Below are 56,394 nucleotides of genomic sequence, written 5' to 3' on the forward strand. Positions count from 1 at the left end.
GCGTAACCCCCATCCCGCTCCTGCGGCGTGGGTGGGGGATGTTTGGGGGGGTGGGGGGGGGCCCGGGGGGGGCCCGGGGGGCCCCCCCCCCCCGGCCGGGGGCCCCGCTCCGCTCCTCGGCTCCGCAGCCGTCCGGCTGCTCAACCGCTCGGCCGTTCGGCCGCTCAGCTCTGGGTGAAGCCGGTGAAGTCGGCCTCGCCGCTGGTGCCGGCGCTGTGCGAGGTGGTGAACAGGCCGACGTCCTGGAGCGCGGCCGCGCCGGGGAGGACGGCCTGGCCGACCTTCGTCCAGGTGGTGCCGTCGGCGGAGGAGTAGCCGGTGTACGTCGCACCCTCGCGCACCAGCTTCAGCCAGCTCGGGTAGCTCGCCGAGCCCGAACCCTGGTTCGCCGGAGCGCTGTTGGAGTCCAGCTTGCCGTCGCCGTCGCTGTCCCACTGGAGCACGTAGCCCTTGCCGGGCGCCTCGGCCAGGATGACGTAACCGGCCGACGCGCCGGGCTTGGTGATGTCGTTGCGGACCATGATCCCGGCCTTGGCCCAGTCGCTGGTCGGCGCCTGGGCGGTGAGCTTCACGACCGTGGTGGAGCCGTCGTGTTCGGCGCCCGGCCGGTAGACGGTGCTGTACTCGTCGACGTCGTAGTAGAGGTCGGCGCCCGCGCCGTCGATGGCGAACGTCCCGTTCTGCGCGCCGAAGACGGCGGTGGTGTCGGTGAAGACCCGGTACGGCGCCTGCACGGGTGAGGCGAGCAGGACCGGCGCGGGCGCGGTGACGCTCTGCGGGCCGCCCGGTCCGTGCGCGGTGGCGGTGCCGGTGAGGGTGGCCCGGGTGAGCGGCGTCGGCAGGTCCGCCGGGGCGGTCACCCGGAAGGTGGCCTGCGCCCGGCCACCGGGCGGCACGTGCCCCACCCGGGTCTCCGACAGGGGTGCCACCGTCCAGCCGGCCGGGACGTCCAGTCCGAGCACCACGTCGTTCGCCGACTGGGCGCCGTTGTTGGCGAGTTCCGTGGTGGCCGTGGCCGAACCGCCGGGGGCGAGGTCGGGCACCTCGGTCCGCAGGACGAGGTCCGGGTGCTGTCCGCCCGGGTGGTCGGTCGGGGTGACCCGGTACATCACGGCGCCGTGGCCGGGCACGGTGGAGCTGATCGCCCCGGCGGTCTCACCGTCGGTGTGCGCCCAGAGGTCGCGCAGGAGGTACCCCTTGGCCTTGGGCAGGCCGACCGCCGCCGCGGTGGTGGAGACCACGGCGGGCTGCGCGTTCTCGTTGAACAGCGTGACCGCCACGCTGCCGTCGGCGAGCGGCTTGGCCAGCACGTCCAGGCCGCCGGCCATGCTCACCGGCCGCCCCTGCTTGCCGAGCCGGTCCTGGTCGACGGCGACGACCTCGGTGTTGCCGTAGACGGCGAGGGTGTCGGCGCTCGCCTTGCGCAGGTCGGTGCCGGCGATCAGCGGGGCCGCCATCTCCGCCCAGAGCGAGAAGTGGGCGCGGTCCTCGGTCGCCGTCATGCCGTTGCCGACCTCCAGCATGTCCGGGTCGTTCCAGCCGCCCGGCCCGGCGGCGTCGGCGAGTCCGGCGTTGGCGTGGAAGATGTCCAGCATCCGGCCGAAGGACGGGTCGATGTCCCCGGTGGTGCGCCAGAGTTGGCCGACGGTGCGGCCCCACGTCCACACGCTGTCCTGGCCCCAGTTGCAGAGGCTGTAGACCATCGGACGGCCGGTCTTCGCCAGTGCGTCGGCCATGGCGCGGTAGCGCTGCTGGGACGGGACGCCCTGGTTGTAGCAGTTGTCGTACTTCAGGTAGTCGACGCCCCACGAGGCGAAGGAGGCCGCGTCCTGCTGCTCGTGGCCGAGGCTGCCGGGATATCCCGCACAGGTCAGGGTGCCGGCGCTCTCGTAGATGCCGAGCTTGAGGCCCTTGGCGTGCACGTAGGCGGCCACGCCCGCGATTCCGTGCGGGAACTTGACCGGGTCGGCGACGAGTCGGCCGGCGGCGTCGCGGGCCCTGCCCATCCAGCAGTCGTCGATGTTGACGTACTGGTAGCCCGCGGCGCGCAGGCCGGCCGAGACCAGTTTGTCGGCGGTCTGCTCGACCAGTTGCTCGTCGACGTCGCAGCCGAACGCGTTCCAGTCGTTCCAGCCCATCGGCGGGGTGAGGGCCAGTGCGGCGCCGGTCGGCTCGGCGGCTGCCGCGGGGGTGCCGGTGAGGGGGACGGCGGCGAGGGGTGCCGCCGCCAGCGAGGCCGCGAGTAACGCGGCCCACGTCTTGCGCATCGTGTCTCCTGGGTCCGGAGGGTTGCGGACGGTGGTGCAGGAACCCTGCGCAGGGCGCTGGAAAGCGAACCAAATCAAACACAGGCAGTCAAGAGTCAACGCAATCAGACGGATATCAACGAAGGGTGTTAGCGGCGGGGAGCTGCACGGACGCCAGGGCGCGGACCCGACGGACGTGCGTGACCGGGAGCCCGGAACGTAGGTGCGCAGGAGGGGGGCGGACATGCTGACGGAGCCCGCGGCGTCGACGGTCAGGTCGACGCCGCGGGCTCCGGTGGGCGCGGCGGGCGCCCGGGGTCAGCCGGTCGCGGCGGAACGGAGGCGGGCCGCGGCCTGCTCCGGGCTCACGTCGGTGACGAAGGCGTCGAGCCCGGACTCCACGCCGGCCAGGTACTTGAGCTTGCCGGGCGCCCTTCGGATGGTGAACAGCTCGAGGTGGAGGGCGAGTTCGCCACCACCGGTGTCCGGCGCCTGGTGCCAGGCGGAGATGTACGGGGTCCGGTTGGGGGCCGCGCCGGGCGGGGCGGGGAACAGCGCGTCGAAGCGGCGCAGCAGGTCCAGGTAGAGGCCGGGGAACTCGGCGCGTTCGGCCTCCGAGAGTGCGGTCAGGTCGGCGACCCGCCGGTGGGGGTAGAGGTGGACCTCGTAGGGCCAGCGGGCGGCGAACGGCACGAACGCCGTCCAGTGCTCGCCCCGGAGCACCAGCCGCTCGGTGGAGTCCCGTTCGGCGGCGAGGAGGTCCTCGAACAGGTTCCGGCCGGTGCGGGCCCGGTGGGCCTCGGCGCGGGCGATCATCCGGGCGGTGCGGGAGGGGACGAACGGGAAGGCGTAGATCTGACCGTGCGGGTGGGCGAGCGTGACCCCGATCTCCGCGCCGCGGTTCTCGAAGCAGTACACCTGCCGGACGCCGGGCAGGGCGGAGAGTTCCGCCGTGCGGTCCGTCCAGGCGTCCAGCACCAGTCGGGCCCGGGCCTCGTCCAGGTCGGCGAAGGAGGCGTCGTGATCGGAGGTGAAGCAGACCACCTCGCAGCGGCCGTTGCCGGGCCGGAGGGTGTGCAGGGGCGCGTCCCGCTCCGCGACGTGGTCGGCGGCGCCGGTGGCGAGCGAGGGAAAGCGGTTCTCGAAGACCGCCACCTCGTAGTCGGCCGCCGGGATCTCGCTGAGCCGCCCGTCGCGGGAGGGGCACAGCGGGCACTCGCCGGCCGGCGGGTGGTAGGTGCGCTGCTGGCGGTGCGCCGCCACCGTCACCCACTCGCCGAGCACCGGGTCGAGCCGGATCTCGGAGAGGCTCGCCGCGGGCTCCAGGGGGCGTTCGTCGGTGACGTCGCGGAGCGCGCCCGGCTCCCGGTCGAAGTAGACCAGTTCGCGGCCGTCGGCCAGCTTGGTGGCGGTTCTGTGCACCGCTGTACTCCTTACGCGTGGGACGTCGCCCCGGCAGTTTTCGAGCTTCAACAGATTCAAACAGAGACGATCGCTTGTCAACAAGCATCCCGGCTGGTCGGGGCGCGCCCCGGTTCGCCGAGCCGACCCGACTGAACATGGTCATCGCGGATATTGACCCTGAGGGTGGTCGTGTTTGATTATGTCGGAATGAGCTCCCGCTCGCTGATCGACACCGCCGGCGGGGACCCCACCCGCGCACCAGGCATGGAGCTGAACGCGATGATCGACGAGGCCGCCACCGACTTCGAGGCCGTCCACGGGGCACGGCCGAGCGGCACGTGGGCCGCCCCCGGCCGGGTCAACCTGATCGGCGAGCACACCGACTACAACGACGGCTTCGTCCTGCCCATCGCCCTCCCGCACACCACCCGGGTCACCGCCCGCGGCCGGGCGGACCGGCGGCTGCGGCTCTACAGCGCCCAGGGCGACGGCAGGGTCACCGACCTCGCCCTCGACGGCCTGGCCCCGGGCGTGGTGGCCGGCTGGGCCGCCTACCCGGCGGGCGTGTTCTGGGCGCTCGCCGAGGCGGGGCACCCCGTCGGCGGGGCCGACCTGTTCATCGACAGCGACGTGCCGACCGGGGCCGGCCTCTCCTCCTCGGCCGCCCTGGAGTGCGCGACGGCCGCGGCCCTGAACGACCTCCACGGCCTCGGCCTGACCGGCCCGCAGCTCGCCCTGGTCGCCCAGCGGGCCGAGAACGCCTTCGTCGGCGTGCCCTGCGGCGTGATGGACCAGATGGCCTCCGCCTGCTGCACGGCCGGCACCGCGCTGTTCCTGGACACCCGGACGCTGGAGCAGCGGCACGTGCCGTTCGACCTCGAGGCGGCGGGACTGCGACTGCTGGTCATCGACACCAGGGTCAAGCACGACCTCGGCGACGGCGCCTACGCGGCCCTGCGGGCCGGCTGCGAGCGCGCCGCCGAGCTGCTCGGCCTCCCCGCGCTGCGCGACCTCGCGGTCGCCGACCTGGACCCGGCGCTGGGCCGGCTGCCCGGCGAACTCCGCTCGCTGGTCCGGCACGTGGTGACCGAGAACGAACGCGTCACCGAGACCGTGGAGCGGCTGGAGCACGGCGCGACGGCCGCGCTGGGCCCGATCCTGACGGCCGGACACGCGTCGCTGCGCGACGACTTCCGGGTCTCCTGCGCGGAGACCGACCTGGCGGTCGAGGCCGCCGTCGCCGCCGGGGCACTGGGCGCGCGGATGACCGGCGGCGGCTTCGGCGGGTCGGTCGTCGCCCTGGTCGCGGAGGCGGACGCGGAACCGGTCGCGGAGGCGGTGCGATCGGCCTTCGGCTCGGCGGGTCACCGCCCGCCGGTGGTCTTCACCGCCGTCCCCTCGACGGGAGCCCGGCGGGTGGCCTGACCGGGCGCCGCCCGGCCGCCCGTACAACCGTCCGTACGGACGCCCGGACGACCGTCCGCTCAGGTGCCCGCCCAGCCTGTCGCCCGGGCGATCGCTCGGCCGGTCGTCCGGGTGCCCGCTCAGCCGCCCGCCGGGACGACGACGAGTTCGCCGACGGACTCGGCGAGCACCTCGCGCGCGGTCGCCGGCAGGGCGTCGTCGGTGACGAAGCAGTCGACCTCCGTCAGGTTCGCGAAGCTGCTCAGCCCGACCACGCCCCACTTGGTGTGGTCCGCGACCACCACGGTGCGGCGTGCCGAGGCGATCAGAGCCCGGTTGGTCTGCGCCTCGGCGAGGTTGGGCGTGGTGAGGCCGGCCTGCTCGCTCACCCCGTGCACACCCAGGATCAGCAGGTCCACGTGCAGCGACCGGATCGTCTGGTCGGCGAGCGCCCCGACCAGGGCCGCCGAGCGGGTGGGCGATCCACCGGTCAGCAGCAGCGACGGGGCGGTCTCCCTCCCGTCGCTCCCGGCCGCCCACAGCAGGTCCGCGATGCGCAGCGAGTTGGTCACCACCGTCAGCTCCGGGACCTCCAGCAGCCTGGCGGCGACGGCGTAGGTCGTCGTCCCGCCCGAGAGCGCCACCACGCTGCCCGGCTCCACCAGCTTGACCGCGGCGTCCGCGAGCGCGGCCTTGGTGCCCTCCTCCAGCCCGGACTTGGCGTCGAAGCCGGGTTCGAAGGTGCTCGCCGACCCGGTCGCCACCGCGCCGCCGTGGACCTTCTCCACGGCGCCCTGGCGGACCAGGGCGTCGAGGTCCCGGCGGATGGTCATGTCGGACACGCCGAACTGCTCGACCAGTTCGGCGACCCGGATCGCGCCGGTCCGGCGGATCGCCTCCAGGATCAGCGCCTGGCGCTGGGCGGCGAGCAAGGTCTGGTCAGCCACGGATGACCTTTCGATCGAACGAGCACGTGCGGCTTGTGCGTTCTCGTCGGCGCCGGGAACACGGCCGGGTCCTGCGCCGCCCATTATCCCAGGGCGGGTGCGCCGCCCGTGACCGGTGCCGGGCACGGGGAACGGGGCCGCCGGCGCCGCGGGCGGTCGCCCCAGCGGGCGGGCCGCCCGCGGCACCGGCGGGCCGCGGCAGGGGGGTTCCCGCCGCGCGGGAACCCGTGGGATCAGGCGGGCAGGCCGACCGCGCGTTCCCGGTTGCGGCGCTGCTGGATGACCACGGCGGCGACCAGCAGGGTGCCCTGGGCGACGTTCTGCCAGAAGGCGTTGATGCCCTGGACGGTGAGGCCGTTCTGCAGCGCGCCGAGCAGCGCGACGGCGAGCAGGGTGCCGCCGATGCCGCCCTTGCCGCCCTTCAGGGCGCAGCCGCCGAGGGCGGCCGCGGTGATCGACTGCAGTTCCAGGCCCTCGCTGCCGGAGACGGGCTGGCCGCTGCCGGTGCGGGCGGTGAGCAGCACGCCCGCGAGGGCGGCGACGGCACCGGAGAGGGCGTAGGCGGCGATCAGGTACTTGTTGAGGTTGATGCCGGCCAGGCGGGCGGCGGTGTCGTTGCCGCCGATCGCGTACACGTTGCGGCCGATGTCGGTGTAGGTGAGCAGCACGTGCACGGCGGCGGCGGTGAGGATCAGCAGCCAGACCATGGTGGGCAGTCCGGCGATCTTGCCCCGGCTGAGGAAGACGAAGACCGGGTCGTTGAGCACGTAGCCCTGGGCCCGGCCGTCCGAGACGAGCTGGGCGACGCCCTTGTAGGCGGCGAGTCCGGCCAGGGTGGCGATGGTCGGGTTGACCCGCCCGTAGACGATCACGACGCCGTTGAACAGGCCGATGCCGGCACCGATGGCGAGGGCCGCGCCGATGCCGAGGTACGGGTTGGCGCCGGTGGAGGTGAAGACCATGGCGCTGGTGACGGAGGCCAGGCCGGCCTGGGAGCCGACCGAGATGTCGAGGCCGCCGCAGATGATCACCACGGTCTGGACCACGGCCAGCAGTCCGGAGATGGTGACGGCCTCGGCGATGACCTGGATGTTGTCCCAGCCGACGAAGTTCGGGTTGAGCCAGCCGAACAGCGCGGTGACGGCGACGAGGGCGCCGATCAGGCTGAGGTTCTGGCCGCCGATCGCGGCGAGCAGCGCACGCGGGCCACCGGAGCGGGCGGGCAGGGCCGCGGTGTCCGGCACCGGCGCGGTCGGGGGAGTGGCGGTGGTCATGCGTCCACCTCGCCGTGCCGGGCGGGGGCACAGGCCCACGCGCGCCTCTCGACGCTTCGCTCGCTTCGCTCGTTCATTGGGTCTCTCCGGTCTGGGCAGGTACGGGTTGGGCGAGGTCGTCGGCCATGGCGAGGGCGAGGACGGCCTCTTCCGTCGCCCGTTCGCGGGGGAGCTCGCCGGTGGTGCGGCCGTTCTGCATCACCACGACCCGGTCGGCCAGGCCGAGCACTTCGGGCAGTTCGGAGGAGATGACCAGCACGGCGGTGCCCTCGCGGGCGAGGTCGGCGATGATCTGGTAGATCTCGGCCTTGGCGCCGATGTCGACGCCGCGGGTGGGTTCGTCCAGGATGAGCAGGTCCGGCCGGCGGGCGAGCCAGCGGGCGAGGACGACCTTCTGCTGGTTGCCGCCGGACAGCGTGCGGACCTCCGCCTCGACAGAGGGCGCGCGGACCCGCAGCCGGTCGGCGTACTCCTGGGCGAGGTCCTTCTCCTGGCGGCGCCTGACGAACCGCCACCGGCTGAGCCGGCGCAGGCTGACCAGCGAGGTGTTGTCGCGGATCGTGCGCTGGAGGAACAGCGCCTGGGACTTGCGCTCCTCGGGGGCCAGGCCGATGCCGGCGGCGATGGCGTCGCGGGGGTTCCGCAGCCGCAGCACCTCGCCGTTGAGGGACACCGTGCCGGAGCGGATCGGGACGTCGCCGGCGAGGGCGAGGGCGAGTTCGGAGCGTCCGGCACCGATCAGGCCGGCCAGGGCGACCACCTCGCCGGCCCGCACCCGCAGGCTGACGTCGTGCACGTCGTCGGTGGTGACGCCCTTGACGTCCAGCACGACGCGGTCGGTGGCGACCTGCTGGCGGACGAACAGCGAGGACAGGTCGCGGCCGACCATCAGCCGGACGAGCTCGGCCTCGTCGGTGGCGGAGGCCTCGACCACACCGGCCACCCGGCCGTCGCGCAGGACGGCGATGCGGTCGGCGAGCCGGAAGATCTCCTTCATCCGGTGGGAGACGTAGACGATCGCGATGCCCTCGTCGCGCAGGCGGCCGATCAGCGCGAACAGGGCCTCGACCTCGTGTTCGGAGAGCGAGGAGGTGGGTTCGTCGAAGGCGATCGCGCGGGGCGGGACGGCGCCGGTCAGCGCCCGCATGATCTCGACCAACTGGCGCTGGGCAGCGGTGAGTTCGGATCCGAGGAGGTCGGGGTCGAGGACCTTGTCGAAGCCGAGGCGGTGGAGGTCGCCGACGATCCGGCGGCGCAGCCCGGCGCGGTCCAGGCGGCGCAGCCGGGTGCGGGGCAGCGCACCGGCGTACACGTTCTCGGCGACCGGTACGTGCGGGATGATCTCGGGTTCCTGCGGGATGATCCGGATCCCGGCGCGGCGGGCGTCCTGCGGCGAGTGGAGGTCGAGCTCCCGACCGTCCAGCAGGACGCGTCCCGCGGTGGGGCGGTGGTCGCCGGTGAGGATCCGCAGCAGGGTGGACTTGCCGGCGCCGTTCTCGCCCATCAGGGCGGTGACCTGCCCGGGCGGGAAGTCGAGGGTGACGTCCGTCAGCGCCTGGACGGCGCCGAAGCGCTTGGACACCGCCTGGGCGTGGAGGCCGGCGGAGCCGCCCGGTGGTGGGTGGGGCGAGGATTCAGGTGGGGTCATCGGGGCCTCGTTGGCGGTGCGGTGGCGGGCGGTGCGGGCGCGGGCGGTGCGGTGGCACGCGGTGCGGTGGCACGCGGTGCGGTGGCACGCGGTGCGGTGGCACGCGGTGCGGGCGCGGGTGTGCGGTGGCGGGAGGCGCGGCGGCACGGGTGCAGGCGCGGGCGGTGCGGGTGCGGGCGGCAGGAAACCGCCTTCCGGGTCGGCGGCGGTGCGGCGGGAGCCTCGGCGACCCACCCGCACCACCGGCTCGACGCGGCGCCGGGTGCGGCGTCAGCTGCAGGACACGCCCGCGGACTGCCACGTCGCGGCGTCGACCATCTTGGTCGGGGCGAAGGCCTCCTTGGGGAAGTCCTTGCCGTTCTTGAGCTTGTCGTACATCGTCTGGACCGACAGGGCGCCGACGTCCTTGCCGTTGATGAACAGGGCGGCCTTCATGCCGGAGGGCTTGCCGGAGGCCCAGTCCTTGCACGCCAGGTAGGCGCCCAGGCCGACGCCGTCGATGTCGTCGGGGCTGATCCCGGCGTTCTGGAGGGCGGTGACGGCGCCCTGGACGTTCTCGTCGTTGCAGCCCCACGCCACCCAGTGCTTGACGCCGGGGTTGGCGGTGATGGTGGCGGCCACCTTGTCCTGCGCGCCGGTCGGGGTGTTGTCGGTGGCCACGTCGATGGCCTGCACGCCCGGAACGGCCTGGTCGAAGGCGGCCTTGGCGGCCTTGACCCGGTCACCGCAGACGGTGACGTCCTGCTTCCAGGCGGAGAGGACCCGGGTGTCGGCGGCGTTCCAGCCGGCCTTCTTGAACTCCTCCGCGGCGCGCTGGCCGACCTGCTGGCCCATCTGCTGGCCGGAGAAGCCGATCCGGGGCACCAGGTCGCCCGGGGCGCACTGCGCCGGGGCGGGGCCGCTCGCGCAGACCTGGTCGTCGGAGGTGAGCAGGGCGGCCTTGGCGTCCCGGGCGGTCTGCACCACCTGGGGGCCGACGGCCGGGTCCGGCACCACGATGATCAGCCCGTTGCTCTTCTGCGCGATCGCGGCCTGCACCTCGCCGACGGTCTTGTTGGCGTCGTTGCCGAGGTTCACCACCTTGAGGTCGGCGCCCAGCTCAGCGGCCTTGGCCTTGGCGCCCGCGGCCTCGTCGACGAAGTACTGCTGGTCGCCCTGCTTCTGCAGGTAGGTGATGGAGACCTTGCCGGACACCGGGGCCACCGGCGCGTCGGCGCCGGAGGAGGAGGTCTGTCCGGTCGAACAGGCCGTCAGGCCGAAGGCGGCGGCCAGGCTCAGCGCGGCGAGCGGGGCCAGGCGGCCGCGGGGGGAGAGGTGCATGGTGGGGCTCCTGGGGGTGGGGGCCGATCAGCCAGTAGCAACAGAATCGCTCAGAAAGCATCGCAATCAAACGCGACGGAGCAAAGGGAAACGCTCAGTGCAGGCCTGAGTCAAGGTCAGGTTGACCTTCCGGGCGGTTTCGAAACCGTCTCGTTATGCCCGCCGGTCGCGGCCCGTGCGGCGGGGCGCCGATGGTGGGCGCCCCTGCCCATGCGAAACACCCCGGCCCTGGGGGCCGGGGTGCGGGACATGTCCGGATGTTGCGGGCGCCGTCAGCCGGTGGAGGACTCGCGCAGCTCCTCGACGGCGGCCTGGTAGGCATCGGCGGCGCGAGCGAAGTAGTCGAAGAGGACCTCCCGTTGCTCGGGTGAGTAGCCGGCGAGGAGTTCGCCGATCCGCTGCCGGGCGGGAGCCATCGCCTCGTCGAGGGCGGCGGGTCTGCCGACGGGCTCCACGATCACCTTGCGCCGGTCGTCCGGGGACGGGGTGCGCCGCACGTAGCCGGCCGCCTCCAGGCGGTCGATCAGCCGGGTGGTGGGGCCGGTGGTCAGGCCGGTCCGCGCACCCAGCTCGCCCGGCGTCATCGGGCCGCCGAGCTCCAGCACGTTCAGCGCGTACAGGTCGGTCGCGCCCAGTTCGCACGCCTTGGCGCTGGCGTGGCCGTGGAGCATCACGGCGCTCAGGTAGCGGCGGTAGGTCTCACTCGCCCCGGGCGGGGCGGCATGGGTTGACACGGGCACTCCCACTTCCTAGTCTCTTCCTCAGCGAAGAGACTTCCTCAGAGAAGATAGATCCTGAGAGAAGCATCTCCATCGCCGAAGCTACCATGGGGGAAATCGATGACCACGCACCAGCCCGCGCCCGCCGACCGCCTCGAGGACTCGGCCGCCGTCGAGGCGCTGCTGCGGCGCAGCGCCGCCGCCTGGGCGGCCGGCGACGGCTCCGCGTACGGGGCCTGCTTCACCGCCGACGCCACCGACATCACCTACGTCGGCACCCTCTACCGCGGCGGAGCCGAGATCGGCCGCGCCCACCAGGCACTGTTCGACAGCTTCCTCAAGGGCACCAGCCTCGACCTCGACCTGGTCGACCTGCGCTTCCACGGCCCCGACACCGCGGTGGCGGTGACCCGCGGCGACGTCCGCAGGAACGGCGCCAAGCCCGGCCGGCCCGGCAAGCTCGCCACCTACACCCTGGTCCGCGAGGCCGACGGCCGGTGGCGGATCGCCGCCGTCCAGAAGACCAGGCGCAAGCCGCTCATGGAGGCCGTGTCCTTCCGCTTCCAGCCCGCCACCCGACCCGCCCAGGACTGACCGCCCCGCCCACCCGGCACCGCCCGACCGCAACGGGAGCAGCCCCATGACCATCCCACCCGCCGACCAGCGCCCCACGGCGCTGGTCACCGGGGCCGGCGCCGGCATCGGCCGCGCCTTCGCCCGACGCCTCGCCCAGGACGGCTACCGGGTGATCGCCGTCGCCCGCGACCCCGACCGGCTGCGCACGCTCACCGCACGGCTCGGTCCCGGTCACGAGCACCTCGCCGCCGACCTCGCCACCGGCGACGGCGTCCGCCGCACCGCGGAACTGATCGCCGGCACCCGCGTCCACCTGCTGGTCAACAACGCCGGAACCGCCGCCACCGGCCCGTTCACCACCACGCCGCTCGAGCGTGCGCAGGAGATGCTGCAGCTGAACTGCCACGCGCTGACCGCCCTGTCGCACGCCTTCCTCGCCCGGGCCCGCCCGGGCGACGCCCTGCTGAACGTCTCCTCCACCCTGGCCTACGCGCCGAAGCCGGACCTCGCCGTCTACAGCGCCACCAAGGCCTACACCACCAGCCTCACCGAGGCGCTCTGGGCGGCGCACCGCACGTCCGGCATCCGCGTCCTGGCCGTCTGCCCGGGCATGACCGCCACCGACTCCCAGCCCCACCGGGACGCCCCCGCCGCACTCGTGCACACCCCCGACCAGGTCGTCACCGCCGCGCTGCGCGCGCTGCGCCGGGGCGACCGGCCCACGGCCGTCCCCGGCGCCGCCAACCGCCTCTTCGCCCTCGCCGCCCGGATCCTCCCCCGTCGCCGGACCCTCTCCGCGCTCGCCCGCGACTGACCGGCCCCCGGCCACGGCTCCGCGGTCGGGCGCGTGCGAGTCCCGCCGTTGGGCAGATGATGGAGTGCGGCGACGTGCGAGCATCGCCGTGCAGGCGAGGAGGTGGTGCCGGTGCCGCACCGACTGGGACCGTCGGACGTCGCCCTGGCCGCGAGCGGTCTGCTGGACGTCCTCGGCGTCGCGGCCGTCGTCCTCGACGAGGACGGCCGGATCGCGCTGTGGAGCCCCCCGGCCGAGGAGCTCTTCGGCTACTCCTGCGAGGAGGCCCTCGGTCGCTACGCGGCCGACCTGCTCACCGACCCCGACCGGCGCCAACCGGTGCTGGAGGCGTTCACCCGGGTCATGGCGGGGGAGGGCACCTGGGCCGGAGCGTTCCCCGTCCGCCACAAGGACGGGCACACCGTGCTGACGGAGTTCCGCAACATGCGGCTCCAGGCCTCCTCCGGCAACTGGTACGCCCTCGGCATCGCCTCGGCCCGCGAGACGCTGCGCCGGGTGGAACGGGACCTCGCCCTGTCGGCGCGCCTGGTCGAGCAGGCGCCGCTCGGGCTGGCCGTCCTCGACCCCGGCCTGCGCTACGTATTGGTCAACCGCACCCTGGAACGGATCAACGGGGTGCCGGCGGCCGACCACCTGGGCCGCACACCCCACGAGGTGCTGCCCCACCTCGACGTCGCCGCGATCGAGGAGCGGATGCGGCAGGTCCTGGCCACCGGGCAACCGGTGCTGGAGGAGTTCACCACCGGCCGGGTGCCGCACGACGGCGACCGCGAGCACGCCTGGACCTCCTCCTTCTACCGGCTGGAGGACCAGGCCCACCGGGTGATCGGGCTGGCGATCTCGGTCGTCGACGTCACCGAACAGCACCAGGCGGCCCTGGCCGCCGCCCGCGCCCGGCGACGCCTGGCGCTGATCGCCGACGCCTCCATCAGGGTCGGCACGACCCTCGACCTCGCGACCACCGCCCGCGAACTCGCCGACGTCACCGTGCCGGAGGTCGCCGACATCGCCGCCATCGACCTGCTGGACTCCGTGCTGCCCGGCGGGGCGGCGAAGAGCGGCGACGGCGGGTCCGCACGGTTCCGGGCCATGGCCGTCAAGACCGCCCACCCGACGCCCGCCGCCGAGGCCGCCGACCCCGTCGGAGAGGTCACCCGCTACCACCCGCAGCGACTCGTCACCCAGGCCGCCACCGCCCGCCCGGTGCTCGTCCCCCGCATCCGGCCGGAGGACCTGCGGCGGATCGCCCGCGACGACCACGCGGCGCGCCTGCTCCGGGACGCCGGCGTCCACTCCTACCTCGCGGTGCCGCTGATCGCCCGGGGCCGCGTCCTCGGCGTGCTCGACCTCAAACGCAACCGCAACCCCGCCCCCTTCGACCGCGACGACCTCCTGCTCGCCACCGAACTCGCCGCCCGGGCCGCGATCGCCATCGACAACGCCCGCTGGTACCAGCACCAGCGCCGGGCCACCGTCGCCCTGCAGCGCCACCTCCTCCCGCCCCAGCACTCGCCGCAGGCACCAGGACTGGCCATCGCCCACCGCTACCAGCCCGCCGGCGCCGCCGACGAGACCGGCGGGGACTGGTTCGACGTCATCCCCCTGCCGGACGGCCGCACCGCCCTCGTCGTCGGGGACGTCATGGGCTCCGGCATCAACGCCGCCGCCACCATGGGCCAGTTGCGCACCGCCACCCGCGCCCTGGCCCGGCTCGACCCCGACCCGGCCGCACTCCTCACCCACCTCGACGAGACCGCCCACGACCTCGGCGACACCATGGCCACCTGCCTGATCGCCCTCTGCGACCCGGCCGCCCGGCACTGCCGCCTCGCCGGCGCCGGACACCCTCCGCCGGTCCTCGTCCGCCCCGGCCACAACCCGCGCGCCGTCCCCCTGGAGCCCGGCCCACCGCTGGGCGTCGGCGGCCTGCCCTTCCCCGGTCACGACCTCGACCTGCGCCCCGGCGACGACCTCATCCTCTACACCGACGGCCTGATCGAGGTCCGCGACCAGGACATCGACCAGCGGTTGCAAACGCTCGTCGACCTCGTCGCCGGCCCCCGCCGACCGCTGGAGGACACCTGCGACCTGCTGCTCGGCGCGCTCCGGCGGCCCGACACCCAGGACGACGTCGCGCTGCTCATCGCGCGCGTCCTCACCCCCGCCCCGCCCGGCGGCGAGGACCTCCGCGCCGGGTGAGGGCCGCGGCGCGAGCGGCCGCGCCGCGGCTCCGAGCGCGGGGCCGAACGCCCCGCCCTCGGCAGCGGCTGGCAAGCTGGGGCCGGTCGGGGTGCCGCCGGGCACCCCACGGCGCGGGGGGAGACGTCATGCGCGGTGGTTCCGGGGCCGGGGCTGGAACGGGTGCGCCACCGCCGCCGGTGGACCGGGAGCTGGCCGGCGCGCTCGCGGCCCTCACCGACCGGGCCGGGGCGCCCCTCACCCCCGAGGACCTCCCGGCGTGGCAGGCACGGGACGCCCGGACGCGCCCCCGGCCCGGGGTCGAGGAACTGCGGGACGGCGGACGCTTCGAGGTGTGCGAACTGCTCACGCCGGCCACCGGATCGACCCCGCCGGTACGGCTGGTCAGCGCGAGGCCCGCCGGGCCCCGGGGGCCGCTGCCCGTCCTCTACTACCTGCACGGCGGCGGGATGGTCTCGGGCAACGCGTGGTCGGTGCTGCCCCGGCTGCTGCGGGAGACGGCCGAGCCGCTGCGGCTGGCCGTCGTCTCCGTCGAGTACCGGCTCGCCCCGGGCGCGCCCTACCCGGCGGCGGTGGAGGACTGCTACGCCGGGCTGCTGTGGGTGGCCGAGCACGCCGACCGGCTGGGCCTGGACGCCGGACGGACCGTGATCGGCGGCAAGAGCGCGGGCGGCGGGCTCGCCGCGGCGCTCGCGCTGCTGACCCGTGACCGCGGAGGCCCGGTGCCGATCGGGCAGCTGCTGCTGAGCCCGATGCTCGACGACCGCAACGACACCTTCTCCGCCCACCAGTTGGCCGGCCACGACACCTGGGACCGCACCTCCAACGCGACGGCCTGGCGGGCCCTGCTCGGCGACCGGTGCGGGGCCCCGGACCTGCCGCCGTACGCGGCCCCCGCCCGGGCCACCGACCTGACGGAGCTGCCTCCGGCCTACATCGAGGTCGGATCGGCCGAGACCTTCCGCGACGAAGCCGTCGGCTACGCCGACGCCCTCTGGCGGGCGGGCGGCGACGCCGAACTGCACGTCTGGCCCGGCGCGTTCCACGGCTTCGACACGGTCGCCCCCGGTGCGGCGCTCAGCCGCGACGCCCGCGATGCCCGCACCCGCTGGCTGCGCCGGGTCCTCGCGGGTCGGTGAGCCGGGTCGGTGAGCCGGGTCGGTGACCCGCTCGGAGAGGGGGCGCCGGGCCGACGCCGCGCCGGACGCACCCGGGCCCCCGGACCGGCGGAGCGGTCCAGGGGCCCAAGTGCGGTGCGCGGACGGTCAGATGACCGTCTCGGCCTCCACGTAACGCTCCTGCGGGACGGTCTTCAGCTCGGCGACCGCCTCGGCCAGCGGCACCAGGTTGATGTCGGTGCCCTGCAGCGCGGTGATGTGCCCGAAGGCGCCCTTGTGCACGGCCTCGACGGCGTGCCAGCCGAAGCGGGTGGCCAGCACCCGGTCGTAGGCGGTCGGGGTGCCGCCGCGCTGGGTGTGGCCGAGGATCACCGGACGGGCCTCCTTGCCGAGGCGGTGTTCCAGCTCGCGGGAGAGCTGGGTGGCGATGCCGGTGAAGCGCTCGTGGCCGTAGATGTCCTTGGTGCCCTCCTCCCAGTGCATGGTGCCGGGCTCGGGCTTGGCACCCTCGGCGCAGACCACGATGGCGAACTTCTTCTGGCGGTCGAAGCGTTCGCGGACGACGGCGGTGAGCTTCTCGATGTGGAACGGGCGCTCCGGGACGACGATGGCGTGCGCGCCGGCCGCCATGCCCGCGTTCAGCGCGATCCAGCCGGTGTGCCGGCCCATGACCTCGACGACCATGACCCGCTGGTGGGACTCGGCGGTGGTCTTCAGGCGGTCCAGGGCCTCGGTGGCGACCGAGACGGCGGTGTCGAAGCCGAAGGTCACGTCGGTGGCGGCGATGTCGTTGTCGATGGTCTTCGGCACGCCGACGATCGGCAGGCCCGCGTCGCTCATCAGCTTGGCGGCCTTCAGGGTGCCCTCGCCGCCGATCGGGATCACCGCGTCCAGGCCGAGGTCGGAGCAGTACCGCTTGGCCCGTTCGACGCCGTCGCGCAGGTGGCTCGGCTGCACCCGGGAGGAACCGAGGATGGTGCCGCCCTGGGCCAGGATGCCGCTCACCGAGTCCAGGGTCAGGGGGCGGTGGTGGCCCTCCAGGAAACCGCGCCAGCCGTCCTCGAACCCGATGATCTCGTCGCCGTGGTCGACCACCCCCCGGTGGACCACGGAACGGATCACCGCGTTCAGGCCGGGGCAGTCACCGCCGCTGGTCAGCACTCCGATACGCATTAGCTTTGCAACTCCCGAGCAGAACCGAGGAACGGCCGGACTACAGGCTGGGCGACGAGCCGACACCGTACCGAGGCGCACCCACGCCGAGGTGGCGGGGAGGTGGCCGTGGGATGTCGGACCGGCCGATCCGGACAGAACGTCCGAAAACGGCCGTGCAGTCGAGCATACGGCCCCTGGTCCGGCCGGGCAGGAGCCGACGCGGGAGCGGCGCCTTCGGCGCCCCCGCGCGGAATTGCAGCCTGCTGCCGAGGAGGGTGTGCAGCCGGCAGCCCCATTGTCGTACGTCCGGGGCCGCCCGCGGGCCGGGTGACCGCATCGCGGGCACCCGGGCGGGGCGTACGGACGTCCTAGGCGGGGCGCGTCGTGGCGGCGATGCGCTCGGCGCGCAGCGCGTCGTACCAGGTGGTGTCGGCCGGCGGCAGGGCGTTGACGTCCAGCGCCAGCTTGATCAGCATGTCGGCCACGGCGGGGTTGCGGGCCAGCACCGGGCCGTGCAGGTAGGTGCCGAAGACGGTGTCCCGCCAGGCGCCCTCGGTGCCGTCACCGGTGCCGTTGCCCCGGCCGACGCTGACGGTCGCGAACGGCTGGACGCCCTGGCCGAGGTGGGTGATGCCCTGGTGGTTCTCGAACCCGGTCAGCTGCGGCAGGCCGAGCCGCGGGTCCACGTCGGCCAGCACGTCGCCGACGCAGCGGGCGCCGTCGCCGCGCGTGGTCCAGACGTCGAGCAGGCCGAGGCCCGGCTCGCGCTCGCCGAGGTCGTTGATGAACTCGCGGCCCATGATCTGGAAGCCGGCGCAGACGCCGAAGATGATCGCGCCGTTCTCGGCGGCCCGCACCAGGCCGCTGTCGGCGCGCAGCCGCTCGGCGGCCAGGCGCTGGGGGCGGTCCTCGCCGCCGCCGATCAGGTAGATGTCCCCGCTGGTGGGGATCGCCTGGTCGGAGCGGACGTCGATCCGGGTCACGTTGAGATGGCGCTGGCGGGCCCGGCGCTCCACGACCAGGGCGTTGCCCCGGTCGCCGTAGGTGCTGAGCAGGTCCGGGTAGACCCAGACCACGCGCAGGCTGCTCTCACTCATCCTCGAAGGCCTTCCGTCACGAAAAGACTGGTGTGCGGGCGCGGCATCAGCCGGCCACGACCTTCCGCAGCTGCTGGAAGGCGGTGTAGTTGGCGATCGCCTCGATCCGGCCGGGCGGGGCCATCCGGACGGCCTGCTCCAGGGTGTCCACCACGTGGAACTGCAGCCCGGCGACCTCCAGACGGACGGCCAGGTCCAGCTTGCGCTGGCCCATCACGAAGATCGGGTGGCCGGCCAGGCGCTCGTAGTCGACGTCCCACAGCCAGGAGGTGTCGGTGCCGTCGGCGTCGAGGGCGTTGACGGAGAGGATCACCGGGGCCGGCGGGCCGTCGATCAGCGAGAAGGTCTCCAGCCAGCCGGCCGGGTTCTTCGCCAGCAGCAGCCTTATGTCCCGGCCCTGGTACTGCACCACGTCGTAGCGGCCGGCCACGGCGGTCACCGAGCGCATCCGCTCCAGGGCCACCTGCGGGGCGACGCCGAACACGGCGGCGACGGCGGCCGAGCTGGTGGCGTTGGCCAGGTTGGCGCGGCCGGGCAGCTGCAGCTGGATCGGCCAGGCGCCGCGCTGCGGGTCGATCACGTGGGTGCCCTGGAGCGCCCAGTGCGGGTTGGGGCGCCGGAAGCCGCAGTCCTGGCAGAACCAGTCGTCGCCGGGGCGCTGCATCACACCGCCGCACGCGGGGCAGGACCAGGCGTCCTCCTTCCAGGCCTGTCCGGCCGCCACCCAGACCACCTTCTTGCAGGAGGAGGCGGCCCAGGTCACCAGCGGGTCGTCGGCGTTGGCGATGACCACGGCCTCGGTGTCCTGGAGGCCCTCGCGCCACTTCTCCGCCATCATGCGGGTCTCGGCGGCGCGGTCGAGCTGGTCGCGGGAGAGGTTGAGCAGGGCGATCGCCTTGGGGCGGGTGTCGCGGGCGACCGTCGCCAGGTACTTCTCGTCGACCTCGATGACGCCGAAGCGGGCGTCGCTGCCGCCGGCCAGGGCGGAGGTGATGCCGGCCGGCATGTTGGCGCCCAGGGCGTTGGAGACCACCGGGCCGGCGGCGCGCAGCGCCTCGGCGATCAGGCGGGTGGTGGTGGTCTTGCCGTTGGTCGCGCTGACCAGGACGACGTCGAGGTGGTCGGCGAGGGTGGCGAGCAGATCGGGGTCGAGCCTGAGGGCGACCTTGCCGCCGATCACCGAGCCGCTTCCGCGTCCGGCCTTGCGCGACACGGCGGCGGCGACCCGGCCGGCCGTGACCGCGATCTTGGCGCGGGCCGGCAGCGAGGCGTCGCGTGCGCCTGTGGGCTCCGATTCGGTGCCTGCCATGCTCAGTGGTTCCTCCTTGCTGCGGCACCGCCCGTGGCCGGATAACGGGCCGTCGGGCGGCGGGGACGGGGTCAGCCTACCGACTCCGTCGCCCGACCGGACGATCCGGACCCCGCGCCGCCTGGCGCGACGCGACCGCGGGCCGGCCTGACATGCCGTCAACAAGGGCGGTGTACGGAGCGGCCCCCGTTTCCCGGGAGACGCTCCCCGGCGGTCTCCGGGTTCCCGGGACGTCCGGTAAGGATGTGGTGAAGAAATGATCAGCAGCCCGGAGCGAGGGCCGGTGCGGGGGCGGTCCCGGCGGCAAGCGTGGCGGTGATCACCAGGGTGCCGTCCTCGGCGCGGAAGTCCAGCGGCGCCGGGAGGCGGCGCATCGCGGCGATCAGCCCGGAGTTGGCGGCGTGGGTCACCGCGTACACCGTCCCGATCCCGGCCGCCCGGGCCAGCGCGGTCAGCCGCCGCAGCAGTGCCACCCCCAGTCCGTGCCGCTGCCAGGCGTCCTCGACCAGCACGGCGAGCTCCGCCTCGCCGTCGTCCCACATCAGGTGCCCCAGGGCGAGCAGCCGCCCGTCGGGGGCGCTCACCGCCAGGCTGCGGCCGTGCCGGGCGTCCAGCAGGTGGTCCAGGTAGCGGTCGGCGTCGCGGACCGGACCGTGGTAGCGCAGCCGCAGCGCGGCGGGGGAGCAGCGGCCGTGCATCGCCAGCGCCGCGGCCTTGTCGGCCGGCCCGGCGGGGCGCAGCAGCAGCTCGGTCCCGTCCGGCAGGGACAGCCGGGACACCGCCTCCGCGCCCCGGGTGTCCGGGCGGGACGGAGCCGGATGCGAGCGGGCCGGCCGGTGCTGACCGCCGCCGGGCGCGGGCGGTCGGGCGGTCTGGCCGGCGGGCGCCGCGACGCACCTGCGGAAGGGCCGGTGCCAGAGCCGTTCGGGGCGAGTGCGTGATGCCGTCATGGGACCGACGCTATCGAGGGCGCGCTTCCGGCCGGTTACGTGATCGTGAACGCACGAATGCCCGCCGCCAGGGCGTCCCCGCGACCGGGACGAGCCCGGCCGGGATCCGGACCGCGGCCTCATGCGGCCGGGACGACGGGCGGCCGACGGTGGAGTCCGTACCCGGCGCTCCTGGCGACCAGGCCGCCGGGGTCCGCACGTCCACGCACCGAAGGCTCCTCCCATGCACAACGCCCACCCCACCCGGTCCGCCTCCGTCTCCGTCCCGCACGCCCGCCGGGCCCCCGCCGGCACCGCGCTCACGGACCTGCTCGACCGGCAGGTGCGAACCCGCCCCACCGCCGCCGCGGTGGTCGGCGAGGGGCGCGACCTCTCCCTCGGCGAGCGCTCCTCGCCCGACCGCTCCCTGCCCCACCTCTCCTTCCGCGAGCTCTCCGAGCAGGCCCGTCGGACGGCCGCGAGGCTCCGCGCGCTCGGCGCCGGGGCGGACGGCTGCGTCGGTCTGTACCTCGACCCCTCCGTCGACCTGGTCGTCGGGGTCTGGGGCGTCCTGTACGCCGGGGCCGGCTACCTGCCGCTCTCGCCCGAGTACCCGCAGGACCGGCTCCGCCACATGGTCGAGGACAGCGGCACCCGGATCGTCCTCACCCAGCGGCACCTGCGCGAGCGGCTCGCCGCGCTGGTCCCGCCCGGCACCGAGCTCGTCACCTTCGGGGACGCGCCGGCGACGCCCGCGCGCACGCAGGGCGAGGAGCGCGACGCCGGCCCGGAGCCGGACTCCCTGGCCTACGTCATCTACACCTCGGGCAGCACCGGCCGCCCCAAGGGCGTGCAGATCGAGCACCGCGCGGTGGTCTCCCAACTGCGCTGGCTGCACAACGATGGGCACCTGGGCCCGGCGGTCACCGTGCTGCAGAAGACGCCGATGAGCTTCGACGCCGCCCAGTGGGAGATCCTCGCCCCGGCCGTCGGCGCCCGGGTGGTGGCCGGCACGCCCGGCCTGTACCGGGATCCGGAGGCGCTGGTCGCGGCCGTCCGCCGGTACGGCGTGACCGCCCTGCAGGCGGTGCCCACCCTGCTGCAGGCCCTCCTGGACACCGAGGGCTTCACCGACTGCACCGGCCTGACCGGTCTTTTCTCCGGCGGTGAGGCGCTCTCGCTGCGGCTGGCCCGCGACCTCGGCGCGGCCCTGCCCGGGGCGTCGCTGGTCAACCTGTACGGGCCGACCGAGTGCACCATCAACGCCACCGCCCACGTGGTCGACCCGGCCGCGCCGGCGGACGGCGCCGGCACGGTGCCGATCGGCCGGCCGGTCGACAACACCCAGTGCTACATCCTGGACGGGCGGTCGGCCCCGGTCGCCCTCGGGGAGGTCGGCGAGCTGTACATCGGCGGGGTGCAGCTGGCCCGCGGCTACCTGCACCGGCCCGAGCTGACCGCCGAGCGTTTCGTCCCCTCCCCGTTCGCGCCGGCCGAGCGGCTGTACCGCACCGGCGACCTGGCGCACTGGAATCCGGACGGCACCATCCAGTTCGTCGGTCGGGCCGACAACCAGGTCAAACTGCGCGGCTACCGGATCGAGTTGGACGAGATCGCCCGCGCGATCGAGGAGCACGGCTGGGTGCGCCGGGCGGCCGCCGTGGTCTCCGACGACGAACGCACCGGCCACCGGGACCTGGTCGCCTGCATCGAGCTCGATCCGCGCGAAGCCGCGCTGATGGACCAGGGCAGCCACGGCGGCCACCACCGGTCCAAGGCCAGCCGGTTGCAGGTCAGGGCGCAGCTGTCGGACCCGGGTGTGCGCGAACCCGCCCGGCTGGCCGGGCGCGAGAAGCTCGCACTGCCCGGCCGGCGGGAGAGCCAGGCCCAGCGCCGCGCGGCCTTCGCCCGCAAGACCTACCGCTTCTACGACGGCGGCCCGGTGACCCGGGACGACCTCACCGCGCTGCTGGCCCCGCGCCCGGCCGGGACCTTCGGCCGCGACCTCGGCCTGCTGAGCCTTCCCGAACTCGGCCGCGTGCTGCGCTGGTTCGGCCAGTTCCACAGCGACCGGCGGCTGCTGCCCAAGTACGCGTACGCCTCGCCCGGCGCGCTGTACGCGACCCAGCTGTACCTGGAGACCGGCGGCCTGGACGGGCTGGCCGCCGGGCTGTACTACCACCACCCGGTCGAGCACGGCCTGGTCCGGATCGGGGACGCGCCGCCGGCGCGGGAGCCGTACCTGACGCTGCACTTCTCCGGCAAGCACGGTGCCATCGCCCCGGTGTACCGGAACAACATCCGTGAGGTGCTGGAGTTCGAGACCGGGCACATGCTCGGCGTCCTCGAGGAGGTGCTGCCCCGGTACGGGCTGGACGTCCGCCCGCTCGGCCACGACCCGGCCGTCAAGCCGCGGCTCGACGTCGCCGAGGAGGACCACTACCTCGGCAGCTTCTCCGTCGTCCGCAACGGCGGCCGGCCCGCCGAGGAGGACACCGAGCTGTACGTCCAGGCCCACGGGGACCGGGTGGAGGGCCTGCCGGGCGGCCTCTACCGGTACGAGCAGGGCGGGTTGACACCGGTCTCGGCCGAGGTGGTGGAGTCCAGGCACGTGATCGCGATCAACCAGGCGGTGTACGCCCGGGCCGCGTTCGGCATCACCGCCGTCAGCCGCTCCCGGCAGGAGTGGCTGGAGTACATCACGCTCGGCACCAAGCTGCACCACCTGCAGCGCAACGGCCTGGGCCTCGGCCTGATGTCCTCGGGCTACAGCTCCAGATCCGGCCATCCGCTGCCCGCTGCGCGCCGGATCGACGAGATCCTCGGCGCCGTCGGCATCGCACCCGGCGCGTCGTACTTCTTCCTCGGCGGAAGGGTGAGCGAGGAGCAGATCCGCAGCGAGGGCATGCGCGAGGACGCCGTCCACATGAAGGGTCCCGCCGAGATCGTCAAGGACGAACTCGCCGCGCTGCTGCCCGACTACATGCTGCCCAACCGGGTGCTGGTGGTGGACGCCCTGCCGCTCACCGCGAACGGCAAGGTCGACCTCAAGGCCCTCGCCGCGTCCGAGGCCGTCCGCGCCGGCGGGGCGCGCGGCGAGTACGTCGCGCCGGGCACCGTGCACGAGCGGTGGCTCGCGGAGGCGTGGGGGAAGGCGCTCGGCTACCGGGAGGGCCAGGAGGTCTCGGTGACGGACGAGTTCTTCGCCGTCGGCGGCGACTCGTTGACCGCGGTGGCCCTGGTCAACCGGATCAACCGGGAGTTCGGGACCTCGCTGCCGTTGCAGGTCGTGTTCGAGTCCCCGAGGCTGGGCGACCTGGCGGCCCGCATCCGGCGCGCGGACGACGCGCCCGCTCCGCGGCTGGTCCCGCTGCACCGCGGATCCACCGGGCGGCCCGTCTTCTGCTGGCCCGGCCTGGGCGGCTACCCGATGAACCTGCGGCTGCTCGGCCGGGAGGCGGGCGACGGCCGCACCTTCTACGGCGTCCAGGCGTACGGCATCAACGAGGGCGAGACGCCGTACCCCACCATCCGGGAGACGGCCGCCGCGGACGTCGCGGAACTGCGGCGGGTGCAGCCGGAGGGCCCGTACACCCTCTGGGGATACTCCTTCGGCGCCCGGGTCGCCTTCGAGGCCGCCTGGCAGCTGGAGCGGGCCGGCCGGCGGGTCGAGCACCTGGTGCTGATCTGCCCCGGGAACCCCCGGGTCGGCCGGTCCGGCGGGCGGCGCCGCGGACGCGAGGCCTCCTACGCCGACCCCGGGTACCTGACGATCCTCTTCTCGGTGTTCGCCGGGGCGGTCAGCGGGCCGGACCTGGAACGGTGCCTGGCCGAGGTCGCCGACGAGGACGGCTTCGTCGCCCTCGTCCACCGGATGCTGCCGGAGCTGGGCGAGGAGGTGATCCGCCGGATCACCCGGATCGTCGCCGGGACGTACGAGTTCGAGTACGGCTTCCACGAGCTCGCCGAACGGCGGCTGGACGCCCCGGTGACCATCCTCAAGGCGGCCGGCGACGACTACTCGTTCATCGAGGGCAGCACCGGCTACTCGGCCGCCCCGCCGGCCGTGGTCCAGCTGGCCGGGGACCACTACGGCGTGCTGAAGGAGCCCGGCGTGCACGAACTGGCCGCCGCCATCCGGGCGGTGGAGCGGGCGGCACCGTGACGCCCTGACCTGACGGGGACACGCTCACGGATGGCCCAGGGTCCGTGACCACGGGGAGCCCCTTCGGATAGGGATGGCTCGGCTGTCCGCCGACCCACCTCGACCCGAAGGGGCCCTTCCATGCTCTCCAGGAACTCCACGCTGGCCACGGCCTGTTGCGCCCTGCTGCTGGCCGCACCGATCGCCCTGGCCCAGTCCGCCGCGGCCGCCGGAACCAGCACCGGCAACGGCCCCAAGACGCCCGAGGAGGCCGCCGCCTGCAAGATGGTGACCGGCACCCTGCTCGGCGGCTTCGGCGCCCTGCTGGGCAACGCCGTCTGCGTCGTCCAGCCGTCGACCAACCGCTGACACCGGCGCCCGCCGGTCCGGCGGCGGGGGTCCCTCCTCGGGCCCCCGCCGCCGCCCCTTGCTCCCCCGCGCAGGGGCTCAGGCGATCCGGGTCGGGGTGTCCCGGAGGGTGTGCCCGGTGGCGGTGAGGAGGGTGCTGAGGGCGGCGGGGGTGACGGTGTGCGGAGTGCGGAGGAAGAGCTCGTCGGTGGCGGGGTGCAGCGAGACCAGCGCGATCCGGTGGTCGGCGAGGGTGGTCGGGGTGTGCGCCAGGGCGGTGGTGCGCACCCGCCACAGGGTGGTCGGGGGAGGGGCGTGCGGGGACCACCAGGCGTGCAGGAGAGCGGCGGCGAGCAGCGCGACGGCGGCGGTGGTGAGGACGATCGGGCCGTCGGAGCCGTGGAGGACGACCTTCGCGATCAGGTCGGCGGCGGTGACGGAGAGGAAGGCGGCGGCGAGCTCGACGGTGTCGCGGCGCCAGCGGCGGGCACGGTGGAGGGAGGGCTTCACGTCATCCATGCCCTTCAGCGTGCCCGGCCGGTGTTTCGTGGCCACGACCCCGCCGTGACCTGGTGGTTAAGGTCCCCGCGGAGGTGTTACGACATCAGCTCGCGGGCCGCGGCCTTCACCTCGGCGAGGAGGAGGCGCAGGTCGTCCTCGGTCGTGGCGGCGTTGAGCAGGCAGGCGCGGAGCATCTCGTGGTCGCCCAGCCGGGCGCCGGTGACGAAGACCCGGCCGCGCCGCTGGACGGCCGGCGCGACCGCGCGGTTGAGCGCGTCGCGGGCGGCGGTGTCCAGGCCGGGGGCGCGGTGGCGGAACGCGACGATCGAGGTCTGCACCTCGGCGAGCAGCTCCAACTCGTCGTCCGCCCGCACGAGTTCACCGAGCTGCCGGGCGAGCACGGTGCACCGGGTGATGTCCCGGGCCAGACCGGAACGGCCGCGGTGGGCGATGGTGGCCCAGACCTTGAGGGCGCGGAACGGGCGGGTCTGCTCGGTGCCGTACTCGGAGAACCAGCCGAGCGACCCGGCCGACTCGTCGCGCAGGTAGGACGGGACGAGGCTGAAGGTGGCGCGCAGCTCCTCGGTGTCGCGGACGAGCGCGCAGCCGCAGTCGACGGGGACGCCCAGCCACTTGTGCGGGTCGAGGGCGAGCGAGTCGGCGCGCTCCAGGCCCGCGTAGCGGTGGGCGATGGCGGGGTCGAGCCGGCCGAAGGCGCCGTACGCACCGTCCACGTGCAGCCAGAGCCGCTGCTCCTCGCACAGGTCGGCGATCGGCTCGAAGGCGTCCACCGCACCGGTGCCGACGGTGCCGGCCGAGGCGACGACCAGGAAGGGCAGCAGTCCGGCGGCGCGGTCCCGCTCGACGGCGGCCCGCAGGTCGGCGGTGTCCAGGCGGCCGTCGGGGCCGGTGGCGACGGTGCGCAGGTGCCGGCTGCCGAGCCCGAGGAGCTCGGCGGCCTTGCGGACGCAGGAGTGGGTCTCCCCGGTGACGTAGCCGACCAGCGGGGGCATCCCGGCCAGGCCCTCCTCGCGGACGTCCCGGCCGGCCAGCCGGGCGGCGCGGTTGCGGGCGGCCGCGAGGCAGACGATGGTCGCCATCGAGGCGCCGGAGGTGAGCAGGCCGCCGCCGGGCGGGTGGGGGAAGTCGACGAGTTCGGCGATCCAGCGGACCACGGCGCGTTCCAGGTGCACGTCGGCGTGGTCGCCGCCGGCCGTGCTGGGGTTCATCGCCGAGGCGGCGAGGGTGGCCAGCACCCCGGCGGGGGCGGGGGCGGAGTTGACCCAGCCGAAGAACCGGGGGTGGCCGTTGCCCATGGGGTGGGGGAGGACGTCCGTCCCGATGGCGTCCAGCAGTGCGGCGAGCGGCCGGCCCTCGGCGGGCAGCGGGGCGTCGAGCAGGGCCTGTCGGGCGGCTTCGTCCATCGGTTGCCAGACCGGCCGGGCGGGCAGCCCGGCGAGGTGGTCGGAGACCAGGTCGGCGGCGGTGTGGGCGGCGCTGCGGAAGTCCTCGGTGGTGATGGCGTGCTCCAGGGAGGCCGGGGTGGGACCGGGCCGGGCGCGGCTTCCTCGGCGCACCCTGGTCAGGCGGTGGTCGGGTGATCCTACGCAAAGGGCCCGCGCCGTGCGGCGCGGGCCCTGGTGCCGGGGGATCAGTCCAGCGAACCGGACAGCCCGCTCGCGGAGCGGCAGTAGCCCTGCATCTCCTTGTCGCTGATCTTCGCGCAGAGCCGGCCGGCCGCGCCGCCGTCGGTGTAGTTGACCGTGTAGTAGCTGACCAGCCCCTCCGCGCAGGCCTTGCGCTGCCAGCCGTCGGCCGCCGTGGCGCACTGCTTCGCGGCCCAGTCCTCGCGGTCCAGGTTGTACTTCATGGTGCGCGAGCCGACACCGCGGCTGCAGTCCACCGCCCCGCCGCTGTCCTTGCCGTTGAGGCACCACTTGAGGGCCTGGGCGTAGACCTCGGGGTGGTTCGGGTAGTCGTGCGAGGACAGGTAGAAGGTCGGGGCGTAGAAGAAGCACGCGGACTGGAACAGGGCCGGCTGGTCCTTGCACGGGTACAGCGGGTCCTGGGCGAGCTTGTCGGCGGGCAGGTTCGCCTTGGCCTGCTCGTCCTCCTCGTCCGGGCCGAAGAGCTGCATGAACAGGCCCTCGGAGCAGCGGATCCGGTTCTGGTCGGTGGTGAACTTGTTGCACAGGTCGCGCGCCTTGGCGACGTCCTGCTTGGCGACGAACATCGTGCCGTGGCCGACGCCGTGGATGCAGGGGCCGGTGTTCTTGGGGGCGCAGAGCTTGAGCAGGTCCACCTCGGGCTGGGTGGAGGCGTTCAGCATCTCCTCGACCGCGCCGTGCAGGTAGCCGGCCGCGCAGGTCTCGTGCGGGAAGGAGATGACCTTCTGGAAGTCGGCGTTGTAGCGCTTGACCGCCGCGTGGCCGAGCTCGTGCGCGATCGGGTGGCAGAAGCGCACCGTGTACGGCTTCTCCTTGGTGATCTTGTCGAGGTCGGCGAGGGCGACGCCGGGGTCGGCGGCCTCCATCTCGGCCATCATCTTGTTGCGCAGCGTCGAGCGGGTCCACACCGCGGGGTCACCGGTGGGCGTGGCACTCGCGGCGCCCGCCGCGGCCGGCTGCGCGCCGGGGGCGCTCGCGGTGACGGCCGGGGCCGCGGTGGCCGCCGCGGGCGACCAGTCGGTGACGGCCACCGAGCCGAGGCCCAGGACGCCCAGGAGCACGGCGGTGAGAATCGCGAAGACTCGCGGCTGCATGACGGGATCCCCCGGCGGATCGAGGTGAACGGTTCGCTCCCATCCTGACGGCACGGGGGCGGGAATCCGCGTTTTCGCCCGCCATTCGGGAGGTGTCGGCGACGCTACCGCATGGTGCGACGTCCGGCCGGGCCGGGCCGGTTCCCGATGATCACCCGGACGGGTGCCGGGCCCGGGCGTACAGGTGGACTCCCGAGGCCCGCGGAAGGGTCGTCACACCGCCCGACCGGGTTCCTGAGCTGAAAGCCGTAAAGCCTGCCCGAATTCGGGCAGGATCTTTGGCTTCGGCGGGCGACGCGGCCTAGAGTCCTCACTCGTGCCGAGCTCACCCCACCCTCACGAAGACCTCCTCGCCCACCTCACCCGGACCAGCCCGCTCGGGCCCCGGGAGGCGGCGCGGGTCGTGGCGGAGGTCCTGGCGTACTTCTCCGAGAGCACGGAGGAGTACGTCCGCCGCCGCCACGGCGAGCTCCAGGCACGCGGCCTGACCAACGAACGGATCTTCGCCCGGCTCGCCGAGGAACTGGGCGCCCGCCGTGTCGCGGCACCGGAGCTGTCGGCCCGCCAGCTGCGCCGGATCGTCTACGGCTGAGCCCGTACCGGCTCGCCCGGGCCCGACGCGCCCGTAGCAGCTCGCCCGGGCCCGACGTGCCCGTACCGGACCCGCCCGGGCCCGACCCGCCCACCGGACCCGTCCGGCCGTCCCCGACCTCCGCGGGACGGGTCGGCGCACCACCAGACCCCTTCCGAGCACCGACCTTCCCAGAGGAGCCCACCCATGTGCGGAATCGTGGCCTACATCGGCCCCAAGGACGCGACCCCCTTCCTGCTGGAGGGGCTGGCGCGGCTCGAGTACCGGGGCTACGACTCGGCCGGGGTCGCCGTCACCGGACGCACCGGCGGGATCAAGCTCCGCAAGGTCAAGGGCCGGGTCGCCGACCTCGCCGCCGCCGTGCCGGCCCGGTTCAAGGGCACCACCGGCATCGGCCACACCCGCTGGGCCACCCACGGCGTCCCCAGCGACGCCAACGCCCACCCGCACCTGGACGACGCCGGGCGGATCGCCGTCGTCCACAACGGCATCATCGAGAACGCCGACGAGCTGCGCGCCAAGCTGACCGCCGACGGCGCCGAGTTCCGCTCCGAGACCGACACCGAGGTGCTCTCCCACCTGATCGCCGCCCACGCCACCGAGGGTGTCGAGCTGGAGGACGCCGTGCGCGCCGCCCTCGGCAGGGTCGTCGGCACCTACGGCATCGCCGTGCTGGACGCCGACCAGCCGGACCGCATCGTGGTCGCCCGCAACGGCAGCCCGATCGTGCTGGGCATCGGCGAGAAGGAGATGTTCGTCGCCTCCGACGTCTCCGCCCTGGTCCGCTACACCCGCCAGGTCGTGCACCTGGAGGACGGCGAGCTGGCCACCGTCCGGGCCGACGGCTTCCGCACCTTCACCGCCGACGCCCGCACCACCCACCGTCAGCCGTCCACCGTCGACTGGGAGATCGACTCCTACGACACCGGCGGCTACGAGCACTTCCTGCTCAAGGAGATCAACGAGCAGCCCACCTCCGTCGAGCGCACCCTCAGCGGCCGGCTCGACGAGCGCTTCAGCACCGCCCACCTCGGCGGCCTCAACCTGGACGCCAGGGAGCTGCGCGAGATCCGCCGGGTGAAGATCCTCGGCTGCGGATCCGCCTACTACGCGGGCGAGATGGGCGCCCAGCTGATCGAGGAGCTCTCCCGGATCCCCGCGCACAGCGAGCCGGCCTCGGAGTTCCGCTACCGCAACCCGGTGATCGAGGCGGACACCCTGTACGTCGCCGTCAGCCAGTCCGGCGAGACCTACGACACGCTCGCCGCCGTCCAGGAGATCAAGCGCAAGGGCGGCCGGGTGCTCGGCGTCGTCAACACCGTGGGCAGCGCCATCGCCCGCGAGTGCGACGGCGGCATCTACCTGCACGCCGGCCCCGAGGTGTCCGTCGCCTCCACCAAGGCGTTCACCTCCACCGTGGTCGCCTTCGCCCTGCTGGCCCTGCACTTCGGCCGCATCCACGACCTCTCGCCGGCCGACGGCCGCCGGATCGTCTCGGCCCTCCAGGCCCTGCCGGACCAGATCCGCGAGATCCTCGCCCAGGGCGACGCCATCGCCGAACTGGCCGCCCGGTACGCCGACTCCACCGGCATGATGTTCATCGGCCGGGTCCGCGGCTACCCGGTGGCCCGCGAGGGCGCGCAGAAGCTCAAGGAAATCTCCTACGTCCACGCCGAGGCCTACCCGGCGAGCGAGCTCAAGCACGGCCCGCTGGCCCTGATCAGCCCCGAACTGCCCACCGTGGCACTGGTCCCGGACGACGAGCTGCTCAACAAGAACCTCACCACGCTCGGTGAGATCAAGGCCCGGCACGGCCGCGTCCTCGCCGTCGCCCACCGCCGCCCTGAGGAGCGGCTCGCCGACCACTGCATCCTGGTGCCCAAGAGCGAGCCGGAGTTGGACCCGCTGCTGCTCAACATTCCGCTGCAGCTGCTGGCCTACCACGCGGCCGTCGCCCTCGGGCGCGACGTGGACAAGCCGCGCAACCTGGCGAAGAGCGTGACGGTGGAGTAGCCCACCGCCGTCCATCGGCCCCCGGGCCCCGGTCGCCGTGCGGACGACCGGGGCCCGGGCGTTGCCGGTCAGAACACCGAGCAGCCCGACAGGGTGGTGAGGGTGTCGAGCGCGGTGACGGCGGCGACGGAGTTGCCGGCCTGGTCGAGCCGGGGGCCCCAGGCGCAGACGGCGGCCCGGCCGGGGAGTATGGCGAGGATGCCGCCGCCGACGCCGCTCTTGCCGGGCAGACCGACCCGGAAGGCGAACTCGCCGGCGGCGTCGTACGTGCCGCAGGTGAGGAGGACGGCGTTGACGCGCTTGGTCTCGCTGCGCGACATCAGCCGGGTGCCGTCGGTGCGCACGCCGTAGCGGGCCAGGAACGAGCCGGCCAGCACCAGGTCGCGGCAGCTCGCGGCGACGGCGCAGTGGGCGTAGTAGTGGTCGAGGACGGTCTCGACCGGGTTCTCCAGGTTGCCGTGGCTGGCGATGAAGTGGGCCAGCGCGGCGTTGCGGTGGCCGTGCTCGGCCTCCGAGGCGGCGATCACCGGATCGGTGTCCAGCAGCTGGTTGCCGGACTCGCGGCGCAGGAACTCCCGTACCGCGCCGGAGGCGTCACCGGTCAACGACTGCAGGCGGTCGGTGACCACCAGGGCGCCCGCGTTGATGAACGGGTTGCGCGGGATGCCGTGCTCCGTCTCCAGCTGCACCAGGGAGTTGAAGGGGTTGCCGGAGGGCTCCCGGCCGACGCCCCGCCAGAGGGCCTCGCCACCGTCGCCGCTGTGGGCGAGGGCCAGGGCCAGCGAGAACAGCTTGGAGACGCTTTGGATGGAGAACGGGCGCTCCCACTCCCCGGCGCCGTACAACTCGCCGTCGACGGTGGCCACGGCCATGCCGAAGGCCTCCGGGTCCGCGGTGGCGAGGGCCGGGATGTAGTCGGCGACGCGGCCGTGGCCGGTGGTCGCCCGGGCGGCCGCCTCGGCGGCCTCCAGCAGCACCGGCCAGTCCAGGATCTCCCCGTCGTCCACGGCTCTCCTCCACACACCCACACTCGACGATCATGGTTCGGACCGGGCGCCGACATCGCGGTCACACCCGGTCCGACCAGTGATTATCCGTGCCGGGGGCGGTGCTCCTCGCTCGGGGTGCTGCTCCCCGCCGGGGCCCTGGTCCCGACCGGGGTCCTGGTCCCCGCCCGGGTCCCGCTCCCCGCTCTGGGTGAGGCCCTGCCCGGGGCGAGGCCCCCGCTCCGGGCGAGGCCCTGCCCGGGGCGAGGCCCCCGTTCAGCCCTTCAGCGGCGCCGGCCGCCGGGCCGCGGTTCCCGCCGGGGCGGTGCCCCGCGGTCCCTCGGGCTGTGCCGCGCCCCGGGCGTCGGCCTGCTCCGCGGCGGGGCTCGCGCTCAGGACCTCGCTCGGGCCCTCGCTCCGCCTCCTCCGCAGGTCCTTGAGGAGGACGACCACGGCGGTGGTGACCAGTGTCCCCGCGGCGATCGCCAGCAGGTAGAGGAACGGGCTGCCGATCAGCGGCAGCACCCAGATCCCGCCGTGCGGGGCGCGCAGGGTGGAGCCGAAGGCCATCACCAGGCCGCCCGCCGTCATGCTGCCCGCGATGCTCGCCGGGATGACCCGCAGCGGATCGGCGGCGGCGAACGGGATCGCGCCCTCGGTGATGAAGGACGCGCCGAGCACCCAGGCGGCCTTGCCGTTCTCGCGCTCCTCCGCGCTGAACAGCCGGCGGCGGACCACCGTGGCGAGCGCCAGGCCGAGCGGCGGCGTCATGCCCGCGGCCATCACGGCGGCCATCACCTTCAGGCTGCCCGCGTCCGGGGTGGCCCCGGCCGTGGTCAGGGCGCCGGCGGCGAAGGTGTACGCGACCTTGTTGAGCGGGCCGCCGAGGTCGAAGGCCATCATCGCGCCGAGCAGCAGGCCGAGCAGGACGGCGTTGCTGCCCGAGAGCCCGTTCAGCCAGTTCGTGAGGCCGGTCATCGCCGAGGCGATCGGGGAGCCCACCAGGACGAACATCAGGAACCCGACCGCCGCCACCGACAGCAGCGGGATCACCACCACCGGCATGATCCCGGCGATCGCCCGCGGCACCTTCCAGCGCACCATCCAGAGCACCAGGAACCCGGCGGCCAGGCCGGAGACGATGCCGCCGAGGAAGCCGGCGCCGACCGCCGCGGAGACCGCCCCGCCGACGATGCCCGCCGCCAGCGCCGCCCGGTCGGCGATCGCCCAGGCGATGTAGCCGGAGAGGATCGGCACCAGGAAGCCGAAGGAGGCCTTGCCGGTCTGGAACAGCAGGGCCGCCCAACTGTGCGACGAGGTCCAGTCGAAGTGGCCGAGCACGGACGGGGCGGAGGCGATCTGATAGCCGCCGACGGCGAACCCGAGGGCGATCAGCAGACCGCCCGCCGCGACGAAGGGGATCATGTAGCTCACGCCGGTCATCAGGTAGCGGCGCAGGCGGTGCGCCCAGTGCTCGCCCGATCCACCGGTACGGGCGGGGGCGGCGGCCGCGGTGCCGGTGGGAGCGGCCCCCGCCGGGCGCGCACCGGAGCCGGCCTCCGCGACCAGGCGGGCGGCCTCGGCGACGAGCTCGTCCGGGCGGTTGACGCCCGCCTTCACCCCCACGTCCACGGTCGGCTTGCCCGCGAACCGGGCGCGGTCGCGGACCTCCAGGTCGTGGGCGAGGATCACCGCGTCGGCGGCCGCGATCACCTCCGGAGCGAGCGCCGTGGTGCCGGCCGAGCCCTGGGTCTCCACCGCGATCACGGCGCCGGCCCGGGCGGCGGCCAGCTCCAGGGCCTTGGCGGCCATGTACGTGTGCGCGATGCCGGTGGGGCAGGAGGTCACGGCCACCAGACGGAGGGCCCCGGCCTCCGGCTGCTCGGCGCCGGGCGGGGCTGCCGAGCCGGGCGCGGCCGAGGGCTCGGGGACGGCCGAGGTCTCGGGGACGGCCGATCCCTCGGCCACGGCGGCGGACCCGGCGGCCGGCGCGGCGTCCCCGCCGTTGACCAGTGCCGCCACGGCCAGCGGGCTCTCGGCCGCCCGCAGCGCGCCGGTGAACGCCGGGTCCATCAGCCGGCGGGCCAGCGAGGCGAGGATCCGCAGGTGGGCGTCGTCGGCTCCGTCCGGAGCCGCGATCATGAAGACCAGGTCGGCCGGCCGGCCGTCCGGGGCGGCGAAGTCCAGGCCGCGGGCGCTGCGCCCGAAGGCCAGGCTGGGCCGGGTGACGTGCGTCGATCTGCAGTGCGGGATGCCGATGCCGTCGCCCATGCCGGTGGGGGCCTGGGCCTCGCGGGCGGCGATGTCGGCGAGGAAGCCGTCGAGGTCGGTGACCCGGCCCTCGGCGACCAGCCGCTGCGCGAGTGCGCGCAGGGCTTCGTCCTTGTCCTCGGGGGCGAGGAAGAGGTCGACGAGTGCGGGTGTGATCAGCCCGCCGGTGTCGCCCGTCGTGTCGCTCGTCAAGTCGCTCATCGTGGGTCCTTCAACTGGTGCCGGAGAGTTGTCCGTTGCCCCCGGGGTGGTGTCCGGCCGGTCCGTCCCACACGGCCCGGTCGGAAGTCGTCGCGTTCAGCCGCCGAGCGTCCGCTCCAGCGGGAGGTCCGCCGTCACGGTGACCGCGGTCGGGTCCAGGTCGGCAGGGGTCGGCATCACGCTGCCCGGCAGCCGGACGGCGGCGGCGCCGTGCGCCAGGGCCGCCGCGAGCGCCTGCGGCCCGCTGCCGCCCGCACCGAGGAAGCCGGCCAGCGAGGCGTCCCCGGCTCCCACGTCGCTGCGCACGGCGGCGACCGGCGCCGTCCCGTACCAGCTGCCCTCCTCGGCGATCAGCAGCATGCCGTCGGCGCCGAGGCTGGCCAGCACCTGCTGGGCGCCGAGCTTGCGCAGCTCGCCCGCCGCGTCGAAGGCGTCGCCGACGGTGGCGATCGGCCGGCCGACGGCCTCGGCGAGTTCCTCGCGGTTGGGCTTGACCACGTCCGGGCGGGCGGAGAGCGCCGCGAGCAGCGCCGGTCCGGAGGTGTCCAGGGCGATCCGGGCGCCGTCCGCGTGCACCCGGCCGACCAGCTCGGCGTACCACTCGGGGGCCAGCCCGCGCGGCAGGCTGCCGCAGCAGGCCAGCCAGCCGACGCCGTCCCCGGCACCCTTCGCCTCCCGCTGCGTCTCGGCGACCTGCGCCAGCAGGGCGGCCGACTCGGCGGGGCTGAGCTCGGGGCCGGCCGCATTGACCTTGGTCAGGCTGCCGCCGGCCTCGGCGATCGAGACGTTGATCCGGGTGTCGCCGGCGATCGGGAGGGCGGCCACCCCGATGCCCTGGCGGCGGAGCAGTTCGGCGAGCAACCGGCCGGCCGGGCCGCCGAGCGGCAGGACGGCGGTGGTGCGGTGACCGGCGGCGGTGAGCGCCCGGGAGACGTTGACGCCCTTGCCGCCCGGGTCCAGCCGGTCGTGCGCGGCCCGGTTGACCTCGCCGACCGCGAGGGCCGGCAGCTCGTACGTGCGGTCCAGGCTGGGGTTCGGGGTGATGGTGACGATCATGCGCGGATGACTTCCGGTCCTTCGGGTCCGAGGTTCTCGATCTGGGCGGCCTGCTCGTCGGTCAGTCCGGTGTCCGTGACCAGCACGTCCACCTGGCTGAGCGAGCCGAACCGGGCGAAGTGGCGGGCGCCGTACTTGGCGGAGTCGGCGAGCAGGACCACCCGGCGGGCGCCGGTCAGCATCGCCCGCTTGACGGCCGCCTCGGCGAGGTCGGGGGTGGTCAGTCCGTCCTCGGCGGAGAACCCGTTGGTGGCGACGACGGCGACGTCCGGGTTGATGTCGGCGAGGTCGCGCAGCGCCCAGGAGTCCACGGCGGCGTGGGTGCGGTGGCGCAGCCGTCCGCCGATCAGGTGGAGGGTGAGCGAGGGGTGGTCGACCAGCCGGGCGGCGACGGGCAGGGCGTTGGTGACGACGGTCAGGGCGGACTCGACGGGCAGCTGCGCGGCGAGCCGGGAGACGGTCGTCCCCGCGTCCAGCAGCACGGTGCCCTCGGTGGGCAGCAGGGCGAGCGCGGCCTTGGCGATCCGCTCCTTCTCGGCGGCGGCGGTGGAGTCCCGCTCGGCCAGGCCGGGCTCCAGGTGCAGGGCACCGGCCGGGAGCGCACCCCCGTGCACCCGGTGCAGCAGGCCGGCCTGGACGAGGGTGGTCAGGTCGCGCCGGATGGTCTCCTGCGTGACGCCGAAGTCCTCGGCCAGCGTCGGCACGTCGACCCGGCCGCGCTTCTGGGCGAGGCGGAGGATCTCCTGCTGCCGCTCGGGTGCGTACATGTGGGATCAGGTCCGTTCCATGTCTGTTTACGCCTGGTTAAGCGAGAGAGTACGCCGTCCGGGTGGAAAAGCAAGCCATTGGGCGACTGGAGCGGCGTTTTTGTTTCTGTGGTTTCCGGTGCCCGGATGTGTTGACATGGGCAGAGAACCGGGCGTAGAACCAATCCCGACACCACGCCCCCACCGGCGTGGGACACGGACACCACCCGACAGGCCGAATCCCCGGGCCGCGCACCTGCCCCCGAGCGCAGCGTCCGACCCTGTCCGTAGCCGTCCGTCACGGACCGGCCGCCGGGTTCCCACCCCGGCGCCGCCGCCCCTCACCCACCCTCGCGATTGGACAACGCCCATGCACTCGATCCAGGTGGCCGTCGGCTCCCGCAGCGGCCTGCACGCCCGTCCGGCCTCGCAGTTCGTCCAGGCCGCCGCCCGGCAGACCGTCAAGGTCACCGTCGGGCGTCCCGGGCAGCCCGCCGTGGACGCCCGCAGCCTGCTCTCCGTCCTCGCGCTGGCGGCGAGCCAGGGCGAGGTGCTGGAGCTGGCGGCGGAGGGCGAGCAGGCCCCGGCGGCGCTCACGGCACTCGCCGAGGTGCTGGCCGCCGACCACGACGCGGCGGCCTGACGCCGCCGGGCCTACGGCGCGGCGGGCCGGTCGCTGGGCCTCATGGCGCGGTGGGCCGGTCGTCGCGGCTCACCGCGCGGTTCGGTGGGCGTCGGGGTGTCGTCGCGGCTCACGTCGCGGTTCGGTGGTCGCCGGGCCGGTCGTCGCGGCTCACGGCGCGGTTCGGTGGTCGTCCGGACTCACGGCGCGTTGGTCGGGGCCTGGAGCGGCGGCCCGGTGAGCAGCGTTCCGGCCTCCGAGTAGGGCCAGCCGTTGGGGACGCACCCGTGCAGCCCCTTGATCTGCTGCATCATCACCGGCGCCGGGGCTCCTGGGCCCGGGCAGTCCACGTGGCCGTTCCCGAGGATGTGGCCGACCTCGTGGTTGACGGCGAGCGCGTGGTACAGCTCGGGCTGACCCCGGTAGAACTCGGACAGCTCGGTCCAGCGCTTGAGGTTGATCACGACCTGGTGGGTGACCCCGCAGTTGACGGTGCCTCCGGTGTCCAGGCCGTACTGGCCGCAGATCCGGTCGGTGGAGCGCGGGGTGGCCAGGTAGACCGTGAAGTCCACCGGGTCCGCGGCCACCCGCTGGAACGAGGCGCTGTTCCCGGCGGCCCAGCCGCGCCGGGTGTCGCCGAGGACCGCGTCCACCTCGGCGGCGAACTGCGCGGGAGTCTCGTCGATCCCGTCCTCCACCCGCACCTTGTACCGGTAGAGGTGCTCCCCGGTGCCGAAGCGGGCGGAGCCGCCCGGCGCGGTGGTGAAGGCCAGCGGCGCGGGGCCGGTGTGCCAGGGCTGCCACCAGAGCACACCGCCCGTCACCGCCGCGACCAGCGCCAGGGCGAGCGCGCCGTGCCAGGGCTTCCAGCGCCTGCGGGATGTGGGGGCCATGGGTGGGTACTCCTGAGCCGGACGGAAAAGCGGTGCATCAGGAGGGACGTCCGAACCGGCGGCATCGGTTCAGTCCGGATCGGTCACACGTTCGGTGGCGCGTGCGCACGGCGGCCCGGGCGGGGCTTCGGCGCGGGTCAGGAGCTCGGGTCGGGAGCTCGGGTCAGCGGCCCGGGTGGGGGTCCGGGCGATGGGCCCGGCGGCGGCGTCGGGCGCGCGGGCCGGGCGGTTCCCGGAACCACCCGAAGGTGCCACCCGTGCGGCGTGTCCCTGGGGATCGGCGGCGGATTCCGCTGTTGTGGTGCGGGCCGACCGGTTCGGCCGGCCCGACCGCCCTCTCCACGCCGTCGCCCACCCGGCGGCCGCGTGCAGAGGGCTCGGACCCCGGGCGCACGGCGCCCACCCACCACACGCACCAGACGCACAGCGGAGGCACCCCCCATGTCCATCACCACCGTCCTCACCGTCTCCGGCATGAGCTGCGGCCACTGCGAGAAGACGGTGAGCGCCGGCCTGGCCGCCATCGACGGTGTCACCGACGTCGTCGCGGACGCCGGGAGCGGCCGGGTCACCGTCGCCTCCGCCCTGCCGCTGGACGAATCGGCGGTGCGCAGCGCGGTGGACGGGGCCGGCTTCACGCTCGTCGGACAGATCTGACCCCGTGCGGTGGGGCCGCCGCCGCGCACCGGTGACGGCCCCCGCCGCTGGTCAGCCCATGCTCTTCGCGCCGTCCAGGGACTCCCGGATGATGTCGGCGTGGCCCGCGTGCTGGGCGGTCTCGGCGATGATGTGCATCAGCACCCGGCGGGCCGACCACGAGGCCCCGGCCTCGAACCAGGGAGCCGAGGGCAGCGGGTGGGCGGCGCCCAGGTCGGGCAGGGTGGCCACCAACTCGTCGGTGCGGCGCGCCACCTCGTCGTAGTCGGCGAGCACTCCGGCCAGCGTCTCCCCGGGCAGCATCCGGAACTCGTCGGCGCGGCGGGCGAAGTCGGCCTCCGTCATGGCGGTGAAGTCGGGCATCGCGGACGGGCCCTCGACGATGAAGGCCGCCCAGGTGCGCTCGACGGACGTCACGTGCTTGACCAGGCCACCCAGGCACAGCTCGCTCGCGGTGGTGCGCCGACCGGCCTGCTCGTCGGTGAGGTCACGGGTGGTGAAGCGCAGGAAGTGCCGCTGCTGCCCCAGTGCCACCAGGAAGTCGGCGCGCTCACCGGTCACGGCGGGCGCGGTGGCGGCGGTGGCGGCGGTGGCGGCGGTGGGGGCGGCGGGGGTGGTCGTGGTCATGGCTCTGGCCTTCCGTTTCGGTTCCTGCTCCCTCGGACAGGAACAACGTTACGGAGCATTGCGGCCACTTCCTGTCCTGAATGCGCCGACAATCGAGACATGGCGAACACCAGCACCCGGACCCTGCGACTCCTCTCCCTGCTCCAGACCCACCGCTACTGGCCCGGCGAGGAACTGGCCGACCGGCTCGGCGTCTCCGTCCGCACCCTGCGCCGCGACATCGACCGGCTGCGCGAACTCGGTTACCCCGTCGAGGCGCAGCGCGGGGTCGACGGCGGCTACCAGCTGGCGGCGGGCGCGGCACTGCCCCCGCTGGTCATCGACGACGAGGAGGCGGTCGCGCTCGCGGTCGGCCTCCAGGCGGCGGCGGAGAGCCCGGTCGAGGGCGTGGGCGAGGCCTCGGTGCGGGTGCTGGCCAAGGTCGTCCAGGTCATGCCCGCCCGGCTGCGCCGCCGGGTCGAGGCGCTGCGCGCGGTGACCGTCCCGGTCGACTGGGGCCGTTCGGCCGGCTCCGGCGTCGACCCGGACGCCCTCACGGTGGTCGCCCTGGCCTGCCGTGACGGCGAACGGCTCCGCTTCTCGTACACCGCCGCCTCCGGGCCCCGTACGGAACGCCACGTGGAGCCGCACCGGCTGGTCTGCCTCGACCGCCGCTGGTACCTGGTCGCCTACGACCTGGACCGCGCCGCCTGGCGCAGTTTCCGCCTGGACCGCCTCACCGCCCCGCACGGCAGCGGCGCCCGCTTCGCCCAGCGTGCGCTGCCCGCGGCCGACGCGGCCGAGTTCGTCCGCGCGGGCCGCAACGGCATGCCCCGGCCGCACCGGGTCGAGGCCGTGGTGGAGGCCCCGGCCGAGTACGTTCGCGCCCGGGTGGGCCGGTGGGGCGAGGTCGAGGCGGCGGGCCCCGAGCGGTGCCGGCTCGTGATGACGGCGGACTCGCTGGACTGGCCCGCGATGGCCCTGGGATCACTGGGGGCGGAGTTCCGGGTCGTCGGGCCGCCCGAGCTGCGGGCGCTGGTCGCGGAGTGGGCGGCCCGTTTCGGACGGGCGGCGGGCGGCGGGAGGGACGAGCCGGAGGAGGTGTAGAGCACGAGCAGAACACCGGCAGCACACGAGAAGTCGGCGCCACCGACTTCTCGTGCCGGGTGCTTCGCCGTCCGTCCGCAGACGGGCTGATAACCGCTTGGCCCGGCAGGGCGGGCGGGGCGATCATGGCGGGATGTCCGATCTGCTCGAGCGGGTGACCGCCTTCCGCACCGCCTTCGCCCGTCGACAAGCTGCCGAGGTCGTCGAACGTCCCGAATTCCCCGGGGTGTTCGCGGTCCGGGACGAGGAGTTCGCGCTCTCCCACGAGCACAACCACCTGGTGGTGACGGGCCAGGGTACGGATCCGGCCGGGCTCCCCGAGCTGGCGGCGCGGTGGCTCGGGCCGCGCCCGCAGTACGCGATCACCGTGCTGGACGACGCGTTGGGCGAGCGGGCCGCCCCGGTGCTGGTCGAGGCCGGCTACGAGTGGGCCACCGTCGTCACCCTGGTCCGCGACACCGCGGGCTGCGAGCTGCCTGAACCGGCTGCGCTGCCAATCGAGTTGGCCGAGCTGAGGGCGGCGGTGCTGCGCCAGCAGTCCGAGTGGTTCGAAGGCGCGGAGCTGAGCCGCCAACTGACCGACCGCCGGGCCGCCCGGTTGCGCGGCGCCGAACAGGTGCGGTTCCTGGCCGCCCGGACGCCGGAGGGCGGCATCGCGGCGTGGGCCGACCTCTACCTCGACCGGGCAGCCGGGCTGGCCCAGGTGGAGGACCTGGTCACCGATGCCCGGCACCGCGGCGCGGGCCACGGTGACGCCGTGCTCGCCACCGGTCTGGCGCTCGCGGCCGCCGCCGGGATCCCCCAGCTGTTCCTCCTGGCGGACGCCGCCGACTGGCCCCGGACGTGGTACGGGCGGCGGGGCTTTACCGAGATCGGCCGCAGCCACTCCTTCCACTCGCGCTGAGCGGCGCCGGCGGCGCGGGCCGGGCTGGCCAGGCTCGGTGAGCTGGTGACCTCCTCGCGGGGCGCGTTCGGCGTCCGCTTCGACCCGGTCGGTGAGCGCGTCGCGTTCGTCGACGAGCTGGGTCGGGTGATCGACGACGACCGTGCGCTGCTGGTGCTGCTGGACCTGGTCGCGGCCGAGCGGCGCAGCGGGCAGGTGGCGCTGCCGGTGACCACGACCCGGATCGCCGAGCAGGTCGCGGCGTACCACGGGCCCCAGGTCATCTGGACCACGACGACGCCGGACGACCTGGCCGAGGCGGCCCCCGCCGAGGGCACGGTGTTCGGTGGGGACGGGCGCGGCGGCCTTCGTCCGGCTGGTGGGTCCGGTGGCCCGGACGACTCAGCAGACGCTGAGCCAGTCGATGTCCGGATCCCGCACGCGCATCCGGCGCCGGGACATCGCGACGCCGTGGGCGAGGGGCCGCGGGCGACGGGGCCACAGGCCGGCCGGGTCAGGGAGTGGCCGGGTCAGGGAGTGGCCGGGTCAGTGAGTGCCCGACGGGCCGGCGGCCGTCGCCCTCCGTCCGCAGTGAGCCGCGACGGTGTCGGCGAAGGCGCGGGCCGGCGGGTACAGGGTGTCCCAGTCGCGCAGCGCCCAGCCGACGGTGAGGCCGGGCAGGTCGGGCAGCGGCAGCAGCCGGCGGCCGGGGTGGCCGGGCCCCTGCCATTCGGGGAGCGCGGGCACCACGGCCTGACCCAGGCCGAGTTCGGCCAGCAGGATCGCGGTGTCCCAGTCCGTGACGCTGGTGTCGAAGGCCGGACGGATGCCCGACTTGCCCAGCCAGTCGTCGAGTTGGGACCGGGACACCGAGTTCTGGGGGAGCCCGATGAGCCGGGCGTCCTGGAGGTCGGCGGGTTCGATGCGGTCCCGGGTGGCGAGGGGGTCGTCGGAGGCGACGGCGAGGACCCAGGGCAGATCCACCACGGGCCGCTGGTCGATGCCCCGGACCGGGGCGCCGAGGGTGATCCAGGCCAGGTCGACGTGCCCGGCGGTGAGCGCCTCCAGACAGCTGCGGCTGGAGACCACGGTCTGGAACTCCAGGCTGACCCGCGGGAACCGCTGCCGGAAGTCCACCACGGCCCCGGACATGAAGTGCCGGATGCTGGTCGCGCCGGTGGTGATCCGCACCGACCCGCCCTCACCGCGGGCGAGTTCGGCGATGGTGCGCAGGGCGTGGTCGATCCCGCCGAGCCCGCTGGCCACCGCCGTCTGCAGGTGGCGCCCGGCCGCGGTGGGCACGACGCCGCGCGGGTGCCGCTCGATCAGGGGCAACCCGAGTTCGCGCTCCAGCCGCTTCACGTGCTGGCTGACGGCGGACTGGCTGCAGGCCAGGTCGCGGGCGACGGCGCTGAGCGAACCGGCCCGGCAGACGGCGGCGAAGACGCGGAGGTCGTCAAGGGTCACCGGCCCAAGGTAATGCTTGGGTGTGCCCCAGCAAACCGGCGGATTGACTTGGGTGTTCGGCAGGATCGATCATCGGTGGCAGGGCCCACGAGAAGGGCGGCAACCCGCCCGCTGCCTTCGCGGCGTTCCGGACGCCGGGGCGGGGGCACGGCGGGTGCCGACCCGCACGCGGGCCCACGAGCGGGATCGGTGGCACCAGCGGTAGCGGTGATGCCGGTGGTTCCTGTAAGCGAGTGGCGCCGGTGACAGGGCGACAGAACGTCAGGTACGGAGGGGGAGCGGAATGCGGTACGCCGACGGTCCGGGTACGCAGAGCGAGGTGTTCGTCGAGGCGCCGGTCGAGCGGGTCTGGGAGCTGGTGACCGACATCGCCCTGCCCGCCCGGCTCAGCCCGGAGCTGCAGCGGGTCGCGTGGCTGGACGGCGCGGACGGCCCCGCCGTGGGCGCGCGCTTCGAGGGGCACAACCGGCGGGCGGACATGCCCGACTGGCGGACGGTCTCCGAGGTGGTCGAACTGGCGGAGTGCCGCGCCTTCGCCTGGGCCGTCCTGGACGTCGACGGCCACTACGGCGAGCCGGTCACGGAGGTGGCCGGCGCGCTCGCCCGCTGGCGCTTCGACCTGATCCCCGAGGACGGCGGCACCCGGGTGCGCCAGTCGACGGTCCTCGGCCCCGGCCGCAGCGGGATCACCCGGTTCATCGAGTCCCGGCCGGAGGCCGAGGAGCGGATCGTCGAGTTCCGGCTGGAGGAACTGCGCAGCGGGATGGCGGCGACCCTGGCGGGCATCAAGTCCCTGGCCGAGGCGAAGCGTTAGGCCCGCGGCCGTGGAGGCGGACTACGCGAGCCTGCTGGAGGCGGTCCGGGCCTCGGCGGAGCGGCTGGACGCGAGCGCCGTACGGCTGACCGACCGGCAGGCCCGGGAACCGTCGCTGCTGCCCGGCTGGACCCGGGGCCACGTCCTCACCCATCTCGCCGCCAGCGCCGGCGCGTACCGGTGGATGCTCGCGGTGGCCCGTACCGGCACCCCGCCCGGGCCGCGCCCCGACTCCGCCGAGTTGGCACGGCGGTTGCGCGAAGGCGCGGGCCGGGGCGCCGACGCACTGGTCGCGGACCTGCGGAGCGGCCTGGACGGGCTGCTGGCGGACGCGGCGGCACTGCCCGCCGGTCGCCGGACGGTGCTGGTCACCGCGCTGGCGGGGTGGCGGCACCCCGCCTGGTACGTCCTGTGGCGGGCCTGGCGGGAGCTGGAGGTGCACCACGTGGACCTCCAGCTCCCGCCAGGCCCGCACAGGTGGCCGCGGGCGTTCGTCCTGCGGGCGTTGGAGGAGAGCACGGCGGCGCTGGCCGAGCGGGAGGTTTCGGTGGCCCGGGTCGAGGCCGAGGACCTCGGCCGCAGCTGGGCGCTGGGCGGCCCGGGAGCGGTGGTGCGCGGCCCGGGGCACGCGCTGCTCACCTGGTTCGCGGGCCGCGGGTCGGCGGCGGCCCTGCACTCGGACGCTCCGCTGCCGGGGCTGCCGCCGTGGCCGCTGCCGCCGGTGCCCGGCTGGGGGTGACCGCCGGACAGCCGCCGCGCTCTGCCGGCCGGTCTGCGGCTGCCCGGCACGCCGCCGTGCTGTGCCGGCGCCCAGGCGTGCGGCGCTGGTGGAGGTCGTCCCGATGCCGTGGGCGTTGCGGGGGAGTCGGCGCCGTGGCCCCGGCCGGTGGCTCCCGCCGGGGTGAATCCCGCCCGCCGTGCGCGAACCTGCGGCGGACCGGTGGCCGGCCGGGGCGGCCCGGCCGATTACCGCTACCAGGAGAGCGGGTAGCGGACCGGATGTCCGCCGATCCGGCCGGGCAGCAGGCCGACCACCACCAGGAGCACGGCGGCCAGCCCGAGCAGCGGAACGAACGGCACCGGCCGCGGGGCCTGGAGGACCACGATGACGGCGGTCGCCACGGCCGGGGAGTGCGAGAGGCGGGTGAGCATCATCGCGCCCAGCGCGAGCCCGGCGGCGATGGCCGCGGCCCAGGTGGTGCTGCCGGTGACGGCCAGGGTGGCGAAGCCGGTCACGGCCGACAGCAGGTGACCGCCCACCAGGTTGCGCGGCTGCGAGATCGACAGTCCGGGCGCGCCGTGGACCAGCGCCGCGCTCGCCGCCAACGGCGGGATCAGGAGGGGCTGGTGGAGCAGCACGCCGATGCCGGCGAGGACGAGAAGGGCGCCGACGGCGAAGGCGGTGGCCTTCAGCGCGTGCAGGGGGTGCGGCCGGGGCGGCCCGGGCGGGCGGTGTGCCGTGGCAGACGGCGCTGCGGCAGGCGGCGTCGGGGCGGTCGGCGCCGGGCTGGGCAGTGCCGGGCTGGGCACGGGCGGAGAGGACACGGGGGCGGGCATGGTGCGGGTGGGCTCCGGACTGGGGTTGGGGGCCCGTAGATCCTAAACAGACTGTTGAAGGAAGGGCAGGGCGTTCCGCCTGCTGGACGGATCGCCGAGCCCGGGCGCGAACCACCGTCCGTAGCCCGCCCGCACCGGGCCGGGGCCCGCCCGCACCGGGCCGGGCACCCGACTCCGCTCCGACGACGGGGTGGGGCGTCCGGTCCGGCCCGGTGGCGTGCGCCGGACGGCGCGCCCGCGGTCGTCAGCCGAGCACCTCCGCGCGGTGGGTGGGGCGCCCGTCCATGACGGTGAGCAGGACCGGCAGCTCGGCGAGTTCGCCGTCGGGGGTGGTGAGCGGGTCGGCGGCCAGGACGGTGAGGTCGGCGCGGTGGCCGACGGCGATGCGGCCCGCCAGCTGCTCCTCGCCCGCCGCGAAGGCGGCGTTGACGGTCATCGCGCGCAGTGCCTCCAGGGCGGTGAGCGCCTGCCCGGGGTTGTGCGGGGGCCGGCCGAGGTCGCGGGTGGGGCGGCGGTGGCGGGCGCCGGCCATGACGCCCAGCGGCGGGTACGGGGCGATCGGCCAGTCGGAGCCCAGGACGACGGTCGCGCCGGCGTCCCAGAGGTCGCGGCAGCGCCAGGCGCGGTCGGCGCGCTCCTCGCCGAGCCGCCGGGACCAGTTGTCGGTGTGGTCGGCCCGGGTGAAGTCGCAGCAGTGGGTGGGCTGCATCGAGGCGACCACGCCCAGCTCGGCGAAGCGCCGGACGAGCTCGTCGGGGACGGTCTCGATGTGCTCGATCCGGTGGCGGACGGGCCTCGTCGCGGCTGCGGAGCCGGCGGCCCGGCCGTCGGAGGAGCGGGTGGCCGGGCCGCCGGTCGAGCCACCGGCCGGGCCGTCGGCCGAAGCCTTCGCGACGGAGTCGAGCGCGTGCCGGACGGCGGCGTCGCCGATGGCGTGGGTGGCGGTCGGTACGCCGGCCCGGTGCAGCTGTCCGATGACGTGGGTGTAGTGCGCCGGGTCGGGCCAGAAGGCGTGGGTGGACTCGCCGTGGCAGTCGGGGCGCTCCAGCCAGGCGGTGCCGTTGTCGATGGTGCCGTCCATGAACAGCTTGACGCCGTCCACCCGCCACGACGTCCCGCCGCGGCCCTGGAGGCCGATCAGCGCCCGCAGCCCGTCCTCGTCCACGCCGGGCTGGCACCAGGGCGCGACCCGCAGGCGCAGCGGCAGCTCACCGGCCTCGTCGAGTTCGGCGTAGAGCTCCAGGCTGTCGCCGTTCGCGTCCATCGCGTGGCCGCCGGTGAGGCCGGTCGCGGCCATCGCGCGCAGGGCGGCGGCGAGGCGCTCGCGGCGCTCGGTGCGGGTGGGCTGCGGGGCGGCGCGCTCGACCAGTTCGCAGGCGGCGTCCTCCAGCAGCAGACCGGTGGGGCGGCCGTCGGCGTCGCAGACCACCTCGGCGGCCTGGTCGAAGCTGCGCGGGCCGTCGATCCCGGCGAGCTCCAGGGCGCGCGGGCTGGCGAGCATGGAGTGGGCGTCGAAGAGCTGGAGGAGCGCGGGGACGCCGTCGAGCACCGGGGCGAGCGCCGCCGCCTCCACCGGGCGGCCGCCGAAGGCGTTCGGGTCCAGGCCCCATGCGTGCAGCCAGGCGCCGGGGGCGAGTCGGCGCACCTCCGCGGCGAGCGCGGCGCGGACCTCGGCCAGGTCGGTGCAGACGGAGAGGTCCAGGCCGTGGGTGAGCTCGGCGCCGGTGACCGGGTGCAGGTGGCCGTCGACCAGGCCGGGGGTCACCACGGCGCCCCTGAGGTCGATCACCGTGGTGGCGGCGTCGGCGAGTTCCCGGATCGTGCGGTCGTCGCCGAGGGCGGCGATCCGGCCGTCGACCACGGCGAGGGCGGTCTGCGGGAGGAAGCCGCCGGTCGCGGGGTCGAGCAGGCGGGCGGAGAGGAGGACGAGGGAGGTGCGCACTTCAGCTCCTGCGGTCGGGCGGGGTGGGGGAGTGGGGGTCAGGCCGGGTCCACCGTGGGGGTGAACGTGCCTTCCGGCAGGCCGAGTTCGCGCTCGGCGGTGGCGGCGGCGAACCGGGTGGCGGCGGACGGGTGGTTGCCCAGGCCGGTGTTGGCGTGGCCGGCCAGGCCGTCGATCACCACCAGGATCCGGACGGCCGCCAGGAGGGCGTCCTCGGCGCGGAACTGGCCGCGGTCGACGCCGTCCTGGACGACGGAGCTGAGGCGGCCGCGCCAGAGGTGCTCCTGGGTGAGGACGCGCTCGCGCAGGACGGGGCGGTAGCGGCTGAGGTGGCGGGCGTTGAGCCAGAGCCGGCTCATGTCGTCGTAGGCGGGGCCGGTGGTGCGGGCGAAGAAGTCGGTGAGCAGGTCCAGGGGGGAGGCGTCCGGCGCTCCGACGGGCAGCAGCGACTCCAGTTCGGCGGTGGCGGCGCTGCCGAAGGCCTCGGCGACCAGGTCCTCGACGGCCGGGAAGTAGTGGCTGATCAGGCCCGGTCGGACGGCGAGCTGGTCGGCGATCCGGCGCAGGGTGATGCACTCCAGGCCCTCGGTGAGCGCGACGGTGGCCGCGGCCCCGACGATCTCCGCCCGTCGGTCGTCGGGGGATTTCCGGATCCGTTTGCGCTGAACGCTTGACGTCATGTGCCGGATGCTATTGAGTGTGCGACCAATAAGCAAGAAGGTGGGCACGACACCCCCAGATGGAGGGCCCCCAATGGCGTCCACGCTCCCGGACCACCCCCACTCCCCCCAGGACCCGGGCACGGCCCCGCCGCTCCAGCACCCCCAGCACGAGCGCGCCGGCCGGATCGAAGTCCACGGCATCGACCGCATCCCCGAGTCCGAACGGCGCGGCCGCGCCCGGGAACTCTTCTCCGTCTGGGCGGCGGCCAACGTCAACTACCTCAACCTGGTGGTCGGCGGCGCCCTCGTCCTCAGCGGGCTCAGCCCCTGGCAGGCCTTCGCGGTGGTCGTCGCCGGCAACCTGTTCTGGCTGGGCACCGGCCTGCTCGCGGTCTCCGGACCGGCCGCCGGCGCGCCCAGCGAGGTGATCACGCGCACGATGTACGGCATCCGCGGAAACCGGGTGAACAACGCCGTCACCGGCTGGATGATCTCCGTCTGCTACTTCGCGCTGAACCTCGCCGCGGCGGCGGTCGCCGCGTTCTCGCTCGCCGAGGAAGCCGGGATCACGCCCGACACCCCGATCAAGGTCGCCATCGTGATCGCGATCACCGTGGTCACCCTCACCATCAGCGTGTACGGCCACGCCATGATCGTGCGGCTCTACCTGCCGATCACCCTCGTGCTCGCCGCCGCCTTCGCCGTCGTCGGTTACGAGATCCTCCGGCACGCCGACTTCGGGTGGAGCCAGCCCCGACCGCTCACGGGCGCCGGACTCTGGGCGGCCGTCCTGGCGGGCACCACCCTGATCGCCTCGGGCCCGCTCTCCTACACCACCAGCGCCGACTTCTCCCGCTACCTGCCCGCCACCACCTCCCCCCGCGCCGTCCTCGGCTGGACCGCCCTCGGCGGCTTCCTGCCGAGTGCAGCCGTCGGCGGCCTCGGCGTGCTGGCGGCCACCGCCGTCGACATGACCGACCCGCAGGCCGCCCTCCAGAAGATCCTCCCCGGCTGGTTCAACCCCGTCTTCCTGCTCTCCCTCGTCGTCGGCACCATCGCCGTCAACGCGCTCACCGCCTACAGCGCCGGCCTCGCCCTCCAGGCGGTCGGCATCCGGATCCGGCGGACGCTCAGCGTGCTCGTGGACGGCACCGTCGCGGTCGCGCTGACCCTGTACGCGCTGCTGGTCTCCAACTTCCTCGACACGGTCAGCAACGTGCTCCAGCTGACGGTGGTCCTCCTCGGCCCCAGCACCGCCATCTACGCCGCCGACATCCTGCTCCGGCGCAACCGCTACGACGGCCGCGCCCTCACCGACGAGTCCCCGGGCAGCCCCTTCTGGTACCGCGCCGGCTTCAATCCCGCCGGAGCCCTCGCCCTCGCAGCCGGTGTCGCCACCTCCGCGCTGTGCGTCGACACCCTCTACACCGGCCCGGTGGCGGCGCTGACGGGCGTGGACCTCGCCCTGCCCGTCGGCATGCTGGTCGCGGCCGCGGTCTACACCCCCCTGATGCGCCGGACCTCCCCGCGACGCAGCGCCTGACCTGCGGGGCTCGGGCGCGCGGTGAACGCCGCGCGCCTCGCGCCTCCGCATCGGTGCACCGTGCACCTTGCGGCTGCGTCGGAAGTCGGACCCGCCGACTTCCGGCGCAGCCGCGTACGTGTCTGGTGCGGTGGCGAAGGAAGAGGGGCCAATTTTGCCCCTGGTGTGCGAAGGGCGGGAACCGCCGTCTGGCCGTTGACCGATGACCGAGCACCGGCGCAGGAAGTCGGGCCCGTCGACTTTTGGCGAAGCCGCGTACGTGTCCGGGGCGGCAGGGCAGCGCCGGAACCAGCAGAGGAACACGACGACGGTGGCGAGGAACAACGGCAGGGAGACCGGTGCGAACTGCGCGTAGGGCTCCGACCTGCGCGGCGAGGGCCAGGCGCAGGGGGTCGGCCACCGGGCCGCTGAAGGCCAGGGCGCGCGGAAACGGCGCATGACGACTTGCTGCGGAGTTCACTGCCGGCCCCGCCGACATGCCTGCGGTGCTGGTCACGCGCAGAGATCGCCTGAAGGACAGGGCGACCTCCGACCCCACGGGATGTCCACACGCCGACCGCCCCCGCCGAGAGCGTCACCCCCGGCACGGAACCGCTGGTCAGGCCGCCACCAGCTGCGCCCGCCGCCGCTGGCCGCCCGTCGGATCACCGGTTCTGCGGGCCGCACGCGCACCTCGGCCTGAGCGAGCGAGGTGGGTGCGGCCCGCGGAAGGGCTGCTCGTGGAGAGCGGTCAGATCTCGATCTTCTTCACCCCGGCGCCGATGACGAAGGCCCGCCGGTCCTGCTTGAGGAGGTCATCGTGGAGCGTGGGGCCGAGGGTGAGGGTGAACCCCTGGTTCTCGCCGTGGCTCTCGATCTTGGTGACCTGGTAGTCGTGGCTCGTCTCCGCCAGCGGGATGCCGAGGAGACGGACCTCGACCTTCGTCCCGGTCTGCCACTTCTGCACCTTCGTGCTCAGGGACCCGCTCGTGTACGTGACGCGGATGGTGGGGAACTGGCTGATCGCCAGGTAGCTGGGGTAGGTGATCCCCCCGTCGCGCGGATACGGCTTGAGCACCCAGCCGCTCACGCTGTCGTTGTCCCCGTAGTTCACGGCGTCCTTGATCTCGGCGGTCGTGAACCAGCCCCTGCCCGACACGAAGTCGGAGGGGCTGAAGGTGACGGTGGTGAAGCCGGAGTACTCGACCGCCATCTCGCACGAAGACGCCTGGGAGTTCAGCTGGTGCAGCGAGTACTTGGCGGAGCCCTTCGCGCTGACGGAGAACAGCGAGGGAAGTGACACGGTGCCTCCCGCCTGCCCCTCCACCTGCAGGCTCGACTTGCTTCCGTTGAAGTCGGTGAACTTCGCGGTGATCGTGACCTTGTTGCCGCTGTTGCCCAGCTCCTCGTGGATCGTGTCGGGCTTCTTGTCGACGGTGAACCTGGGCACCCAGTACTTGCCGTCCTCGTCCTGTGCGTAGAGGCCGCCGTTCTCCTCGCCGGGCTTGTCGAGGTTCCGCCGCACCTTGCCGAGCTTCCAGGTCGCCGCGTTCAGCGTGTTGATCAGGCCCGCGACGGGCAGCAGCCCGTTGAGGTACTGGGTGAGCAGGGGGACGAGTGGCTTGGCGGACTGTGGCGCTTCCTTGAGGTAGGACCACAGGTCCTTGAGGACGTCTCCGTCGAGTTTCAGCTCGTCGCCCGCCCATTGCATCAGCTTGTACGAGGCGATGTAGTCGATCTTCGTCTCCACGCCGGCGTCCTCGAGCTTGGACGAGGTGATCTTCTTGAACGTCTGCTCGTACAGGCTGATCAGCTTGTCGCCGGTGTCCGCCAGGTCCTTCTGGCAGTCCTCCAGCGTCTGGGCCTCGGTGTCGGAGAGCTCATAGCAGAGCCTGTTGACGTAGTCCTCGAACCGCTCGCTCAACGGGTCGCCGAATTCCAGCCGCTTGCTCTTCTTCGAGGGCTCGACCGTGTGGTTGATGTACCTCCACGACGGGTAGTAAAAATCGTTCTCCACCAGATAGTGGTAGGGAAAGAAGCCGATCGAGGAAACGTTCACGGGCTGCAGTTCGTCGGCAATCCCGAGCTTTTCTCCGATCATCTTGCTGACGGTATTGGTGAAAAGGTCGGTTGATTTCGGGTCGATCTTCACTGATTTCATGCGATGTCCTCCACGAGTTCCGGCGTATCGCCCGTCAGCCCGGGACCAGGGCGGGCGAAGGCGTCTGGACAAAGCATCGGTGCGTATGCGTCCTGTCTCAAGGCGCCGATCGGGTGGCTGGCCTCGACGCGGAGCGTCCGGTCCGGCATCGAGGACGGCACGCGGAAATTCACGCGAACAGTCGTCGTCGAACGCCAAGCCGTCGGCCCTTGGCGGGCGCTCCCGGCGCCGGAAACGGGCGGCCGCCCCGCCGGCAAGCGCGGGGCGGCACAATTTTGCTGCGAATCAACATTGGTGACTGAGCGTCAGCAGCCGATGTAGCGCATGCTGAGGCTGGTGAAGCGGGTGTTCGACGGGGCGCGCAGGGTGAAGGAGCGGGACTTGCCCTTCCCGCCGGCCCAGTCGCTGTCGACGTAGCCGCCGTTGGAGAGGCCGCCGCGCACGTACGGGCAGCGGCCGTCCGCCTTGGTGTCGTGCACCGTGCCGATGACCTTGGTGTCGTAGTTGCACCACTTCCCGTTCGCGTAGCCCTCGGCGGAGCTGAGGCTCCAGTTGTTGGTGCACGAGTCGGCGGACGGCGCGGCGTTCGCGCCGGTGGCCGGGAGGAACAGGGCGGCCAGGGCCAGAGCGGCGACGGCGGCTCCGGGAACGGCGAGACGGCTCTTGGACATGGGGGTACCTCCACACGGGGTGTGCACGGTGGACATCCGGGACCGGCCCGTCGGGACGGCGCTCTGCGGCGCGGCCGACGGTCCGCCCGGGCGGTCCACCGATCGTGACGTACCCGAACGACCTTCGTCAACGGCCTTACCCGGCGGGGGCGGTGGCCCGCGTCTCCGCTGCCCCGGGACGGAGCGGGCGCCTCGCCGGCAGCTCCAGCACCACGGGGTGGGGCCGGGCCGTTGCCCGTACGTGCGAGGACCGGTCGGGAGTTCGACCCCGTGCGGGCGGCCGGAAGGCGCCGCGATGTCGGAAGACGCCGGTGTGTCAGAAGGCGTCGACGTACACGTACAGCCGGTCGAAGCGGAGGGCGGCCAGGTCGGAGCGGCGGATCACCCAGTGGAAGAGGCCCGACTCCAGTTCCTCGCAGTCCTCGTCGCCGCGCCAGGTCGCCAGCAGCGTCCACTCCTCGCCGTCCGCGGCGGCCGGCGGTACCTCGTCGCGGGCCACCTCGACCGGGTCCCAGTTGAAGAGGACCGGCTCACCGCCGAGTTGGAAGCGCCAGCGCGGTCGCCAACCGACCACGTGCGACCAGGCGGACTCCAACTCGGCGGCCCACGCCGACTCCTCCGCGCTATCCACGTCCTCCTCGTCGTCCTCGTCGCGCCACGGCCAGGACCACTGGTGGAAGCAGAAGTCCAGGTGCGCCCGGCGGTAGGGGCCGTCCTCCCGCTCGCGCGCCCACTCCGGCAGCGGCGTAATCCCGGCCGGAAGGTAGCGCACGGCGTCGGGGAGCACCGCCCCGCTGCCCGGATCGGCGTCGGCGAAGAACAGCAGCAGGCCCTCGGCGGGCAGCGGCAGGTCCGTCGCTCCGGGCGGCAGGGCCGCGCAGTCGACGGCCGCGACGAACGCAGCCGCCGGCGCCGGGACACCCTCCGGCAGCGGCGGCTGCCCGCCGGTCACCGCCACCACCGGGCCGTCACCGCCCTGCGCGAGGTAGACCGCCGGGCGGGCGGTGCGTACGTACGCTTCCACCTCGGCCGCCGGAACGCCGCGCGCCGCGGCCTCCGCCCGGAAGCGGTCGGCCAATTCCGCGGGCGTGTCCTCAACGCGTTCCGTGTCGGTCATGGGCGGACCCTACAACCCGTCACCCGCCGGCGTTCCAACGGATACCCCGTCCGCCGCCGTCCTGTCCACCGCCGTCCCGAACACCGGCGGCAACCCGCGCGCTCCTCGCAGCCGCGACCGCCGCACCCTCCCCGCCCGCTACGCCGCGCCCGCTACCCCGCACCCGCTACGGCGCGCCCGCCCGGCCGGCCACCAAACGGTCGCCCAACGCGCTGCGCCGGTACAGCACGTGGCGCCCGTCCCGGGCCCGGGTGACCAGCCCGCCGGCGAACAGGACGCGCAGGTGCTGGGAGACGGCGCTGGGCGTCACGCGCAGCCGGCGGGCGAGTTCGACCGTGGCCGCCGGCTCCTCCAGGAGGACCAGCAGCCGAGCGCGCGGCCCGCCCAGCAGCGCGGTCAGGGCGGACGGGTCGGCGGCGGGCGGGGTGTCCCAGAGCGTGGCCACGCCCCGGCTCGGATAGACCAGGCTCGGCGGCTCCTGCGGACCCAGCGGTGGCGCCGGCTTGTGCGCGAACACGGACGGGATCAGCAACAGCCCCCGCCCCGCCGCCGCGACCCGGTGCCGGCTGATCATGCGGTCGATGTGCAGCACGCCGCCCCGCCACCGCACGTCCGGGTGCATGTCGGCGAACAGCAGCCGGGCGCCGCCGAGCGCGAGCCGACGGGCCCGGTACGTCATGTCCGCCTCCAGCACCAGCCGCATCCGCGGCCACTGCGGCTCGATCGCCGACTTCCAGTACCGGTGCAGGACTTCGCACAGGCGGTCCCGCAACCCGGCGACCGCGGCGTCGTCACCGGCGACGGCCGCCCGCAGCGCCTCGGGCACCGGGTCCGGCGCGTGCGTGGCCACCAGGTCGCGGCGGACCACCTCCGGCGCGGTCCCGCGCACCACGGCCAGCTCCTCCTCGAAGCCCGGCGCGAAGACCGCCGGCACCGGCGTCAGGAAGTCCGGGACGGTCCGCCTGCGCGCCACCAGGGACAGCAGCAACCGCGTGTCGAGCGAACCGAGTCGGCCGAGGACGGCCCGGCGCCACGGCAGGTGCAGCGCCGACAGCCCCGGATCCCGCAGCACCCGCAGGCTCAGCACGGCCTCGTGCATCGGCGACAGCGCGAACCGGGTGTCCGCGAGGTCCTCGACGTCCAGGACGAAGCTGATCATCAAGCGCCACGCTACATCGATTGGCGCCGCCGCGGCGATCCCGTGCACTGACGCCATGACAACTCCCGTGCCACCGCGCACCCCCGCCGCACCCGGACCGGCCGACGGATGACCCGCCGACTGGTCCTCCTCCTGGCCCTCGCCTGCGCCGTGGCGGTCGGCAACCTCTACTTCCCCCAGGCCGTCGGCCCGCTGGTCGCCGCCGGACTGCACGTCCCACCGGACGCCGCCGCCCTGGTCGTCACCGCCACCCAACTCGGCTACACCGCCGGCATCGTCCTGCTCGTCCCCCTCGGCGACCGCCTCCCCCACCGCCCGCTGCTCGTCACCCTGCTCACCCTCACCGGCCTTGCCCTGCTCACCGCGGGCTGCGCACCGACCCTGCCCGTCCTGGTCGCGGCGAGCGCCGCCGTCGGCCTCACCACCGTCGCCGCCCAGATCGTCGGAACCCTCGCGGCCACCCTGACCCCCGCCGACCGCCAGGGCGCGGTGATCGGCACCCTGCTCAGCGGCTCCACCGGCGGCATGCTGCTCGCCCGCACCTTCGGCGCCACGCTCGGCGAGTGGCTGGGCTGGCGCACCCCCTACCTGGCCGCCGCCGCCCTCACCCTGCTCCTGGCCGCCGTGCTGGCCCGCACCGTCCCGGCCACCACCGCGCCCTCCCGCGCGCCGTACCCGGCCCTGCTCGCCGAGCCGCTGCGCCTGCTGCGCACCGAACCCGAGCTGCGCCGCTCCTGCATCCACCAGGCGAGCGTCTTCGGCGGCTTCTCCGCCGTCTGGACCTGCCTGGCCCTGCTGCTCACCGGCCCGGCCTACGGACTGGACGCCCGGGTGGTCGGGGCCCTCGCCCTGGTCGGCGCGGCCACCATGCTCTGCACCCCGTACGCCGGACGGCTGGTGGACCGCCACGGCCCCGACCCGGTAAGCCTCGCCTGCCTGCTGGGCGTCCTCGCGGCGGCCGCGGTCCTCGCCGCCGGCCGCCACGGCGGCCCGCTCGGCCTGACTGCCCTCACCCTCGGCACCCTGCTCCTCGACGTCGCCATGCAGTGCGGCACGGTCGCCGGCCAGGCCCGGGTCAACGCCCTGCGGCCCGACGCCTGCGGCCGCCTCAGGTCCGCCTACATGACCTGCGCCTACCTGGGCGGCAGCGCCGGCTCCTGGCTCGGCGTCCAGGTCTGGAGCCGGGCGGGCTGGTGGGGCGTGTGCGCCCTCCTCGCGCTGCTCGCCACCCTCGCCCTGACCCGCCACCTGACGGCGGTGCCGCACCGGCGGTTCGGGGCCTCCGGCCCGCGCTGAGCGCCCCGCCCCGCCCCGGCGAGAGCCCCGCGCCCCGCACTCCCCGCCCCGGCGAGAGCCCCGCATCCGCGCCCCGCACTCCGCCCCGGCGAGAGCCCCGCGCCCCGCACTCCGCGCCCGGCACCGCCGCTCAGTGCGGCGGTTCGTCCCCGTCCCCCGCGAGGTCCGCGGCGAGGGCGACGAGACCCTCGCGCAGCAGGCGCAGCAGAAGGTCCTGGTCGCGGCGCGGATGCCAGAGGAGGGTGACCCGCAGGGGCCGCAGGCGGACGGGCGCGGCGACCGGGACGACGCCGAGGGCCGGGCCGAGTTCGCGGACCAGCGCGACGGGGGCGACGGTGACCAGGTCGCTGCGGCCGACCAGGTGCAGGGCGGCGAGGTAGCCGGGCACGGTGCAGCGGACGGCCCGGGGCAGGCCGGCCTCGCGCAGTTCCCGGTCGAGCGCCTCCTCGGGCCGTCCGCTGCGGGAGACCAGCACGTGCCCGGCGGCGGCGAAGCGCCCCGCGGTCACCTCGCCCCGGGTGAGCTCGTGGCCCGCCCGGACCGCGGCGGTGAGCCCCGCCCGGACGAGGCCCAGGGAACGAAGGTCCGGGTACTTGGCCGCGTTGACGACGACCGCGAGGTCGGCCGTGCCCTCCCGGACGGCTTCGGCACCGTCCCGGCCGCCGTCCGCGCCCAGCAGGCGCAGTTCCGCGGCGGGGGCGTCCGCGGCGAGCCGGGCGAGCAGGTCGGCGCTCCTGGTCACGATCAGGTCCTGCGGGGCGACGAGCGTCAGACTCCGGTCGAGCGGCTGGTCCTGACGGCCGAGCAGCTGCTCGGCCTGCTCGAGCCAGAGCCGGAGCCGCGGCCGCAGGTCGACCGCGGCGGCGGTGGGCCGCAGCCCCCGGCCCGCACGCACGAGCAACGGGTCCCGGAAGGCTCGGCGCAGCCGGCCCAGGGCCCGACTGGTCGCCGGGACGGAGAGGTTCAGCCGGTGCGCGGCCCGGGTGACGGAGCCCTCCTCCAGGAGGGCGTCCAGGACCACCAGCAGATTCAGGTCGACCGAGGACAGTTGCACCAGGTGAAACTATCAGTTGCCGTTTTGCCGATTGCCGCAAGAGAACGGGCCGCCTAGGTTCGAAGGCACAGCGACCGCAGCCCGCCCGACCGGCCCTCACGCCGGGGCGCGCCCCCTCCCGTCGCCGCTTCCCGCCTCGACCCGAAAGGGGTTCCCTTGCCGCCCGCCGTGCCCGAACCCGCCCACCGGACCCCGCCCGGGCCCGCCCGTCGGCCCCGGCCCGAACCCGCCCACCGAACGCGGCCCGAGCGCCGCGCCCTGGGCCCGGCCGCACTGACCGCCGTCTGCGGCGCCTCACTGTTCATCACCAGCCTGGACGCCACCGCGGTGAACGTCGCCCTGCCCGCCCTGCGCACCGAACTGTCCGCCGACGCCCAGCAGTCGGCCTGGATCGTGGACGCCTACACGCTGACCCTCGCGGTCCTG

The 56,394-nt window shown here is 74.4% G+C and carries 47 protein-coding genes and 1 pseudogene (1 of these 48 only partly in view); 19 read left to right on the plus strand and 29 right to left on the minus strand.

The features are described 5' to 3' along the window. Positions 1 to 164: 164 nt before the first annotated feature. Together ACGF07_RS31225 and galT are read right to left on the minus strand one after the other, a co-directional pair. Entirely contained in the window at positions 165 to 2,267 is a 2,103-nt protein-coding gene (locus ACGF07_RS31225; protein ID WP_392904210.1) for an NEW3 domain-containing protein, read from the minus strand. 297 nt (positions 2,268 to 2,564) lie between these two features. Then, a complete protein-coding gene (gene galT, locus ACGF07_RS31230; RefSeq protein ID WP_350750051.1) occupies positions 2,565 to 3,668 on the minus strand; it encodes a galactose-1-phosphate uridylyltransferase in 1,104 nt (367 codons plus the stop codon). 246 nt (positions 3,669 to 3,914) lie between these two features. On the opposite strand from galT, the gene galK reads away from it, so the two are divergent. Next, positions 3,915 to 5,075, plus strand: a complete 1,161-nt coding sequence (galK, locus tag ACGF07_RS31235; protein ID WP_392904306.1) for a galactokinase — start codon at positions 3,915 to 3,917, stop codon at positions 5,073 to 5,075. A 119-nt stretch (positions 5,076 to 5,194) separates the two neighbouring features. On the opposite strand, the gene ACGF07_RS31240 is transcribed toward galK, so the two are convergent. The 5 genes from ACGF07_RS31240 to ACGF07_RS31260 form a co-directional block, all read right to left on the minus strand. Then, positions 5,195 to 6,001, minus strand: coding sequence for a DeoR/GlpR family DNA-binding transcription regulator (locus tag ACGF07_RS31240; RefSeq protein ID WP_350750048.1), 807 nt, complete (start codon positions 5,999 to 6,001; stop codon positions 5,195 to 5,197). A gap of 233 nt (positions 6,002 to 6,234) precedes the next feature. Then, complete coding sequence (locus ACGF07_RS31245; protein ID WP_392904213.1) at positions 6,235 to 7,275, minus strand: ABC transporter permease; 1,041 nt, start codon at positions 7,273 to 7,275, stop codon at positions 6,235 to 6,237. Between the two features lie 73 nt (positions 7,276 to 7,348). Beyond that, the gene (locus ACGF07_RS31250; RefSeq protein ID WP_392904216.1) at positions 7,349 to 8,923 is read right to left on the minus strand and encodes a sugar ABC transporter ATP-binding protein; all 1,575 of its coding nucleotides are present in this window, start codon (positions 8,921 to 8,923) and stop codon (positions 7,349 to 7,351) included. Positions 8,924 to 9,193: 270 nt separating this feature from the next. Next, positions 9,194 to 10,243, minus strand: coding sequence for a substrate-binding domain-containing protein (locus ACGF07_RS31255; RefSeq protein WP_392904219.1), 1,050 nt, complete (start codon positions 10,241 to 10,243; stop codon positions 9,194 to 9,196). 272 nt (positions 10,244 to 10,515) lie between these two features. Continuing rightward, positions 10,516 to 10,914 (minus strand): MarR family transcriptional regulator, encoded by a 399-nt coding sequence (locus ACGF07_RS31260; RefSeq protein WP_350743643.1) that lies wholly within the window; start codon positions 10,912 to 10,914, stop codon positions 10,516 to 10,518. Between the two features lie 168 nt (positions 10,915 to 11,082). Between ACGF07_RS31260 and ACGF07_RS31265 the strand changes: the two genes are divergently transcribed. From ACGF07_RS31265 to ACGF07_RS31280, 4 genes are all read left to right on the plus strand, one after another. Next, a complete protein-coding gene (locus ACGF07_RS31265; RefSeq protein ID WP_392904222.1) occupies positions 11,083 to 11,556 on the plus strand; it encodes an SgcJ/EcaC family oxidoreductase in 474 nt (157 codons plus the stop codon). Positions 11,557 to 11,602: 46 nt separating this feature from the next. Further along, the gene (locus ACGF07_RS31270; protein WP_392904224.1) at positions 11,603 to 12,352 is read left to right on the plus strand and encodes an SDR family NAD(P)-dependent oxidoreductase; all 750 of its coding nucleotides are present in this window, start codon (positions 11,603 to 11,605) and stop codon (positions 12,350 to 12,352) included. Positions 12,353 to 12,463: 111 nt separating this feature from the next. After that, positions 12,464 to 14,551, plus strand: a complete 2,088-nt coding sequence (locus ACGF07_RS31275) for a SpoIIE family protein phosphatase (protein WP_350743630.1) — start codon at positions 12,464 to 12,466, stop codon at positions 14,549 to 14,551. A 128-nt stretch (positions 14,552 to 14,679) separates the two neighbouring features. After that, positions 14,680 to 15,690: an alpha/beta hydrolase gene (locus ACGF07_RS31280; RefSeq protein ID WP_392904226.1), complete on the plus strand. Its 1,011-nt coding sequence runs from the start codon at positions 14,680 to 14,682 to the stop codon at positions 15,688 to 15,690. A gap of 126 nt (positions 15,691 to 15,816) precedes the next feature. Here the strand turns inward: ACGF07_RS31280 and ACGF07_RS31285 are convergent, their stop codons facing one another. The 4 genes from ACGF07_RS31285 to ACGF07_RS31300 form a co-directional block, all read right to left on the minus strand. Next, on the minus strand, positions 15,817 to 16,842 hold the full coding sequence (locus ACGF07_RS31285) for a 6-phosphofructokinase (RefSeq protein ID WP_350743632.1): 1,026 nt from the start codon (positions 16,840 to 16,842) through the stop codon (positions 15,817 to 15,819). A gap of 350 nt (positions 16,843 to 17,192) precedes the next feature. Then, entirely contained in the window at positions 17,193 to 17,921 is a 729-nt protein-coding gene (locus ACGF07_RS31290) for a glutamine amidotransferase (protein WP_350743633.1), read from the minus strand. Positions 17,922 to 17,967: 46 nt separating this feature from the next. Further along, positions 17,968 to 19,230, minus strand: a complete 1,263-nt coding sequence (locus tag ACGF07_RS31295; protein WP_350743634.1) for a MurT ligase domain-containing protein — start codon at positions 19,228 to 19,230, stop codon at positions 17,968 to 17,970. 260 nt (positions 19,231 to 19,490) lie between these two features. After that, complete coding sequence (locus ACGF07_RS31300) at positions 19,491 to 20,180, minus strand: GNAT family N-acetyltransferase (RefSeq protein ID WP_350743635.1); 690 nt, start codon at positions 20,178 to 20,180, stop codon at positions 19,491 to 19,493. Positions 20,181 to 20,403: 223 nt separating this feature from the next. On the opposite strand from ACGF07_RS31300, the gene ACGF07_RS31305 reads away from it, so the two are divergent. Both ACGF07_RS31305 and ACGF07_RS31310 read left to right on the plus strand, forming a co-directional pair. Further along, on the plus strand, positions 20,404 to 24,324 hold the full coding sequence (locus ACGF07_RS31305; protein WP_392904229.1) for an amino acid adenylation domain-containing protein: 3,921 nt from the start codon (positions 20,404 to 20,406) through the stop codon (positions 24,322 to 24,324). A gap of 120 nt (positions 24,325 to 24,444) precedes the next feature. Further along, the gene (locus ACGF07_RS31310) at positions 24,445 to 24,672 is read left to right on the plus strand and encodes a hypothetical protein (protein WP_392904231.1); all 228 of its coding nucleotides are present in this window, start codon (positions 24,445 to 24,447) and stop codon (positions 24,670 to 24,672) included. A gap of 78 nt (positions 24,673 to 24,750) precedes the next feature. Here ACGF07_RS31310 and ACGF07_RS31315 read toward each other — a convergent pair whose 3' ends face one another. The 3 genes from ACGF07_RS31315 to ACGF07_RS31325 all read right to left on the minus strand — a co-directional run bounded on the left by ACGF07_RS31315 (position 24,751) and on the right by ACGF07_RS31325 (position 27,913). Further along, positions 24,751 to 25,170 (minus strand): hypothetical protein, encoded by a 420-nt coding sequence (locus tag ACGF07_RS31315; RefSeq protein WP_350743638.1) that lies wholly within the window; start codon positions 25,168 to 25,170, stop codon positions 24,751 to 24,753. A 77-nt stretch (positions 25,171 to 25,247) separates the two neighbouring features. Further along, complete coding sequence (locus ACGF07_RS31320; RefSeq protein ID WP_392904233.1) at positions 25,248 to 26,729, minus strand: pyridoxal phosphate-dependent decarboxylase family protein; 1,482 nt, start codon at positions 26,727 to 26,729, stop codon at positions 25,248 to 25,250. A gap of 74 nt (positions 26,730 to 26,803) precedes the next feature. Continuing rightward, positions 26,804 to 27,913 carry a hypothetical protein gene (locus tag ACGF07_RS31325; protein ID WP_392904236.1) on the minus strand — a complete coding sequence of 370 codons (1,110 nt, stop codon included), beginning with the start codon at positions 27,911 to 27,913 and terminating at the stop codon, positions 26,804 to 26,806. A gap of 316 nt (positions 27,914 to 28,229) precedes the next feature. Here ACGF07_RS31325 and ACGF07_RS31330 point away from each other — a divergent pair, with 316 nt between their 5' ends. Beyond that, positions 28,230 to 28,505 carry a hypothetical protein gene (locus ACGF07_RS31330; RefSeq protein ID WP_350743641.1) on the plus strand — a complete coding sequence of 92 codons (276 nt, stop codon included), beginning with the start codon at positions 28,230 to 28,232 and terminating at the stop codon, positions 28,503 to 28,505. A 186-nt stretch (positions 28,506 to 28,691) separates the two neighbouring features. After that, complete coding sequence (glmS, locus tag ACGF07_RS31335) at positions 28,692 to 30,518, plus strand: glutamine--fructose-6-phosphate transaminase (isomerizing) (protein WP_392904238.1); 1,827 nt, start codon at positions 28,692 to 28,694, stop codon at positions 30,516 to 30,518. A gap of 68 nt (positions 30,519 to 30,586) precedes the next feature. Here glmS and ACGF07_RS31340 read toward each other — a convergent pair whose 3' ends face one another. The 4 genes from ACGF07_RS31340 to ACGF07_RS31355 form a co-directional block, all read right to left on the minus strand. Continuing rightward, positions 30,587 to 31,507, minus strand: a complete 921-nt coding sequence (locus tag ACGF07_RS31340) for a glutaminase (protein WP_392904309.1) — start codon at positions 31,505 to 31,507, stop codon at positions 30,587 to 30,589. A 273-nt stretch (positions 31,508 to 31,780) separates the two neighbouring features. Beyond that, on the minus strand, positions 31,781 to 33,976 hold the full coding sequence (locus tag ACGF07_RS31345; RefSeq protein WP_392904240.1) for a fructose-specific PTS transporter subunit EIIC: 2,196 nt from the start codon (positions 33,974 to 33,976) through the stop codon (positions 31,781 to 31,783). 96 nt (positions 33,977 to 34,072) lie between these two features. After that, entirely contained in the window at positions 34,073 to 35,032 is a 960-nt protein-coding gene (pfkB, locus tag ACGF07_RS31350; protein WP_392904242.1) for a 1-phosphofructokinase, read from the minus strand. Continuing rightward, positions 35,029 to 35,799 carry a DeoR/GlpR family DNA-binding transcription regulator gene (locus ACGF07_RS31355; RefSeq protein ID WP_392904245.1) on the minus strand — a complete coding sequence of 257 codons (771 nt, stop codon included), beginning with the start codon at positions 35,797 to 35,799 and terminating at the stop codon, positions 35,029 to 35,031. The genes pfkB and ACGF07_RS31355 overlap by 4 nt, the downstream gene beginning before the upstream one ends. 349 nt (positions 35,800 to 36,148) lie before the next feature. Here ACGF07_RS31355 and ACGF07_RS31360 point away from each other — a divergent pair, with 349 nt between their 5' ends. Then, a complete protein-coding gene (locus tag ACGF07_RS31360; RefSeq protein ID WP_392904247.1) occupies positions 36,149 to 36,421 on the plus strand; it encodes an HPr family phosphocarrier protein in 273 nt (90 codons plus the stop codon). Positions 36,422 to 36,600: 179 nt separating this feature from the next. Here ACGF07_RS31360 and ACGF07_RS31365 read toward each other — a convergent pair whose 3' ends face one another. Next, positions 36,601 to 37,293 (minus strand): DUF3152 domain-containing protein, encoded by a 693-nt coding sequence (locus tag ACGF07_RS31365; protein ID WP_392904249.1) that lies wholly within the window; start codon positions 37,291 to 37,293, stop codon positions 36,601 to 36,603. Between the two features lie 441 nt (positions 37,294 to 37,734). Here ACGF07_RS31365 and ACGF07_RS31370 point away from each other — a divergent pair, with 441 nt between their 5' ends. Then, a complete protein-coding gene (locus tag ACGF07_RS31370; RefSeq protein ID WP_392904252.1) occupies positions 37,735 to 37,950 on the plus strand; it encodes a heavy-metal-associated domain-containing protein in 216 nt (71 codons plus the stop codon). 51 nt (positions 37,951 to 38,001) lie between these two features. Here the strand turns inward: ACGF07_RS31370 and ACGF07_RS31375 are convergent, their stop codons facing one another. Next, positions 38,002 to 38,577, minus strand: a complete 576-nt coding sequence (locus ACGF07_RS31375) for a DinB family protein (protein WP_392904254.1) — start codon at positions 38,575 to 38,577, stop codon at positions 38,002 to 38,004. A 99-nt stretch (positions 38,578 to 38,676) separates the two neighbouring features. Here ACGF07_RS31375 and ACGF07_RS31380 point away from each other — a divergent pair, with 99 nt between their 5' ends. The 3 genes and pseudogenes from ACGF07_RS31380 to ACGF07_RS31390 all read left to right on the plus strand — a co-directional run. Further along, the gene (locus tag ACGF07_RS31380) at positions 38,677 to 39,663 is read left to right on the plus strand and encodes a helix-turn-helix transcriptional regulator (RefSeq protein ID WP_392904256.1); all 987 of its coding nucleotides are present in this window, start codon (positions 38,677 to 38,679) and stop codon (positions 39,661 to 39,663) included. A gap of 133 nt (positions 39,664 to 39,796) precedes the next feature. After that, positions 39,797 to 40,567 carry a GNAT family N-acetyltransferase gene (locus tag ACGF07_RS31385; RefSeq protein WP_392904258.1) on the plus strand — a complete coding sequence of 257 codons (771 nt, stop codon included), beginning with the start codon at positions 39,797 to 39,799 and terminating at the stop codon, positions 40,565 to 40,567. Between the two features lie 3 nt (positions 40,568 to 40,570). Beyond that, positions 40,571 to 41,024 (plus strand): annotated as a pseudogene (locus tag ACGF07_RS31390) (mannose-1-phosphate guanyltransferase); the annotation flags it as partial. Between the two features lie 68 nt (positions 41,025 to 41,092). On the opposite strand, the gene ACGF07_RS31395 reads toward ACGF07_RS31390, so the two are convergent. Then, positions 41,093 to 42,013 carry a LysR family transcriptional regulator gene (locus ACGF07_RS31395; protein WP_392904260.1) on the minus strand — a complete coding sequence of 307 codons (921 nt, stop codon included), beginning with the start codon at positions 42,011 to 42,013 and terminating at the stop codon, positions 41,093 to 41,095. A gap of 283 nt (positions 42,014 to 42,296) precedes the next feature. Here ACGF07_RS31395 and ACGF07_RS31400 point away from each other — a divergent pair, with 283 nt between their 5' ends. Then, entirely contained in the window at positions 42,297 to 42,827 is a 531-nt protein-coding gene (locus tag ACGF07_RS31400) for an SRPBCC family protein (protein WP_392904263.1), read from the plus strand. A 10-nt stretch (positions 42,828 to 42,837) separates the two neighbouring features. Further along, the gene (locus ACGF07_RS31405; RefSeq protein WP_392904266.1) at positions 42,838 to 43,566 is read left to right on the plus strand and encodes a maleylpyruvate isomerase family mycothiol-dependent enzyme; all 729 of its coding nucleotides are present in this window, start codon (positions 42,838 to 42,840) and stop codon (positions 43,564 to 43,566) included. A 233-nt stretch (positions 43,567 to 43,799) separates the two neighbouring features. Here ACGF07_RS31405 and ACGF07_RS31410 read toward each other — a convergent pair whose 3' ends face one another. From ACGF07_RS31410 to ACGF07_RS31420, 3 genes are all read right to left on the minus strand, one after another. Then, a complete protein-coding gene (locus ACGF07_RS31410; protein WP_392904269.1) occupies positions 43,800 to 44,372 on the minus strand; it encodes an HPP family protein in 573 nt (190 codons plus the stop codon). Between the two features lie 256 nt (positions 44,373 to 44,628). Next, positions 44,629 to 46,326 (minus strand): amidohydrolase, encoded by a 1,698-nt coding sequence (locus ACGF07_RS31415; protein WP_392904272.1) that lies wholly within the window; start codon positions 46,324 to 46,326, stop codon positions 44,629 to 44,631. Between the two features lie 38 nt (positions 46,327 to 46,364). Further along, positions 46,365 to 47,006, minus strand: coding sequence for a TetR/AcrR family transcriptional regulator (locus ACGF07_RS31420; protein WP_392904274.1), 642 nt, complete (start codon positions 47,004 to 47,006; stop codon positions 46,365 to 46,367). A gap of 73 nt (positions 47,007 to 47,079) precedes the next feature. Here ACGF07_RS31420 and ACGF07_RS31425 point away from each other — a divergent pair, with 73 nt between their 5' ends. Then, entirely contained in the window at positions 47,080 to 48,531 is a 1,452-nt protein-coding gene (locus tag ACGF07_RS31425; RefSeq protein WP_392904276.1) for a purine-cytosine permease family protein, read from the plus strand. Positions 48,532 to 49,261: 730 nt separating this feature from the next. Here ACGF07_RS31425 and ACGF07_RS31430 read toward each other — a convergent pair. The 4 genes from ACGF07_RS31430 to ACGF07_RS31445 form a co-directional block, all read right to left on the minus strand. Beyond that, the gene (locus ACGF07_RS31430; RefSeq protein WP_392904278.1) at positions 49,262 to 50,611 is read right to left on the minus strand and encodes a hypothetical protein; all 1,350 of its coding nucleotides are present in this window, start codon (positions 50,609 to 50,611) and stop codon (positions 49,262 to 49,264) included. Between the two features lie 365 nt (positions 50,612 to 50,976). Further along, entirely contained in the window at positions 50,977 to 51,342 is a 366-nt protein-coding gene (locus tag ACGF07_RS31435) for a hypothetical protein (protein ID WP_392904280.1), read from the minus strand. Positions 51,343 to 51,658: 316 nt separating this feature from the next. Next, a complete protein-coding gene (locus ACGF07_RS31440; RefSeq protein WP_392904282.1) occupies positions 51,659 to 52,459 on the minus strand; it encodes a DUF1963 domain-containing protein in 801 nt (266 codons plus the stop codon). 166 nt (positions 52,460 to 52,625) lie between these two features. Further along, positions 52,626 to 53,618 carry an ArsR/SmtB family transcription factor gene (locus tag ACGF07_RS31445; protein ID WP_392904284.1) on the minus strand — a complete coding sequence of 331 codons (993 nt, stop codon included), beginning with the start codon at positions 53,616 to 53,618 and terminating at the stop codon, positions 52,626 to 52,628. Between the two features lie 108 nt (positions 53,619 to 53,726). Here ACGF07_RS31445 and ACGF07_RS31450 point away from each other — a divergent pair, with 108 nt between their 5' ends. Continuing rightward, positions 53,727 to 54,914, plus strand: a complete 1,188-nt coding sequence (locus tag ACGF07_RS31450) for an MFS transporter (protein ID WP_392904286.1) — start codon at positions 53,727 to 53,729, stop codon at positions 54,912 to 54,914. Positions 54,915 to 55,044: 130 nt separating this feature from the next. Here ACGF07_RS31450 and ACGF07_RS31455 read toward each other — a convergent pair whose 3' ends face one another. After that, complete coding sequence (locus ACGF07_RS31455; protein WP_392904288.1) at positions 55,045 to 55,968, minus strand: LysR substrate-binding domain-containing protein; 924 nt, start codon at positions 55,966 to 55,968, stop codon at positions 55,045 to 55,047. Positions 55,969 to 56,124: 156 nt separating this feature from the next. On the opposite strand from ACGF07_RS31455, the gene ACGF07_RS31460 reads away from it, so the two are divergent. Beyond that, on the plus strand, positions 56,125 to 56,394 hold the beginning of the coding sequence (locus ACGF07_RS31460; RefSeq protein WP_392904290.1) for an MFS transporter. The gene runs 1,209 nt beyond the window's last position; 270 of the gene's 1,479 nt are visible here — the first part of the coding sequence; the start codon lies at positions 56,125 to 56,127; its stop codon lies off the right edge, out of view.

The organism is Kitasatospora sp. NPDC048194 (assembly GCF_043202455.1).
Taxonomy (GTDB): Bacteria; Actinomycetota; Actinomycetes; order Streptomycetales; family Streptomycetaceae; genus Kitasatospora.

Excerpts from the sequence above, each read along its gene's own strand:
- ACGF07_RS31225 (WP_392904210.1), bottom strand. The coding sequence starts at position 2,267 with ATGCGCAAGACGTGGGCCGCGTTACTCGCGGCCTCGCTGGCGGCGGCA.
- galK (WP_392904306.1), top strand. The coding sequence starts at position 3,915 with ATGGAGCTGAACGCGATGATCGACGAGGCCGCCACCGACTTCGAGGCC.
- ACGF07_RS31245 (WP_392904213.1), bottom strand. The coding sequence starts at position 7,275 with ATGACCACCGCCACTCCCCCGACCGCGCCGGTGCCGGACACCGCGGCC.
- ACGF07_RS31250 (WP_392904216.1), bottom strand. The coding sequence starts at position 8,923 with ATGACCCCACCTGAATCCTCGCCCCACCCACCACCGGGCGGCTCCGCC.
- ACGF07_RS31255 (WP_392904219.1), bottom strand. The coding sequence starts at position 10,243 with ATGCACCTCTCCCCCCGCGGCCGCCTGGCCCCGCTCGCCGCGCTGAGC.
- ACGF07_RS31260 (WP_350743643.1), bottom strand. The coding sequence starts at position 10,914 with ATGCTCCACGGCCACGCCAGCGCCAAGGCGTGCGAACTGGGCGCGACC.
- ACGF07_RS31265 (WP_392904222.1), top strand. The coding sequence starts at position 11,083 with ATGACCACGCACCAGCCCGCGCCCGCCGACCGCCTCGAGGACTCGGCC.
- ACGF07_RS31270 (WP_392904224.1), top strand. The coding sequence starts at position 11,603 with ATGACCATCCCACCCGCCGACCAGCGCCCCACGGCGCTGGTCACCGGG.
- ACGF07_RS31280 (WP_392904226.1), top strand. The coding sequence starts at position 14,680 with ATGCGCGGTGGTTCCGGGGCCGGGGCTGGAACGGGTGCGCCACCGCCG.
- ACGF07_RS31285 (WP_350743632.1), bottom strand. The coding sequence starts at position 16,842 with ATGCGTATCGGAGTGCTGACCAGCGGCGGTGACTGCCCCGGCCTGAAC.
- ACGF07_RS31290 (WP_350743633.1), bottom strand. The coding sequence starts at position 17,921 with ATGAGTGAGAGCAGCCTGCGCGTGGTCTGGGTCTACCCGGACCTGCTC.
- ACGF07_RS31295 (WP_350743634.1), bottom strand. The coding sequence starts at position 19,230 with ATGGCAGGCACCGAATCGGAGCCCACAGGCGCACGCGACGCCTCGCTG.
- ACGF07_RS31300 (WP_350743635.1), bottom strand. The coding sequence starts at position 20,180 with ATGACGGCATCACGCACTCGCCCCGAACGGCTCTGGCACCGGCCCTTC.
- ACGF07_RS31305 (WP_392904229.1), top strand. The coding sequence starts at position 20,404 with ATGCACAACGCCCACCCCACCCGGTCCGCCTCCGTCTCCGTCCCGCAC.
- ACGF07_RS31310 (WP_392904231.1), top strand. The coding sequence starts at position 24,445 with ATGCTCTCCAGGAACTCCACGCTGGCCACGGCCTGTTGCGCCCTGCTG.
- ACGF07_RS31315 (WP_350743638.1), bottom strand. The coding sequence starts at position 25,170 with ATGGATGACGTGAAGCCCTCCCTCCACCGTGCCCGCCGCTGGCGCCGC.
- ACGF07_RS31325 (WP_392904236.1), bottom strand. The coding sequence starts at position 27,913 with ATGCAGCCGCGAGTCTTCGCGATTCTCACCGCCGTGCTCCTGGGCGTC.
- glmS (WP_392904238.1), top strand. The coding sequence starts at position 28,692 with ATGTGCGGAATCGTGGCCTACATCGGCCCCAAGGACGCGACCCCCTTC.
- ACGF07_RS31345 (WP_392904240.1), bottom strand. The coding sequence starts at position 33,976 with ATGAGCGACTTGACGAGCGACACGACGGGCGACACCGGCGGGCTGATC.
- pfkB (WP_392904242.1), bottom strand. The coding sequence starts at position 35,032 with ATGATCGTCACCATCACCCCGAACCCCAGCCTGGACCGCACGTACGAG.
- ACGF07_RS31355 (WP_392904245.1), bottom strand. The coding sequence starts at position 35,799 with ATGTACGCACCCGAGCGGCAGCAGGAGATCCTCCGCCTCGCCCAGAAG.
- ACGF07_RS31360 (WP_392904247.1), top strand. The coding sequence starts at position 36,149 with ATGCACTCGATCCAGGTGGCCGTCGGCTCCCGCAGCGGCCTGCACGCC.
- ACGF07_RS31365 (WP_392904249.1), bottom strand. The coding sequence starts at position 37,293 with ATGGCCCCCACATCCCGCAGGCGCTGGAAGCCCTGGCACGGCGCGCTC.
- ACGF07_RS31370 (WP_392904252.1), top strand. The coding sequence starts at position 37,735 with ATGTCCATCACCACCGTCCTCACCGTCTCCGGCATGAGCTGCGGCCAC.
- ACGF07_RS31375 (WP_392904254.1), bottom strand. The coding sequence starts at position 38,577 with ATGACCACGACCACCCCCGCCGCCCCCACCGCCGCCACCGCCGCCACC.
- ACGF07_RS31380 (WP_392904256.1), top strand. The coding sequence starts at position 38,677 with ATGGCGAACACCAGCACCCGGACCCTGCGACTCCTCTCCCTGCTCCAG.
- ACGF07_RS31385 (WP_392904258.1), top strand. The coding sequence starts at position 39,797 with ATGTCCGATCTGCTCGAGCGGGTGACCGCCTTCCGCACCGCCTTCGCC.
- ACGF07_RS31400 (WP_392904263.1), top strand. The coding sequence starts at position 42,297 with ATGCGGTACGCCGACGGTCCGGGTACGCAGAGCGAGGTGTTCGTCGAG.
- ACGF07_RS31420 (WP_392904274.1), bottom strand. The coding sequence starts at position 47,006 with ATGACGTCAAGCGTTCAGCGCAAACGGATCCGGAAATCCCCCGACGAC.
- ACGF07_RS31425 (WP_392904276.1), top strand. The coding sequence starts at position 47,080 with ATGGCGTCCACGCTCCCGGACCACCCCCACTCCCCCCAGGACCCGGGC.
- ACGF07_RS31430 (WP_392904278.1), bottom strand. The coding sequence starts at position 50,611 with ATGATCGGAGAAAAGCTCGGGATTGCCGACGAACTGCAGCCCGTGAAC.
- ACGF07_RS31435 (WP_392904280.1), bottom strand. The coding sequence starts at position 51,342 with ATGTCCAAGAGCCGTCTCGCCGTTCCCGGAGCCGCCGTCGCCGCTCTG.
- ACGF07_RS31440 (WP_392904282.1), bottom strand. The coding sequence starts at position 52,459 with ATGACCGACACGGAACGCGTTGAGGACACGCCCGCGGAATTGGCCGAC.
- ACGF07_RS31445 (WP_392904284.1), bottom strand. The coding sequence starts at position 53,618 with ATGATCAGCTTCGTCCTGGACGTCGAGGACCTCGCGGACACCCGGTTC.
- ACGF07_RS31450 (WP_392904286.1), top strand. The coding sequence starts at position 53,727 with ATGACCCGCCGACTGGTCCTCCTCCTGGCCCTCGCCTGCGCCGTGGCG.